At 65.1% G+C, this 57,671-nt stretch carries 48 protein-coding genes (1 of these 48 running past the window's edge); 24 read left to right on the top strand and 24 right to left on the bottom strand.

Going from position 1 to position 57,671, the window contains the following annotated elements:
* The 7 genes from radA to V7P99_RS06600 form a co-directional block, all read right to left on the bottom strand.
* Window positions 1-902, bottom strand: partial view of a DNA repair protein RadA gene (radA, locus tag V7P99_RS06630; protein ID WP_333794009.1) — the 5' portion only. The gene continues 478 nt to the left of window position 1, outside the view; only the first 902 of its 1,380 coding nucleotides appear in the window; the start codon lies at window positions 900-902; its stop codon lies beyond the left edge, outside the window.
* A 1-nt stretch (window position 903) separates the two neighbouring features.
* Complete coding sequence (gene alr / locus V7P99_RS06625) at window positions 904-2,034, bottom strand: alanine racemase (protein WP_333794008.1); 1,131 nt, start codon at window positions 2,032-2,034, stop codon at window positions 904-906.
* Between the two features lie 133 nt (window positions 2,035-2,167).
* A complete protein-coding gene (locus tag V7P99_RS06620; protein WP_333794007.1) occupies window positions 2,168-3,682 on the bottom strand; it encodes a replicative DNA helicase in 1,515 nt (504 codons plus the stop codon).
* A gap of 288 nt (window positions 3,683-3,970) precedes the next feature.
* Entirely contained in the window at window positions 3,971-5,230 is a 1,260-nt protein-coding gene (locus tag V7P99_RS06615; protein ID WP_333794006.1) for a cyclopropane-fatty-acyl-phospholipid synthase family protein, read from the bottom strand.
* 184 nt (window positions 5,231-5,414) lie between these two features.
* Window positions 5,415-6,002, bottom strand: a complete 588-nt coding sequence (locus tag V7P99_RS06610; RefSeq protein WP_333794005.1) for a histidine phosphatase family protein — start codon at window positions 6,000-6,002, stop codon at window positions 5,415-5,417.
* Between the two features lie 45 nt (window positions 6,003-6,047).
* Window positions 6,048-6,896, bottom strand: coding sequence for an enoyl-ACP reductase FabI (fabI, locus tag V7P99_RS06605; protein WP_333794004.1), 849 nt, complete (start codon window positions 6,894-6,896; stop codon window positions 6,048-6,050).
* A gap of 320 nt (window positions 6,897-7,216) precedes the next feature.
* On the bottom strand, window positions 7,217-7,666 hold the full coding sequence (locus V7P99_RS06600; RefSeq protein WP_333794003.1) for a hypothetical protein: 450 nt from the start codon (window positions 7,664-7,666) through the stop codon (window positions 7,217-7,219).
* A gap of 368 nt (window positions 7,667-8,034) precedes the next feature.
* Between V7P99_RS06600 and pdxH the strand changes: the two genes are divergently transcribed.
* On the top strand, window positions 8,035-8,682 hold the full coding sequence (gene pdxH, locus V7P99_RS06595) for a pyridoxamine 5'-phosphate oxidase (protein WP_333794002.1): 648 nt from the start codon (window positions 8,035-8,037) through the stop codon (window positions 8,680-8,682).
* A gap of 124 nt (window positions 8,683-8,806) precedes the next feature.
* On the opposite strand, the gene V7P99_RS06590 is transcribed toward pdxH, so the two are convergent.
* Window positions 8,807-9,658 (bottom strand): hypothetical protein, encoded by an 852-nt coding sequence (locus tag V7P99_RS06590; protein WP_333794001.1) that lies wholly within the window; start codon window positions 9,656-9,658, stop codon window positions 8,807-8,809.
* Between the two features lie 324 nt (window positions 9,659-9,982).
* Here V7P99_RS06590 and glmU point away from each other — a divergent pair, with 324 nt between their 5' ends.
* From glmU to V7P99_RS06570, 4 genes are all read left to right on the top strand, one after another.
* Window positions 9,983-11,341 (top strand): bifunctional UDP-N-acetylglucosamine diphosphorylase/glucosamine-1-phosphate N-acetyltransferase GlmU, encoded by a 1,359-nt coding sequence (gene glmU, locus V7P99_RS06585; protein ID WP_333794000.1) that lies wholly within the window; start codon window positions 9,983-9,985, stop codon window positions 11,339-11,341.
* A gap of 127 nt (window positions 11,342-11,468) precedes the next feature.
* Entirely contained in the window at window positions 11,469-13,289 is a 1,821-nt protein-coding gene (gene glmS, locus V7P99_RS06580; protein WP_333793999.1) for a glutamine--fructose-6-phosphate transaminase (isomerizing), read from the top strand.
* Between the two features lie 250 nt (window positions 13,290-13,539).
* Window positions 13,540-14,988, top strand: coding sequence for an SPOR domain-containing protein (locus V7P99_RS06575; protein WP_333793998.1), 1,449 nt, complete (start codon window positions 13,540-13,542; stop codon window positions 14,986-14,988).
* Between the two features lie 103 nt (window positions 14,989-15,091).
* Window positions 15,092-15,904, top strand: a complete 813-nt coding sequence (locus V7P99_RS06570; RefSeq protein ID WP_333793997.1) for a DUF502 domain-containing protein — start codon at window positions 15,092-15,094, stop codon at window positions 15,902-15,904.
* A gap of 22 nt (window positions 15,905-15,926) precedes the next feature.
* Here V7P99_RS06570 and recG read toward each other — a convergent pair whose 3' ends face one another.
* On the bottom strand, window positions 15,927-18,038 hold the full coding sequence (gene recG, locus V7P99_RS06565; protein ID WP_333793996.1) for an ATP-dependent DNA helicase RecG: 2,112 nt from the start codon (window positions 18,036-18,038) through the stop codon (window positions 15,927-15,929).
* Between the two features lie 264 nt (window positions 18,039-18,302).
* Between recG and V7P99_RS06560 the strand changes: the two genes are divergently transcribed.
* Both V7P99_RS06560 and mfd read left to right on the top strand, forming a co-directional pair.
* Complete coding sequence (locus V7P99_RS06560; RefSeq protein WP_333793995.1) at window positions 18,303-18,569, top strand: FAD assembly factor SdhE; 267 nt, start codon at window positions 18,303-18,305, stop codon at window positions 18,567-18,569.
* Between the two features lie 84 nt (window positions 18,570-18,653).
* Complete coding sequence (gene mfd / locus V7P99_RS06555) at window positions 18,654-22,142, top strand: transcription-repair coupling factor (RefSeq protein ID WP_333793994.1); 3,489 nt, start codon at window positions 18,654-18,656, stop codon at window positions 22,140-22,142.
* Between the two features lie 63 nt (window positions 22,143-22,205).
* Here the strand turns inward: mfd and V7P99_RS06550 are convergent, their stop codons facing one another.
* Both V7P99_RS06550 and V7P99_RS06545 read right to left on the bottom strand, forming a co-directional pair.
* Window positions 22,206-22,406, bottom strand: coding sequence for a DUF6494 family protein (locus tag V7P99_RS06550; RefSeq protein WP_333793993.1), 201 nt, complete (start codon window positions 22,404-22,406; stop codon window positions 22,206-22,208).
* Between the two features lie 210 nt (window positions 22,407-22,616).
* Window positions 22,617-22,904, bottom strand: a complete 288-nt coding sequence (locus V7P99_RS06545; protein WP_333793992.1) for a flagellar basal body rod C-terminal domain-containing protein — start codon at window positions 22,902-22,904, stop codon at window positions 22,617-22,619.
* Between the two features lie 167 nt (window positions 22,905-23,071).
* On the opposite strand from V7P99_RS06545, the gene recA reads away from it, so the two are divergent.
* Window positions 23,072-24,220 (top strand): recombinase RecA, encoded by a 1,149-nt coding sequence (gene recA / locus V7P99_RS06540; RefSeq protein ID WP_333793991.1) that lies wholly within the window; start codon window positions 23,072-23,074, stop codon window positions 24,218-24,220.
* 607 nt (window positions 24,221-24,827) lie between these two features.
* The gene (gene alaS, locus V7P99_RS06535; protein WP_333793990.1) at window positions 24,828-27,542 is read left to right on the top strand and encodes an alanine--tRNA ligase; all 2,715 of its coding nucleotides are present in this window, start codon (window positions 24,828-24,830) and stop codon (window positions 27,540-27,542) included.
* Window positions 27,543-27,651: 109 nt separating this feature from the next.
* Here alaS and V7P99_RS06530 read toward each other — a convergent pair whose 3' ends face one another.
* On the bottom strand, window positions 27,652-28,233 hold the full coding sequence (locus V7P99_RS06530; RefSeq protein ID WP_333793989.1) for an RBBP9/YdeN family alpha/beta hydrolase: 582 nt from the start codon (window positions 28,231-28,233) through the stop codon (window positions 27,652-27,654).
* Window positions 28,234-28,556: 323 nt separating this feature from the next.
* Window positions 28,557-29,864 (bottom strand): adenylosuccinate lyase, encoded by a 1,308-nt coding sequence (purB, locus tag V7P99_RS06525; RefSeq protein WP_333793988.1) that lies wholly within the window; start codon window positions 29,862-29,864, stop codon window positions 28,557-28,559.
* A 569-nt stretch (window positions 29,865-30,433) separates the two neighbouring features.
* On the opposite strand from purB, the gene V7P99_RS06520 reads away from it, so the two are divergent.
* The gene (locus V7P99_RS06520; protein ID WP_333793987.1) at window positions 30,434-30,631 is read left to right on the top strand and encodes a hypothetical protein; all 198 of its coding nucleotides are present in this window, start codon (window positions 30,434-30,436) and stop codon (window positions 30,629-30,631) included.
* Between the two features lie 224 nt (window positions 30,632-30,855).
* Here V7P99_RS06520 and V7P99_RS06515 read toward each other — a convergent pair whose 3' ends face one another.
* The 9 genes from V7P99_RS06515 to V7P99_RS06475 all read right to left on the bottom strand — a co-directional run bounded on the left by V7P99_RS06515 (window position 30,856) and on the right by V7P99_RS06475 (window position 38,106).
* Window positions 30,856-31,980: a branched-chain amino acid ABC transporter substrate-binding protein gene (locus V7P99_RS06515; RefSeq protein ID WP_333793986.1), complete on the bottom strand. Its 1,125-nt coding sequence runs from the start codon at window positions 31,978-31,980 to the stop codon at window positions 30,856-30,858.
* 97 nt (window positions 31,981-32,077) lie between these two features.
* Window positions 32,078-32,449 carry a DUF6867 family protein gene (locus V7P99_RS06510; protein ID WP_333793985.1) on the bottom strand — a complete coding sequence of 124 codons (372 nt, stop codon included), beginning with the start codon at window positions 32,447-32,449 and terminating at the stop codon, window positions 32,078-32,080.
* Window positions 32,450-32,611: 162 nt separating this feature from the next.
* A complete protein-coding gene (locus V7P99_RS06505) occupies window positions 32,612-33,334 on the bottom strand; it encodes an ABC transporter ATP-binding protein (protein ID WP_333793984.1) in 723 nt (240 codons plus the stop codon).
* Window positions 33,331-34,242, bottom strand: coding sequence for an ABC transporter ATP-binding protein (locus V7P99_RS06500; RefSeq protein WP_333793983.1), 912 nt, complete (start codon window positions 34,240-34,242; stop codon window positions 33,331-33,333). The genes V7P99_RS06505 and V7P99_RS06500 overlap by 4 nt, the downstream gene beginning before the upstream one ends.
* An 8-nt stretch (window positions 34,243-34,250) precedes the next feature.
* Window positions 34,251-35,591, bottom strand: a complete 1,341-nt coding sequence (gene livM, locus V7P99_RS06495) for a high-affinity branched-chain amino acid ABC transporter permease LivM (protein ID WP_333793982.1) — start codon at window positions 35,589-35,591, stop codon at window positions 34,251-34,253.
* Window positions 35,592-35,594: 3 nt separating this feature from the next.
* Complete coding sequence (locus V7P99_RS06490) at window positions 35,595-36,509, bottom strand: ABC transporter permease subunit (protein ID WP_333793981.1); 915 nt, start codon at window positions 36,507-36,509, stop codon at window positions 35,595-35,597.
* 426 nt (window positions 36,510-36,935) lie between these two features.
* On the bottom strand, window positions 36,936-37,178 hold the full coding sequence (locus tag V7P99_RS06485; RefSeq protein WP_333793980.1) for a CDGSH iron-sulfur domain-containing protein: 243 nt from the start codon (window positions 37,176-37,178) through the stop codon (window positions 36,936-36,938).
* Between the two features lie 89 nt (window positions 37,179-37,267).
* Window positions 37,268-37,594 (bottom strand): thiosulfate oxidation carrier complex protein SoxZ, encoded by a 327-nt coding sequence (gene soxZ / locus V7P99_RS06480; protein ID WP_333793979.1) that lies wholly within the window; start codon window positions 37,592-37,594, stop codon window positions 37,268-37,270.
* Between the two features lie 5 nt (window positions 37,595-37,599).
* Window positions 37,600-38,106 (bottom strand): thiosulfate oxidation carrier protein SoxY, encoded by a 507-nt coding sequence (locus tag V7P99_RS06475; protein WP_333793978.1) that lies wholly within the window; start codon window positions 38,104-38,106, stop codon window positions 37,600-37,602.
* A 115-nt stretch (window positions 38,107-38,221) separates the two neighbouring features.
* Between V7P99_RS06475 and V7P99_RS06470 the strand changes: the two genes are divergently transcribed.
* From V7P99_RS06470 to V7P99_RS06450, 5 genes are all read left to right on the top strand, one after another.
* The gene (locus tag V7P99_RS06470; protein WP_333793977.1) at window positions 38,222-38,665 is read left to right on the top strand and encodes a hypothetical protein; all 444 of its coding nucleotides are present in this window, start codon (window positions 38,222-38,224) and stop codon (window positions 38,663-38,665) included.
* Between the two features lie 35 nt (window positions 38,666-38,700).
* Complete coding sequence (locus tag V7P99_RS06465) at window positions 38,701-40,032, top strand: NAD(P)/FAD-dependent oxidoreductase (RefSeq protein ID WP_333793976.1); 1,332 nt, start codon at window positions 38,701-38,703, stop codon at window positions 40,030-40,032.
* 268 nt (window positions 40,033-40,300) lie between these two features.
* On the top strand, window positions 40,301-42,820 hold the full coding sequence (locus tag V7P99_RS06460; RefSeq protein ID WP_333793975.1) for an acyl-CoA dehydrogenase: 2,520 nt from the start codon (window positions 40,301-40,303) through the stop codon (window positions 42,818-42,820).
* 15 nt (window positions 42,821-42,835) lie between these two features.
* Entirely contained in the window at window positions 42,836-44,854 is a 2,019-nt protein-coding gene (locus V7P99_RS06455) for a 3-hydroxyacyl-CoA dehydrogenase NAD-binding domain-containing protein (RefSeq protein ID WP_333793974.1), read from the top strand.
* A 44-nt stretch (window positions 44,855-44,898) separates the two neighbouring features.
* Complete coding sequence (locus tag V7P99_RS06450) at window positions 44,899-46,203, top strand: acetyl-CoA C-acetyltransferase (RefSeq protein WP_333793973.1); 1,305 nt, start codon at window positions 44,899-44,901, stop codon at window positions 46,201-46,203.
* A gap of 34 nt (window positions 46,204-46,237) precedes the next feature.
* Here V7P99_RS06450 and V7P99_RS06445 read toward each other — a convergent pair whose 3' ends face one another.
* Together V7P99_RS06445 and V7P99_RS06440 are read right to left on the bottom strand one after the other, a co-directional pair.
* Window positions 46,238-46,897 (bottom strand): GNAT family N-acetyltransferase, encoded by a 660-nt coding sequence (locus tag V7P99_RS06445; protein WP_333793972.1) that lies wholly within the window; start codon window positions 46,895-46,897, stop codon window positions 46,238-46,240.
* A 10-nt stretch (window positions 46,898-46,907) separates the two neighbouring features.
* Entirely contained in the window at window positions 46,908-48,626 is a 1,719-nt protein-coding gene (locus V7P99_RS06440) for a long-chain-fatty-acid--CoA ligase (RefSeq protein WP_333793971.1), read from the bottom strand.
* A gap of 441 nt (window positions 48,627-49,067) precedes the next feature.
* On the opposite strand from V7P99_RS06440, the gene V7P99_RS06435 reads away from it, so the two are divergent.
* The 9 genes from V7P99_RS06435 to V7P99_RS06395 form a co-directional block, all read left to right on the top strand.
* Window positions 49,068-49,334, top strand: coding sequence for an acyl carrier protein (locus tag V7P99_RS06435; protein ID WP_295558270.1), 267 nt, complete (start codon window positions 49,068-49,070; stop codon window positions 49,332-49,334).
* A gap of 151 nt (window positions 49,335-49,485) precedes the next feature.
* Window positions 49,486-50,730: a beta-ketoacyl-[acyl-carrier-protein] synthase family protein gene (locus V7P99_RS06430; protein WP_333793970.1), complete on the top strand. Its 1,245-nt coding sequence runs from the start codon at window positions 49,486-49,488 to the stop codon at window positions 50,728-50,730.
* A gap of 239 nt (window positions 50,731-50,969) precedes the next feature.
* Window positions 50,970-51,473: a YqhA family protein gene (locus V7P99_RS06425; RefSeq protein WP_333793969.1), complete on the top strand. Its 504-nt coding sequence runs from the start codon at window positions 50,970-50,972 to the stop codon at window positions 51,471-51,473.
* A 159-nt stretch (window positions 51,474-51,632) separates the two neighbouring features.
* On the top strand, window positions 51,633-51,971 hold the full coding sequence (locus V7P99_RS06420; protein WP_333793968.1) for a hypothetical protein: 339 nt from the start codon (window positions 51,633-51,635) through the stop codon (window positions 51,969-51,971).
* 165 nt (window positions 51,972-52,136) lie between these two features.
* Complete coding sequence (locus V7P99_RS06415) at window positions 52,137-52,706, top strand: HdeD family acid-resistance protein (protein ID WP_333793967.1); 570 nt, start codon at window positions 52,137-52,139, stop codon at window positions 52,704-52,706.
* A gap of 55 nt (window positions 52,707-52,761) precedes the next feature.
* Window positions 52,762-53,802 carry a patatin-like phospholipase family protein gene (locus V7P99_RS06410; protein ID WP_333793966.1) on the top strand — a complete coding sequence of 347 codons (1,041 nt, stop codon included), beginning with the start codon at window positions 52,762-52,764 and terminating at the stop codon, window positions 53,800-53,802.
* A gap of 27 nt (window positions 53,803-53,829) precedes the next feature.
* Window positions 53,830-55,284 carry a GntP family permease gene (locus V7P99_RS06405; RefSeq protein ID WP_333793965.1) on the top strand — a complete coding sequence of 485 codons (1,455 nt, stop codon included), beginning with the start codon at window positions 53,830-53,832 and terminating at the stop codon, window positions 55,282-55,284.
* 97 nt (window positions 55,285-55,381) lie between these two features.
* Window positions 55,382-56,485 (top strand): efflux RND transporter periplasmic adaptor subunit, encoded by a 1,104-nt coding sequence (locus V7P99_RS06400; RefSeq protein WP_333793964.1) that lies wholly within the window; start codon window positions 55,382-55,384, stop codon window positions 56,483-56,485.
* Window positions 56,485-57,671: efflux RND transporter permease subunit (locus V7P99_RS06395; protein WP_333793963.1), on the top strand; the 1,187-nt coding region annotated here is incomplete at its 3' end. The genes V7P99_RS06400 and V7P99_RS06395, both read left to right, overlap by 1 nt.

The following is a 57,671-nucleotide window of genomic DNA, read 5'->3' as shown; positions in this document are numbered from 1 at the left end:
CCGGCGAATACCGCCGCGCCCGGCGCGCTCATGTCGCGCTCGCCGAGGAACAATTCGGAGGGATTGGCAACCTCGCGCAGCCCCGAGCCGATCATTTCGAACACGCCGATCTCGTCGGTGGCGCCGAAGCGGTTCTTGGTTGCGCGCAGGATGCGGTAGGCGTGGCCGCGATCGCCCTCGAAGGAGAGCACGGTATCGACCACGTGCTCGACGGCCTTGGGTCCCGCGATCTGCCCGTCCTTGGTGACGTGTCCGACGAGGAGAAGCGCGGAGCCCGCCTGCTTGGCGTAGCGGACGAGAGACTGCGTGGCGGCCCGCACCTGGCTGACCGAGCCAGGCGCGGCTTCGAGCGCATCCGACCAGAGCGTCTGGATGGAATCGACCACGACGAGGTTCGCCTTGGGGCCCGCTGCGAGGGTCGCCAGGATGTTGGCGAGGCTGGTTTCCGATGCGAGCGCCACGGGGGCATCGCCGAGGCCGAGGCGGGAGGCGCGCAGGCGCACCTGCGCCGTCGCCTCCTCGCCGGAAAAATAGACGGCGCGCCGGCCGCCGCGGGCGAGCGCGGCCGCGAGTTGCAGGAGCAGTGTCGATTTGCCGATGCCGGGCTCGCCGGCGATGAGCAGCACCGATCCCGGCACGATGCCGCCGCCGGTCACCCGGTCGAGCTCCGGCATTCCCGTCGGGAAACGGGGTGCTTCCTCAGGCGCGCCGGAGAGGCTTTCCAGCTCGAGCACCCGGCCCTTGCTGGCACCGGAAAGGCCCGAGCCGGGCGGGGCCGGTGGTGCGGCCGCTTCCTCGGCGATAGTGTTCCAGTCGCCGCAGGAAACGCACTTTCCCGACCAGCGGGCCGAGACGGCGCCGCAACTCTGGCAGACGAATTGAGATTTGGCGGCCTTGGCCATGTCAGCCTGAGCCTCCGCCGATGTAGCGCCGTGCAAAGCGCCGGCCGAGGCGGGTTAGCACCTCGTAGCCGATGGTGCCGGCCGCCCGGCCCATGGCCTCGATGGTGAGCCCGGGGCCGATGAGGGTCGCGAGATCGCCGCGGGCCACCTCGCCCGCGATATCCGTCACGTCGACGGTGATGAGATCCATGGAGACGCGGCCGACCACCGGCGCGCGCGCCCCCCCAACCATCACCATGGCTCCCGGCTGGCCCGTGGCGGCGCCGAGGGCACGCGCGAAGCCGTCTGCGTAACCGGCCGCGATCACGGCGAGCCGCGTGGGGCGTCTTGCGGTCCATACCGCCGAATAGCCGACGCAGTCTCCGGGTGCGAGCGTGCGCACCTGGAGAACACGGGCCTGCACCGTGACGACGGGCGTCACCGGGGTAGGGCCGCCGCGAAACGCCTGGCCGCCATAAAGAGCATATCCCGGCCGCACGAGGTCATAATGATAGGCCCGGCCGAGCATCAAACCGTCGGACGCGGCAAGGCTCGCTGGCATTGGCGGCAGGAGCGCGCGGCGCTCGTCGAAGGCCTGTCTCTGCATCTCATTGCGCGCATCTGTGGGATCGTCCGCGGAGACGAGATGGCTTATCACGAGCTGGATATCGAGGGCCGAGAGGCGCGCCGGATCGGCGCCGAGCGCCTCGATCTCGGAGACGGCGAGCCCCAACCGGTTGAGGCCGGTCTCGATCTGAAGCGCCGCAGGAAGGCGCCGCCCGATGCGGGCGGCTGCGGCCGCCCATTCGTCGATCTCGGGACGACTCGAAAGAACGGGCGTTATATCCGCCGTGATGAAGAGATCCGCCGCTCCGGGCAGGAGCCCGTCGAGGGCGAATATGCGTGCCTCTGGAGCGAGGCGGCGGGCGGCGCGGCCTTCCTCCGGCGTGGCGACGAAGAAGGTGCGGCAACCGGCGTGCCACAGCGCGGGAACGATCTCGGCGGCCCCAAGACCATAGGCGTCGGCCTTGACCACGGCTCCGCATTCGGAGGGCGCCACGCGGCCGGCGAGCGCGCGCCAGTTGGCGGCGAGCGTATCGAGATCGATGGTGATGACGCCGCTTGCGCCGGGTGAGAGCTCAGGCCGGCTCATGGTGCGCTCCGCCCCGTTCCTCTCCTTTCGCGGAGAAGCGGAACGGGGGTTTGCGAATGCTGGCAGGCGGGCTTTCCAGCGCCCGTGGCCGCTCTCCACAAGGAAGAGACGGATTGTGCGTTGATGGATGCAGTCACTCGAAGCGCTCGGGAAGCGAGTAGTCGCGGGCGAGATTGCCGAAGCGCGTGTACTGGCTCTCGAAGGCCAGCTGCACGGCGCCCACGGGACCGTGACGCTGTTTGCCGATGATCACCTCGGCCTTGCCGCTGACGGCCATCATCTGCGTCTGCCAATCGTTGAACTCCGGCGTGCCCTCGCGCGGCTTCTGCCGCTCGACGTAGTATTCCTCGCGGAACACGAACATGACAACGTCGGCGTCCTGCTCGATGGAGCCGGATTCGCGCAGGTCCGAGAGCTGGGGGCGCTTGTCGTCACGCTGCTCGACCTGACGGGAGAGCTGGGAGAGGGCGATGATCGGCACCGCCAGCTCCTTGGCCAGCGCCTTGAGACCCGTCGTGATCTCGGTGATCTCCTGCACGCGGTTGTCGCCGCGCTTGGAGGAGCCGGAAAGGAGCTGCAGATAATCCACGATCAACAGGTCCAGGCCCTTCTGCCGCTTAAGCTTTCTCGCGCGGGCTGCAAGCTGGGCGATGGAGATGCCGCCGGTTTGGTCGATGTAGAGCGGGGCCCGGCTCATCTCCTGCGATACGGTGACGAGCTTCCGGAACTCGTCCTCGGTGATCATGCCGCGGCGGATCTTCTCGGAGGCGACCTCGGCCTGCTCGGAAAGAATACGGGTGGCGAGCTGCTCGGCGCTCATCTCGAGCGAGAAGAAGCCGACGCGCCCGCCGTCGATGGTCTTGTCGGTGCCGTCCGGCTGCTTCTCCGAGCGGTAGGCCTTGGCGACGTTGTAGGCGATGTTGGTGACGAGCGCCGTCTTTCCCATCGAGGGGCGCCCGGCGAGGATGATCAGGTCGGAAGACTGCAGGCCGCCCATTTTATTGTCGAGGTCGGAGAGGCCCGTCGCAAGGCCCGAGAGATGCCCATCGCGCTCGTAGGCTGCGTTTGCCATGTCGATGGCATGCGTTAGCGCCGTGCCGAAGCTCATGAAGCCCTGGCCGTACTTGCCGCGCTCGGCGAGATCATAGAGGCGCGTCTCCGCCTCCTGAATTTGGCTTTCGGGAGGGAAGTCGATCGGCGCGTCGTAGGCCGAGTTGACCATGTCCTCGCCAAGGACGATGAGCTGACGGCGCACGGCGAGATCGTAGATCGTGCGGCCGTAGTCCTCGGCGTTGATGATCGTCGTGGCGTTGGCGGCGAGGCGGCCGAGATATTGCGGCACTGTGAGGTGCGGATCGATCGGCTCGGCCGTCTCGAAGAACGTCTTGAGCGTGATCGGCGTCGCCTGCTTGCCGGCCTGGATCATCTTGCCGGCGGTCTCGTAGATCTGGCCGTGCAGGGGATCGAAGAAATGGATCGGCTCGAGGAACGCTGAGACGCGGTCCATCGCCTCGTTGTTGATCAGAATGGCGCCGAGGAGGGCCTGCTCGGCCTCGATGTTGTGCGGGGCTTCACGGAAGTCGGTCGGCTCGGCGGCGGCGGCAGCTTCGCGTAGTGTTTCGGTCTGGAGGCGTGCGGTGTTGGTCATGGCGGCAGCCTAGCCGGGCGGCCCGAGTCGGAGCGAGGTCGAAGCAAAGCTTCCCCCGTTTCCCACATGGGTAAAAGTTGCCGCTTGCGTGCAGCGAATCACGCGTGCGACCATACAACTCAAATGCATTGGGGCCGCTCGTCCGAACAAGCACCGGCGAGCGGCTCCAAAGGTTTGCTTCCCGCATATGGTTGAGGCTGGGCCATGCTGCCCCTGTGGCGGGCGTCGTCCCACGCGTGGCGAAGATCGAGGCCCGGCCGGCGTTCATAGCGGCGTGGGCGCCGGCCTTCATCGTCCGGCGGCGATGCCTTGCGGGCGATCGCCCTCGGGCTTGCTGAGCGGCAGTCCGCTCTCGCGCTCCGCTAGATAATCGCGCGTGATCGGCAGCGTATCGATGCGCCGCGCGAGCTGGACTTGGAAGACGACAAAGTTCTGGAAACGGAATGCAGCTTCCGAACCGGCGAGATAGAACTCCCACATGCGGCAGAATTCCTCGCCCGCGATGGCGATGGCCGCCGGCCGGTTGGCGAGGAAGCGGCGGCGCCAGGCGAGCAGCGTCTCGGCGTAATGCAGCCGCAGCACCTCGACGTCGGTGACGATCAGCCCCGAGGCCTCGACCGCTTTCATGATCTCGGACAGAGCCGGGATGTAGCCGCCGGGGAAGATGTAGCGGGCGATGAAGGGGTTGGTGCCGGCAGGCCGGTCGGTGCGCCCGATGGTGTGGATCAGCGCCGTGCCGCCAGGAGACAGGAGGCGCGCCACGGTTTTGAAGAACGTGCCGTAATGCGGCAGCCCGACGTGCTCGAACATGCCGACCGAGACGATGTGGTCGAACGGTCCTTCGACGGATCGATAGTCGCAGATCTGGAAACGCGGCGCCCGCCCCTGCTGAATGGCCTGGGCGCGCCCGATGGCGATCTTGATCTGCTCATCCGAGAGCGTGACCCCGGTGACGTCCGCATCTGCGGCCTGCGCGAGATAGAGGGCGAGGCCGCCCCATCCGCAGCCGATGTCAAGCACGCGCTGGCCGGGCGCGAGCGTGAGCTTGGCTGCGATGTGGCGCTTCTTGGCAGCTTGCGCTTCGGCAAGGCTCATGGTCGGATCTGCGAAATACGCGCATGAGTACTGCCGGTCGGGATCGAGGAAGAGATCGTAGATTCGCGGATCGATGTCGTAATGGTGGCGCACGTTGCGCCGCGAGCGGGACGCTGGATTGAATTGTGAGAGCGGGCGCAGCCAGCTTCTCAGCTTAGCGAACCATTGCGCGTAGGCGGGGAGAGGCCGGGCCGCCATGTTCTGCATCATGAGGGCGATGAAATCGTAGACGTTGCCCTGCGTAATGCGCAGCCGTCCGTTCATGTAGCCTTCGCCAGCGGCCATCTCAGGGTCGAGTACGAGATGCCATTCGAGCCGCCGGTCGGCGATCTCGGCGCAAATGGAGGGCGATGTCCCGTCTCCGAAGCGGTGGCGGGCACCTTTGGGGTCGACGATCGTCAGGTCACCGGTGCGAATGACGTTCGAAAGCAGTAGCGAGAGTGGCTTGAGCATTGGCCAAGTCCCTTGCGTGGCGCCAGGCGCCAATTTCCTGTTCCCCTACAAAGCTAATAAGACGACTTGCCGCGGATTTCGACCCCCCGCGCCAGGCAAAGCAGCATGTTCAGGCGCGTACCGCGTGTATCGTCGCCGAGGACACAAACGCACCGAGCACGGTTTGCGTTGCCGCTCCGGAGGCTCAAAGCCAGGAGATGCTGCCCGGACGGAGAATCAGTACGCGGTCTTGCGGACTTTCGAGGCCGGGTACGAGCTCGGGTGCGAGGCCGAGCATATGAGCGCGCAGGCAGCGCGAGACGCCGCCATGGGAGACCACCACGCAGTCATCCGTCACCCCCTCCGCCCATCCTTGCACGCGGAGCAAGAGATCGGCGTAGCTTTCTCCCTTATCGGGCCGGAAGCGAAAAGGATCCCGCGAACGGGCTGCGAAGATTTCGGGAGCGGAGCCGATGATGTCGTCCTGCAGGGTGCCTTCCCAGACACCGTAGCTGAGCTCCATGAGACGCGGATCGAGTGTGTAGTCGGCGGGCGGCAGTCCCAGCTCGGTGCGCACGATCTCCATTGTTTGACAAGCGCGGCCGAGGGGACTTGCCACGAAAGCGGCCCGGGCGAGGGCCGGAAGAAATCGGCGCAGCGCGATGCCGTTGCGCCGCGCCTGACCACGGCCCGTCTCATTGAGGGGAACGTCCCGCTGGCCCTGGTAGCGGCGGTCGCGGTTCCAGTCGGTTTCGCCGTGGCGGATGAAGTAGATCGTCGGGCGGTCGGGCATCGCTTGTCTGCTCTTGACGGTGCGCGGGCCTTACGCCTCGCAACGTCAGCCGTCGTTCTTGACGACGGAAATGTCGGGTGCGTCCTCGTTCTTCATACCCTGGACGTGATAGCCGGCGTCGACATGATGAACCTCCCCGGTCACGCCCTTGGAGAGATCCGACAAGAGATAAATGCCGGCGCCGCCCACGTCCTCGATGGTGACGTTGCGCCGCAACGGAGAGTTGTACTCGTTCCAGCGTAGGATGTAGCGGAAATCCGAGATGCCGGATGCGGCCAGGGTCTTGATCGGGCCGGCCGAAATGGCGTTGACGCGGATCGCGGTCTTGCCGAGGTCGGAGGCGAGATAGCGCACGGAGGCTTCGAGCGCGGCTTTGGCGACACCCATCACGTTGTAATGGGGCATCACCTTCTCGGCGCCGTAATAGGTCAGGGTAACGATGGAGCCGCCGTCAGTCATCAGCTTCTCCGCACGCTGAGCGAGCGCCGTCAGCGAATAGCAGGAGACCAGCATCGTCTGGGTGAAATTCGCCTCGCTCGTATCCACGTAGCGCCCGTCAAGCTCGTTCTTGTCCGAGAAGGCGATGGCATGCACGAGGAAGTCCAGCCGACCCCAGGCTTTCGAAAGCTCGGCGAAGAGGGCGTCCATGGAGGGCGCATCGGCCACGTCGCACGGCAGCACCAGTTTCGAGCCGAGCTCCTTGGCCAGCGGCTCGACGCGCTTCTTCAAGGCGTCGCCCTGGTAGGTCAGCGCGACTTCCGCGCCCTGCGCCACTGCGGCCTTGGCGATGCCCCAGGCGATGGAGCGATTGTTCGCGACGCCCATGATGAGGCCGCGCTTGCCAGCCATGAGCGTGCCGGCAAGTTGTCCTGCTCCGGTCGCCGTGTCGGTCATTTGCCAACAATCCCCTAGTTTGGAATTTTGCGCGCATCCTACACAAAAGGACAGGTGGGTCCAGATGGCCGCTTGCCTGCCTTTCGCTGACTATGCGCCTAAGTGCTTTCGGAAAAATGGAACCGGCCATGACAATGCCATGCGCTCCCCACGGCCGCGAAGACGCGCGGCTTAAAACGTAAAACCGTTCCAGGATTTCACGTCAAGCCGAACGACGCCAGGCCGCCAAGGCGGCCGGAAAAGCCAGAGAGTTCCTGTTATGTACACGAAAATCGTGCTTTGCAAGCCACGGCCTGAGAATAGGGTGCATGCGTCGCTACTCAACCTTCCAGCACCCAGCGTCGGTCGGCTGCGCGGCAGGCTACGCCTTCCGCGGTCCTTGTCTTGAACCCGGTCGTCAGGAGCACGACGACGTGGCGGCAAAGATGCCCCTTGGCGTTGCGGAACGAGCTTGTGGGCCGGACGATCCCCGAAAGGCGTCCGTTGGTGCGTTTCCAGACGAATGGCGTCCCATCATCCATGCGGCTCAGTCCCACCTGAATGCTTTCGAGCGCGGCGATCTCATCGGCTTCATCGAGCAGCGGCATGCCGAACTCGGCGAACTTGGGCCGGGTGGCCTTGCGCTCCGCATCAGGACAGGTGCAGCGCCCGGATGAGGCAAGACTCTCTCCCGCCATCGCAGTGTTGCCGGCCGGGAACACTGGGGCGGCCAGCACGACCGCGGTCGCGGCGACGAAGACGAGGGTCTCCAAAGCAGGGACGTGACGCATGACGGGACAACTCCGTGGTACAAAAAACGCGCAGCCGGTCCTCTGCGGGCGGGATGGCGTGTTCCGTCATTGTCGCCGAGCGTGGTTAAAAGGGCCTAAAGCGGCGTCCCGATTTCCAGCCTTTTTGGTGAGACGCCATGGCGGGCGGGATGTGCCGCAGTCCGCCCGGACCCAGCAGCGTGGTACACCTACACCTCGCCTAGAGCATTTTCCGTTCGCTTGCGCTCACTGCAAATTCTCTAGTTGTTTGTTTGAGCGAGCATCTTCACCCATTCGGGCGATTCCGCCCAAACGGGATCTGCTCTAGCATGCGACCGGCGATTAACGCGTGCCGGGAGAGCAGGGACGGATAAGCGAGGGCTAGAGACGTGAGCGAACTGGAGCAAGAGGCCCCCACCGGGCAACAGGATTTTGCGGCGACGGACGATCCCTTCGCGGTGTTCGAGGCGTGGCTCGCCGAGGCCGAAGTCTCGGAGCCGAACGATCCGACGGCGATGGCGCTCGCGACCGTCGATGCGGACGGACTGCCGAACGTGCGCATGGTCCTTCTCAAAGGCGTCGACGGCCCGGAGCACGGTGCGCGCGGCTTCGTATTCTATACGAACCTGGAAAGCGCCAAGGGGCGGGAGCTTGCAGCCTCGCTCAAGGCGGCGCTGCTGTTCCACTGGAAGTCGCGCGGCCGGCAGGTCCGCGTGCGCGGGCTGGTGTCGCGCGTTTCCGCTGAGGAAGCGGATCATTATTTCGCGACGCGCCCGCGCCTCTCGCGTATCGGTGCGTGGGCGTCGGATCAGTCGCGTCCGCTGGAGAGCCGGTTGGCTTTCGAGAAGAAGATTGCGCAATACACGGCCAAGTTCGCCATCGGCGATATCCCGCGGCCAGAGCATTGGTCGGGCTTCCGCGTGACCCCGCTCGAGTTCGAGCTTTGGGACAACCGACCCTTCCGCCTGCACGAGCGTGTGGTGTTCCGGCGCGCCGACATCACGCAGCCGTGGAACAAGACGCGCCTCTATCCATAGAATTATGGAGCGCTTTCCCCGGCGAAAGCGCTCCACACCGTTGGAAACGGGCGTACCTTTCGAGGCGAGCACCCATTTTCCTCCCGCCTCGGCAAGAGGGTGTCTCGAACGGTCCGGCCGCCTTTTACAGGGCGTCGCCCGTAAAACGGGTCACGGAGCATGGCGTCGCCCTGAGCGACAGCTCCTGGCAGAGCCTGCGCGCCTCATCCACGGACGCGACCGGGCCGACGATCAGGTCGTAGCTTTGCTCGGGCCCGGAGGGGTCGGTCGCGTAGCGCGGCTGGAAGGCCCGGAGTGTGTCGCCATGGCGCTCGTTGAGCAGCGTCCAGCTGAGCCGCAGGCTGTCGACCGAAGGCCCCGTCGCAATCTGCACGCCGACTGAGCCCCCGGGGGCTGTAGCGGGCGGCGTGGCGGCGGGCGTGACGACGGGCGGGCCGAACGTGATGGCGCCGGCGGCCGGCTGCGCGACGCTGCCGGTCTCGATCTCGCGCTTCGGCGACGCCTTCTTTGCGGCGACCTTTGCAGCGGCCTCCTTTTTGGCAGCCGCTTCCTTGGCGGCCTTCTGCGCGGCGGCTTCCTTGGCCTTGGCGCCAGCGTCGTTGGATGCCACTTTCTGCGGCTCGGCTTCAAGTGCTGCGAGACGGCTTGCGATGTCGTGCGTCACGTCCGATTGATTGGAGACCTGCGAGCGGATCTCGATCAGCTCGTTGCGGAACAGATCGATGGTGCTACGCAGCGTGCGCACCTCGGCCACGGCCTCCTCGATCGCTGTCCGCTGCTGCTCCTGGCTTTCCGCCGTCTCCGCCTCCGCGCCAAGTAGCCCGGCGACGAGGGCCGGCTGCGTCGTGAGCAAGACGAGGTAGAGAAGCGAGACGAGCGCGGCGCCGGCCCAGATGAGCGAGTACATCGTGAACTTGTTCGCCCGTTTGCTCCGCGGGTGCGGCGAGCTAGGCTGGGGGAGGCTTTTCTCGGTCATGGTTTGTCTTCCGGAACCCTACTGATGTGGGGGCATCGCGCAGTGCCGTGGCCGGTCCTTGGCTTGTGGCCGAGTCGTGCTGTCGGAACTCTCAGCCGAGGCGGATTCGGCCGGCACAGGTGATGCGATCCCGATCCTGCTACGGTGGTGTCTGAGTCGATCTCCGAGGGCAACTTGGCGGGCCGATGCAACTGTGGACGGTTTGGGGAAATCCACTTGGGCCACCAGGGCCGGCAGGCCGTCACGACGCCATTTGCACGCCGCAGTGCGGGGCGATAGCGTGCGCCTTTAAATTTCGATCTCGCCAGTCCTAAGGGTCACCCCATGAGTCGCGATCTGCTGACTGTCGTCCTTGCTGCCGGCAAGGGCACCCGCATGCGCTCGACGCAGCCGAAGGTCTTGCACCGTATCGCCGGGCGCTCGATGCTCGGGCATGTGCTGGCGCTCGCCACGGCGGCCCCTGGCGGCGGCAAGCTCGCCGTCGTGGTCGGTCCGGACATGGACGGGGTGCGGAAAGAGGCGCTGGCGGCGCCCGGAGCCGCCGTCTACGTGCAGGAGAATCAGGCCGGGACCGCGGATGCTGTGCTGGCCGCGCGTGAAGCGATCGGGGCGCATGAGGGCGATCTCCTGGTGCTGTTCGCGGACACGCCGCTGATCACGCCCGAAACGGTCGGGAAGCTGCTGGTCGAGCTCGAGCGGGGTGCCCAGGTTGCGGTGCTCGGTTTCGAGGCGCGTGATCCCGGCAGCTATGGGCGCCTCATCACAGCGCCGGATGGGACGCTTGCGGCTATCCGCGAAGCCAAGGACGCAAGTTCGTCCGAGCGCGAGATTCGGCTCTGCAACTCGGGCGTGATGGCGTTCCGCCTCGATGCGCCGCTCGACGTGCTCGGAAAGATCGGCAACGCCAACGCCAAGGGCGAGTTCTACCTCACGGACGCGATCGAGATCGTGCGCGCGCAAGGCGGCAAGGCGGCGGTCGTCCGGTGCGACGAGGAGGAGGTCTTAGGCGTCAACGCGCGCCAGGAGCTGGCCGCTGCGGAAGCGATTTGGCAGCGGCGGGCCCGCGAGCGCGCGATGGCTGAGGGGGTGACGCTGATTGCGCCGGAGACGGTATGGTTCGCCTTCGATACCGTGCTCGGCCGCGACGTCATAATCGAGCCCAACGTGTTCTTCGGGCCGGGCGTCACGGTGGGGGAGGGTGCTGAGATCAAGGCCAACTGCCATCTCGAAGGGGCGCGCGTGGGCGCGGGCGCGCGCGTCGGACCGTTTGCGCGGCTTCGCCCCGGAGCCGTGCTCGGCCGCGACGTGCATGTCGGAAACTTCGTCGAGGTGAAGAACGTCTCGATGGCCGACGGGGCGAAGGCCAACCACCTTTCCTATCTCGGCGACGGATCGGTCGGCGCCAAGGCCAACATCGGCGCCGGGACGATCTTCTGCAACTACGATGGCTTCTTCAAGCACGCGACCGAGATCGGGGAGGGGGCGTTCGTCGGCTCAAACTCGGCGCTGGTGGCGCCGATCAAGATCGGCGCCGGGGCCTATGTGGGTTCGGGGAGCGTCATCACCAAGGATGTGGCGGCGGACGCATTGGCCCTCGAGCGCAGCAGCCAGGAGGAGCGGCCGGGATGGGCGCTGAAGTTCCGCACCATGATGGCGAGGCGCAAGGCCGCCCTTGGCAGGTGATGCTCCTTAAACGGCGTTAATATTTGACATATTGTGTGATTTGAAACGCCGCGCGCCGTTGCGTAGGGCACTATCGACATGTTGCCGCTGAAAAGCGGTGATTCCCAACAAGCGAGGCTCTCAGAAGATGTGCGGGATCGTGGGCATTCTCGGCAGCAAGCCTGTCGCGATGGAACTTCTCGATGCGCTGCGCCGGCTCGAGTACCGCGGCTACGACAGCGCCGGGGTGGCGACGGTCGAGGACGGGCATCTGGCTCGGCGGCGCGCCGAAGGGAAGCTGCGCAATCTCGAAACGCGGCTCGCCACGGAACCGCTGTCAGGCCGCACGGGTATTGGACACACGCGCTGGGCCACCCACGGCCGGCCGACCGAGCGCAATGCGCACCCGCACATGAACGCGAAGGTGTCGGTGGTGCACAATGGCATTATCGAGAACTTCCGTGAGCTCCGGGCCGAGCTCACGGCAAAGGGCCATGTCTTCGAAACCGATACCGATACGGAAGCCATCGTCCATCTCCTGAGCGACGAGCTTGCGCAGGGTCGTGGGCCGGTCGAGGCTGTCGGTGTGGCGCTCGGTAAGCTCAGGGGCGCGTTTGCGCTCGGCATCATCTTCGCCGGCGATGACGACCTGATGATCGCGGCACGGCAGGGGAGCCCGCTCGCCATCGGTCACGGGGACGGCGAGATGTACCTCGGCAGCGATGCCATAGCGCTGGCGCCGTTCACAGACGCTCTCACCTACCTGGAGGAGGGCGACTGGGCCGTGATGCGCCGCTCCGGCGTCGAGATCTTCGATCGGGCAGGCGAGCGTGTCTCGCGCCCGCTCGTGAAATCTCTTGCGAGCTCACTCCTCGTCGACAAGGGCAATCATCGCCATTTCATGGCGAAGGAGATCCACGAGCAGCCGGACGTCATCAGCCATACGCTCTCGAACTATCTGGACATGGCGAATGCGCGCGTCGATTTTCCGGATCTCGGCATCGACCTCGCGAAAGTCTCCCGCATCACGATTTCGGCGTGCGGCACTGCCTTCTATGCCGGGCTCGTCGCGAAATACTGGATCGAGCAGTATGCGCGGCTGCCGGTCGAAATCGATTTCGCCTCGGAGATGCGCTACCGCGAACCGCCTCTGCCGGAGGAAGGGCTCGCCGTGTTCGTCTCGCAATCGGGCGAGACGGCAGATACGCTTGCAACGCTGCGCTATGCGAAGGCCGAAGGGCAGCGGATCGCCTCCGTCGTCAACGTGCGCACCTCGACGATCGCGCGCGAATCGGACGCCGTGCTGCCCACGCTTGCAGGGCCCGAGATCGGTGTCGCCTCGACCAAGGCGTTCACATGCCAGCTCGCGGCGCTAGCCTGCCTCGCCATCGCGCTCGGCAAGGCGCGCGGTACGATTTCCGAGAAGCTCGAGCAGGAGCTCGTGACGGCGCTGGTCGAGGTGCCGCGCCTCATCTCGTCGATGCTGCAGGACGAATCCCGCTTCGTGGAGCTGGCGCAGATGCTTTCGAAAGCGCGCGACGTGCTCTATCTTGGCCGTGGGTCGAGCTATCCGCTCGCGCTCGAGGGGGCGCTCAAGCTCAAGGAGATCTCCTATATCCATGCCGAGGGCTATGCCGCCGGGGAGCTCAAGCACGGGCCCATCGCGCTGATCGACGAGAACGTTCCCGTCATCTGCGTGGCGCCGGAGGACGAGCTTTTCGAGAAGACGGTCTCGAACGTCCAGGAGGTCGCGGCGCGGGGTGGGCAGATCGTGCTGATCTCGGACGTGGGTCCAGACAAGGTCGGATGCCCGCTCGCCGCCCACGTGCCCGTGCCCGCGGCGCATCCGTTCACCAATCCGCTGGTCTATGCCGTGCCCGTCCAGCTTCTCGCCTACCATACGGCCGTGCAGATGGGCACCGACGTGGACCAGCCTCGGAACCTCGCCAAGTCGGTCACGGTCGAATGAGGGGATAAAGGGCCGAATGAGGGGATAAGCCGCCGCACAGGGATGCCGCGGATTTGCCTCTTCCGTGTGATTGACCTAAACCCACGCGGGGTGCAGCGTTGATTTCGCAAGGCGGCAGGGAATATTGCGCATGGTGAATGCGACGACGCATCGATGCCTTGGCCGACGCCGAGGCAGGGGGGCGCCGGCTCGGGGATGGCATTCTCAGGGGTGGCATCGGGGATCGTGGTTTGCCGCCGCGGCGTTGGTGATGTGCCTTTCGAGCCTGCCGGTCGGTACGGATGCCCTGGCGCAGTCCAAGAAGGCGGCGCAGGGGGAGAACAGTTCGTCCAGTCAAGCCTCGGCGCAGCGCGCCTACGCAGCGGGCACCAAGTCTTTTGAAGCCGGCGACATGGCCGCCGCCGAGCAGCAGCTTTCGGTGGCGCTTGCCGGTGGCGGACTGCCCAATGCCCAGATGGCCCGCGCGCTCTATCTGCGGGGCGCTGCTTATCGCCGTCTCGGCCGGCCGGCGCAGGCCATCTCAGACCTGACGACGGCCGTGTGGCTTAAGGGAGGCCTGTCGGATGCTGACAAGGCCAAGGCCACCGAGGAGCGCCAGCTCGCCTATCGCGAGGCCGGGCTCGGAGATACACCGCCGCCCGTCGGTGCCGCACCACTCGACCAGACGCCGAAGGCGGCCGCTACGCCGCCGGCCAGCGGCGCACAAGTCGTTCAGGTGACGGAGCAATCGTTCTGGAGCAACTTCTCGCTCCCGTCCCTCTCAGGTTCGAACGCGCAGCAGCCGGCGCCAAGCACGGCGGGCGCGACACCGGCGCAGACGTCTGCGCAGTCCTCGTCGTTCTGGAGCTTTTTCGGAGGTGGATCAGCGGACGCGGAGCAGGCGGCAGCATCTCCATCCACTCCGGCCGCTGCGGGGCCGGTAGCTGCTGGCCTTGGGCCCGATCCGGGCGTATCCGCTGCCGCGCAGGGCCAGGGCTCCGGTACGGAGACTGCAGCCACTCCGGCGCCGGCTTGGGAAACGCACACGGCAGGATCAGGGTCCGCCAGCGCTGCGTCGGCGGTGCCACAGGCTATGGCCGTTTCAAGTTATGCTCCGCAGCCGCCGCCGGACACCGGCATCAATCCGATGGGCTTTGCAGCGGATGAGCCCGGCACGCCGTCGCCGGCCGGCACGGCAAACCCACTGGCTGGCACCGGCACGGCGGTGAGCAATTTCTTCGGCAACATCTTCGGCTCCGGCTCGACGGCGGCGGACGCCTCGCCTGCCGTGACCACCGGATCCACTCAGCCCGGCGGGTGGTCGCCCGATACCACGGCGGTCCCGTCACAAACCTCGTCGATGGTCCAGCGCGGGCCGGATTCGCTCCCGCAGGCCCAGTCCGATGCGCTGCCGTGGGCGTCTGCCGCCACGCCTGCCGCTCCCGCCAAGGTTGCCGCGGCGGCGGGAGGCGGAAAGTACAAGCTCCAGGTGGCTGCCGTGCGATCGCGCGAGGAGGCGGAGCAACTCGTGCGCACACTCAACGCCTACCAGCCGGTGCGCAACGGCGTCGTCTCCGCTGACATCGACGAAGCGGTGATCGGCAGCATGGGCACGTTCTACCGTGTGCGGCTCGGCCCCTACGCCAACGCGAAAGAGCCGGAGCAGCTCTGCACGACACTGAAGCCGCAGGGCTTCGATTGCCTCGTGGTGACGCAGTAGCAGGCCGGGAGCGAGGGCCGCGGAAGCGCTTCGCGCTGCAACCTGAGGCGGCCAGTCTCCAGGAGTTGACGCTCGCGAGAGGCGGCTTCACGATGGCGGCGCGATGACCGATGATCCTCCCGGCAAGATGCCGCCCGGCAATGGTGACAACGACGGCCTTTCCGCCGGGCTTCAGCGGCTGGCCAGCGACGGCGGCGCGCCGCTGCGCATTGGCGCGCGGCTGCGCAACTATTTTCTGACCGGGCTGATCATCGTCGGTCCCGTGACGCTCACGATCTACATCATCTGGTGGGTGATCAACTTCACCGATGCCTGGCTGAAGCCGTTCGTACCCACGGCCTATCTGCCGGACACCTATCTGCCGTTCGCGGTGCCGGGAATCGGGCTTCTCTTCGGCATCGCCTTCCTGACGCTCACTGGAGCGCTCGCGGCCAATCTGCTCGGGCGCTCGCTGATCTCGTTCGGCGAGATGGCGCTCGACCGCATGCCGGTGGTGCGCAACGTCTATCGCGCGCTCAAGCAATTTTTCGAATCGCTCGTGGCGGCGACGCACAGCGGGGCTCAGCCGAGCTTTCAAAAGGTCGGCCTGATCGAGTTTCCATCCAAGGGGCTGTGGTCGCTCGTGCTGGTTACCGGGGAGGCGCGCGGCGAGATCTCGATCACGCAGCCGGGCGGCGAGGAGGATCTGGTCACGGTGTTCATGCCGACGGGCTTCGTGCCGCCCACGGGCTTCATCTGCTTCGTGCCGCGCCGCGACGTGACCTTTCTCAAGATGAGCGTCGAGGACGCGGCGAAGATCATCATGTCGGCCGGCATGGTGGTGCCCGACTACGAGGAGCGCCTCAAGCAGCTTGCCGAGCGGGCGGCCCGGGCCGAGGCCAAGCGGCCAGCCCCCGCCGCAGGGACGACGCCCTGATCTCCAGCGGAGGTAATCGCCGTCACGCGGCGCGGAACAGGCGGATCGCCTCGTCGCACTCGAAAAGATAGAGCAGGCGGCGCAAGGCGTCCCCGCGCTCCGTCTTGAGGCCCGGGTCGGAGGCCAGGATCAGGCGCGCGTCGTCATGGGCGACGGACAGAAGCTCCGTAAAACCCGCGCCGCCGGCGATGCGGAACTCGGCCTCTCCGCTCTGGCGGGCGCCGAGCACCTCGCCGCCGCCGCGCAGCTCTAGATCCTTCTCGGCGATCAGGAAGCCGTCCTCGGTCTCTTCCATCATGGCGAGGCGCTCGCTCGCGGTCTTGGTCAGCGGCTCCTGGTAGAGCAGCATGCAGTAGCTTTCGCGGCTGCCGCGGCCGACGCGTCCCCGCAGTTGGTGAAGCTGGGCGAGGCCGAAACGCTCGGCATGCTCGATGACCATGATGTTGGCGTTGGGCACGTTGACGCCGACCTCGATCACGGTGGTCGCGACGAGCACCTTCAGGTTGCCGTCGGCGAAGGAGGCCATGGTCGCATCCTTGGCGGTTGCGTTCATGCCGCCGTGCAAGAGGCCGACGCCGCCGCCGAGCACTTGGGACAGATGCGCGTGGCGTTCCTCAGCCGCGGCGAGATCCGAGACGTCGGAGCTCTCGATCAGGGGGCACACCCAATAGACCTGCGCGCCCTCGGCGAGTTGGACCTTGATGCGGGCGATCAGCTTCTCGATCAGGTCGACCGAGATCTGTCTGGTGACGATCGGCTTGCGGCCGGCGGGCTTCTCCGTGAGGCGCGAGACCTCGAGATCGCCATAGTGGGTCATGAGCAGCGTGCGCGGGATCGGCGTTGCGGTCATCACCAGCATGTTGGCGCCGCCATTGCCCTTGCTCTGGAGCGCGAGGCGCTGATGCACGCCGAAGCGATGCTGCTCGTCGATGACAGCGAAAGAGAGGTCGCGAAACACGACGTCGTCCTGGAACAGCGCGTGGGTGCCGATCAGGATGTCGATCTCGCCCGAGGCGAGGCGCTTCAGGATTTCGCCGCGGGCGCGGCCTTTCTCACGGCCGGTGAGCAGGGCGATGGTGAGGCCCGCCGCTTCGGCCAGCGGCGCGATCGTGTCGGCGTGCTGGCGGGCGAGCACCTCCGTCGGCGCCATAAGGGCGGCCTGGGTGCCCGCTTCGACGGCGGCTGTCATGGCGAGCAGCGCCACCACGGTCTTGCCCGAGCCGACGTCGCCCTGCAGCAGCCGCAGCATGCGGCGAGGCGCGCCCATGTCGGCCTCGATTTCCTCCAATGCGGTGCGCTGGGAATTGGTGAGGTCGAAGGGAAGCGCTGCGATGATGCGCTTGCGCAGGCAGCCGTCGCCGGTGACGGGGCGGCCGCGCTGGGCCTTGAAGCCTTCGCGGACGATGGCGAGAGCGAGCTGGTTGGCCAGGAGCTCATCGTAGGCGAGGCGCTGGAGCGGTGCGCTGCCGGGCGAGACGTCGGCGGCGTCATCGGGGCGGTGAATCCGGCGGAGCGCCTCGTCGAACGGCGGCCAGCCGCGCTCCTTGAGCCATGCGGGATCCTGCCATTCGGGGAGCACCGGGACGCGCTCGAGACCCTGGCGCTCGATCTTCAGCAGGACCTTACCGGAAAGTCCGGCGGTGAGCGGATAGACGGGCTCGAGCAGGGGAAGATCGTCGCGCGCGTCTGGCCCGACGATATAGTCCGGGTGCGCCATCTGGAGCGTTTCGCCATAGCGCTCGATGCGCCCCGAAACGTAGCGTTCTTCGCCAACCGGAAGCTGGCGCTCGACGAACGAGCGCTCGGCGCGGAAGAAGATGAGATCGAGGGGGCCGGTCTCGTCCGCGGTGGCGACCTTATAGGGGGCCTTAGTGTTGCCGCGCGGGGGCGCCCGATGCTTTAAAATGCGCACCTTGAGGGTCGCGATGGTGCCCGGGACGGCGGCCGCCACCGTCGGCTCGGCCCGCCGGTCGATGACGCCTGCCGGCACATGCCACAGGAGATCGATCACGCGCGGCTGCGTGACGCCGACCGGAAGGCGCAGCGCCTTCTTGAGCAGCGTCATGACATGGGGGCCGACGCCTTTCAGCGCGTCCGCCGCCGCGAATAGGGGGGTGAGCTCACTGGGCCGCATGTCGTCCGGCGGTGCTGATCGGAAACGGCATCGAAAACCGGCCTGCGGCGTCACGGATCGGCGTGAGCCGCCCGCGTGGGCTGACAGGCTTCGGAGAGGGCGTTATATGACACTTCGCGGCGGGCAAGGCAAAGCGCGGCGGGATAGCTTCGCTTTTGCCTGACAGCTTCGGCGCCTCGTGGTTTCTCCGGCGCACCCTCTCGGCGGAAAGCCGTTTCATACCCTTTCCGGAAGGATTCCGGCCAACCGAGCCACTTTCTGCGCATGAACGAGGATATCGAAGTGCGGCGCCGGCGCGCGCAGTGGCGTGCAGGGCACCGTGGAACGAAAGAGCTCGATCTTCTCATCGGGGGCTTTGCCGAGGCGCGGCTTCCAGACATGGCAGTGGCCGATCTCGACCGGTTCGAGCAGTTTCTTGCGCTCACCGATCCCGAGATCCAGGGTTGGCTTCTCGGGCCGGAACCGGGTAGCGCCGCAGGCGAGTTTGCGGACGTAGTGACGAAGATCCGGACGTTTCATGGTCTTGACTGAGGGTCTGTGGCAAGAGCGTGCGCTCGTCGCCTGCCGAGATGTGGCGCAGCCGATGCCGCAAGAGATATGGAAGTTTTACAGACGATGACCGATGTCATGAGCGAACGGGCCGACCTGATCTTTACCGGCGTGCCGGAAGGGCTCGATGCCCTCGTTCTGGCGCGCCTCGTCGAGGAGGCGGCGGACGGCGCCAAGTCGGGGCTCATCGTGCATGTGGCGCGCGATGACCGGCGTCTATCGGAACTCGAGGGCCAACTCCGCTTCTTCGCGCCTAAGGTGCGCGTGGTGCCGTTTCCGGCCTGGGATACGGTGCCTTACGACCGTGTCGGCCCTAACGCCGAGATCGTCGCGCGCCGCATCACCTCGCTCGCGCGGCTCGCGGTGACGAGCCGCAGCGAGCCGATGATCGTGCTGACGACGGTCAACGCCATTCTGCAGCGCGTGCCGCCTCGGGCCTTCATCCGCAGCGCCATGAAGAGCATCGCGCCGGGGCAGCGGGTGGACATGAACCGGCTCGTCGCGCGGCTTCTGCTCGCAGGCTATACGCGCACGGGGACCGTGATGGAGCCGGGCGAGATGGCGGTGCGCGGCGGCATCCTCGACCTCTTTCCCCCCGGACGGCAGAACCCGGTTCGGCTCGATTTCTTCGGCGATACGCTCGAGAGCATCAAGGCATTCGATGCCGAGACGCAGCGCACCGCGAAGGCCCTGCGCAAGCTCGTGCTGATGCCGGTCTCCGAGGTCGCCTTCGGGGAGGAGGCGACGGCGCACTTCCGCGCGCGCTACGTGGAACTCTTCGGTGGAGCGACGGGAGACGATCCGCTCTATGAAGCGGTGAGCGCGGGGCGGCGCTACAGCGGGCAGGAGCACTGGCTGCCGCTGTTCCACGACGGTCTCGAGACGCTGCTCGATTACACGGGCGACGTCCCGCTCAGCTTCGATCATCTCGTCGACGATGCGGTGAAGAACCGCTTCGAGCAGATTTCCGAGCACTACCTCGCGCGCACGGAGGGGCTCGAATCCGAGCGCTTCGGCGCGCCGCCCTACAAGCCGGTACCGCCCGACACGATGTTCCTCAATGCCGCCAGCTGGAGCAAGGCGCTCAGCGCGCACAAGGTCGTGCGGCTTTCGCCATTCGAGATGTCGGAAGGCGAGGGCGTGCGGCCCTGGCGCGGACGCCTCGGCCGCTCGTTCGCGCCGGAGCGGCAGAACCCGGACGTCAACGTGTTCGAGGCCGTCTCCAACCACATCAAGCAGGTGCTCGGGTCGCACCGCCGGGTGATCGTCGCCGCGTGGACGCCGGGCGCGCGTGAGCGGCTCGGTTCGCTGCTCTCGGAGCATGGCCTCAAGGCGCAGGCGAAGGTCGAGGGCTATGCAGAGGCGCTGGCGCTGGATCCCGGTATCGCGGGCTTCGCCGTGCTCGGCCTCGAGCAGGGTTTCGAGACGCCGGAACTCGTCGTCATCGCGGAGCAGGACATCCTCGGCGACCGTCTCGTGCGCCCGCGCCGCAAGGCGAAGCGCGCCGCCGACGTTCTGACCGAGGCAACGAGCCTGTCGGTCGGCGATCTCGTCGTGCATGCCGACCACGGCATCGGACGCTTTGCGGGCCTGAAGACGATTTCGGCGCTCGGTGCGCCGCACGACTGCCTGGAGCTGAAATACGCGGGCGGCGATACGCTCTATCTGCCGGTCGAGAACATCGAGCTTCTGTCGCGCTTCGGGTCCGACGATGGAACGACGCAACTCGACAAGCTCGGCGGCGTGGCGTGGCAGTCGCGCAAGGCACGGCTCAAGAAGCGCCTGCGCGAGATGGCGGGCGAATTGATCAAGATCGCGGCGCTGCGCCAGCTTCGCGAGGCGCCGGTGCTGGGGCCGCCTACGGGCTATGACGAGTTCGTGGCGCGCTTTCCCTACGAGGAGACGGAGGATCAGGCGGCGAGCATCGAGGCGGTGCTGGAGGATCTCCAGTCCGGCCGGCCGATGGATCGGCTGGTATGCGGCGACGTTGGCTTCGGCAAGACGGAGGTGGCGCTGCGGGCCGCTTACGTTGCAGCCATGAACGGCGTACAGGTCGCCATTGTGGTGCCGACGACTCTGCTCGCGCGGCAGCACTCGCGCACCGTCAACGAGCGCTTCCAGGGGCTGCCGCTCAAGACGGCGCAGGCGTCGCGGCTTGTGGCGGCCAAGGACCTCACGGCGGTCAAGGATGGCATCAAGGACGGCACCATCGACGTCGTCATCGGCACGCACGCGCTGCTCGGAAAGCAGATCCAGTTCCAGCGTCTCGGTCTGCTCATCATCGACGAGGAGCAGCATTTCGGCGTCACCCACAAGGAGCGCCTGAAGCAGCTGCGCGAGGACGTTCACGTGCTGACGCTCTCGGCGACGCCGATCCCGCGCACGCTGCAACTCGCCTTGACGGGTGTGCGTGAGCTGTCGCTGATCACGACGCCGCCTGTCGATCGGCTCGCGGTGCGCACTTACATTTCCGAGTTCGATCCCGTGATCCTGATCGACGCTTTGAAGCGCGAGCGGGATCGTGGTGGGCAGACGTATTACGTGGCGCCGCGCATTTCCGACCTCGACGACGTGGCGGCGTTCCTGGCGGAAGCGGTGCCGCATCTCAAGGTCGCGCGGGCGCACGGACAGCTCGCGCCCTCCGAGCTCGAGGACATCATGACGGCGTTCTACGAGGGGCACTACGACGTGCTGCTCTCGACGGCAATCGTCGAGTCCGGCCTCGACGTGCCGAACGCCAACACGCTGATCGTGCATCGCGCCGATATGTTCGGCCTGGCGCAGCTCTATCAGCTTCGCGGGCGTGTCGGCCGCTCGAAGCGGCGCGCCTATGCCTACTTCACCACGCCGCCCGGCCAGGCGCTGACTGAAGGTGCGGAGAAGCGGCTCAAGGTGCTGCAGTCGCTCGATACGCTCGGCGCCGGGTTCTCTCTCGCCTCGCACGACCTCGATATCCGCGGCGCCGGCAACCTTCTCGGCGAGGAGCAGTCCGGACACATCCGCGAGGTGGGCTTCGAACTCTACCAGTCGATGCTCGAGGAGGCCGTCGCGGCGATGAAGGGCGGCGATCTCATGGAGGCCGACGACCAGTGGAGCCCCGAGATCTCCATCGGCCTGTCGGTCCTCATTCCGGAGAGCTATGTCGCCGACCTGCAGCTCAGGCTGGGGCTCTATCGACGCCTCTCGGCGCTCGAGACGCGGGCCGAGATCGATGCCTTCGCAGCCGAGTTGCTGGATCGCTTCGGCGAGTTGCCGGCCGAGGTCGGGCATCTGCTCGACGTGATGGAGATCAAAGGGCTCTGCCGCGCCGCCGGGATTGCCAAGGTGGACGCGGGACCGAAGGGAGCGGTTGTTACCTTCCACCGCAACGCGTTCGCCAATACGCAGGGGCTGGCGCAGTTCCTTCAGGCGTCACGTGGGCTCGCCAAGCTGCAGCCCGATCACAAGCTCGTTTTCCGCGGCGTTTGGGACCGCTCGGACGTGCGCTTCAAAGGGGTGCGCAAGCTCGTGTCGACGCTGGCCGAGATCGCCGCGAAGGACGCCAAGGTGGCGTAGCCCGCTATTCGGAACGTAAGGGAGCGTTGCTGGAGCGGGTGCGCTCGCTCCGCTGGCGTGCTCTCAGGCGTCGCTGAGATCGATCTGCCCCGATACCTCATGATGGAGGTCGGTACCCTCTGCGGTCAGGACCATCCGGACTTTAAGCTCGCCCGTGCCGGCAAGATTTTTCTCGCGCACGAAGCGCTCGATCTCCTGCTGGGAGGAGATGCCGACTTCCTTCAGGAAGCGGCGGAGCGAAAGATTGAAGTTTTCGTTGTCCATGATGTGTCTCCATTCCAGTCCCAACCCGCGAGTGTGCGCAGCTGCCGGAGAGCGGCTCTAAGCATTGTTTTTTCGTGCTTCTTACCGAGCACTTGGGCCCGGGTGGTTTCGTCCGACCTAGCTTGCATGGCTCCGCCATGACCTTTTCGGGAAGCACTTTTCTCGCGTGCTTCCCGTCGGAAAATCGGTCGCCACTTTTCCGGAAGCACTTTAGCGCTGTTCGCGATCGACCATCTCGAGAAGGCTGCCGAGCATATCGTCCGCCGTTTCGATGACGGCGGCATTCATGCGGTAGGCCAGCTCGACTTCCTTCAGCGATACCATGGCTTCGACGGGTCCCTCCACCGGCAGTGCGCCGATGCGCACGGGGGCCGGCCGCTCGGGTGCGTCAGACCGCTTGGTCGCGCCCGTCGAGAGCGCCACGGCAGAGGCGATCGCGTCGAGCTTGCGAGTCTGAACCTCGAGTGCGTTCGAGGCGATGGAGATTACGTGCAGCATGGCGAAAGAGCTTGGCACCGCTGACAGCATCTGGTGCCTTCACGATGACCCGGAGCGGCTAAGAGCTGGTTAAGGAGTCGCTGGACGGAAGAGAACAAAACGAGTACAACTTATCCACGCGCTGAGTCGCCGATCCGCTGCTAACGTGTCATAAGGGACCATACGACATGCCGGAGCTGTACGTCGTCGAAGGGGACAGGATGGACAAGAAACAGGCGCTGGAAGCCGCGCTGGCGCAGATCGACAAGAACTTTGGCAAGGGCTCGATCATGCGGCTCGGGGCCGCCGATCGCTCGATCGACATCGAGGCGATCTCGACCGGCTCGCTGGGCCTCGACATCGCGCTCGGCATCGGCGGCCTGCCCAAGGGCCGGGTGATCGAGATCTATGGGCCGGAATCCTCGGGCAAGACGACGCTTACGCTGCAGGTCATCGCGGAAGCGCAGAAGAAGGGCGGCATCTGCGCCTTCGTCGACGCAGAGCATGCGCTCGATCCCGCTTATGCGAGGAAGCTTGGCGTCAAGGTCGAGGATCTGCTCATCTCGCAGCCTGATACGGGTGAGCAGGCGCTCGAAATCGCGGATACCCTGGTGCGCTCTGGTGCGGTCGATGTGCTCGTGGTGGACAGCGTCGCGGCTCTGACGCCGAAGGCCGAGCTCGAAGGCGAGATGGGGGATTCGCTGCCGGGGCTGCAGGCCCGCCTCATGAGCCAGGCGCTGCGGAAGCTCACGGCCTCGATCAACAAGTCGGGCACGATGGTGATCTTCATCAACCAGATCCGCATGAAGATCGGCGTCATGTTCGGCAACCCCGAGACCACGACCGGAGGCAATGCGCTGAAGTTCTATTCGTCGGTGCGCCTCGATATTCGGCGCATTGGCCAGATCAAGGAGCGCGAGGAGACAGTCGGCAACCAGACCCGCGTCAAGGTGGTGAAGAACAAGGTCGCGCCGCCGTTCAAGCAGGTCGAGTTCGACATCATGTACGGCGAGGGGATCTCGAAGGTCGGTGAGTTGGTCGATCTTGGCGTCAAGGCGGGCATCGTCGACAAGTCCGGCGCCTGGTTCTCCTACGACGGACAGCGCATCGGTCAGGGGCGCGAGAACGCCAAATCCTTCCTGAAGGAAAACCCGAAGATCGCGGATGCGATCGAGAACGCCGTTCGGGCCAGTGCCGGCCTGATCGTCGATAAGATGCTGGCGGAGCCCGATGCGGATGGAGGCGCCGACGGGGAAGAGCCGGACGAGGATGGCGTGCTGCCGGACGTGCCCGAGGCCGCCAAAAAGAGTTCCGGTGCCGGCGGGGGAAAGCGCTGAGCACCGGATGAGGCGGCCCCGGCTGAGGCCGCTCAGCAGCGGGCGGGGCGTGCAGGCGTTGGCGTGGCCGGAGGCCTGTTGCGCGTGCATTGGCCTCGCTCGTTGACAGCGTCCTCCTGAAAAGCGCGACTGGAAGGAGGCCGGGCTGTTGCTCGATCCGGCCACGCGATGCGGGGGCCAGGGCAGCGGACTGGGCTCGGCTGCATGTGGCGGTTCCAAGGGGTGCTTGTGCTCGTTGGAACCGGACGACGCGGCCTCAACGTGCGTCAAGGTCGGGTTTGGGAGACTGTATGGTGCATCTCGATGCGAGATGTCTTGCCGAAGCGAGCCTTAAAGAGCGCACGAGCGTGCCGGGTTCTCGAACGGTTAGCAGCTAGGCTGCTGCATTTGTGGACAAGGCCCCAGAGCGCCCGCTAAAAGCGACGCAAGGTGAGAAAAGCTCGCGTGAGCCCACGTTACGCTGATCCCGGCGGCCGCGAAGGCGGTCATTGACGCACGAAGCTCAGCATCCACGTCTCGGAGAGACGCGGAATGCGGCGTCGGCTGGTGCGAGGGGACGCGTGGCGGGCGATCGGGGCGTGCGGATCAACACGGCTGTGGAATTGAGATGACTGGCGTCAACGAGATCAGACGGGCGTTCCTCGACTACTTCAAGGCGGAGGGGCATGAGGTGGTGCCATCCTCGCCGCTCGTGCCGCGCAACGACCCGTCGCTGATGTTCACCAACGCCGGCATGGTGCAGTTCAAGAACGTCTTCACCGGACAGGAGACGCGGCCCTATGCGCGCGCGGTCTCTTCTCAAAAGTGCGTGCGCGCGGGCGGCAAGCACAACGATCTCGACAACGTGGGCTATACGGCGCGCCACCACACGTTCTTCGAGATGCTCGGTAACTTCTCGTTCGGCGACTACTTCAAGGAGCGCGCGATCGAGCTTGCCTGGAATCTGGTCACCAAGGAATTCGGTCTCGACGCGAAGCGGCTCACCGTCACCGTTTTCCACGAGGACGACGAGGCGCACACGCTCTGGAGGAAGATCGCAGGGCTGCCGGATGAGCGGCTGATCCGCATCGCGACGAAGGATAATTTCTGGCAGATGGGTGACACGGGGCCATGCGGTCCGTGCACCGAGATCTTCTACGATCACGGGGCTAAGATCCCGGGAGGTCCGCCGGGCTCGGCGGATGAGGACGGCGATCGCTTCATTGAGATCTGGAACCTCGTCTTCATGCAGTACGAGCAGCTCCCCTCGGGCGAGCGCATCGATCTGCCGAAGGCGTCCGTCGATACCGGCATGGGCCTCGAGCGCATCGCGGCCGTGCTGCAGGGCGTGCACGATAACTATGATATCGATCTCTTCCGCAACCTGATCGCCACCATTCGCGACGAGAGCCGCAAGCTTGGCGCCAGCGACAATCCGGACGGGATCGACGTGACGCCGGCGCGCAGGGTCATCGCCGATCATCTGCGAGCCTCGAGCTTCCTCATCGCCGACGGCGTGCTGCCCTCGAGCGAAGGGCGCGGCTATGTCCTGCGGCGTATCATGCGCCGTGCCATGCGCTACGCGCATCAGCTCGGCTGCACCGATCCCCTCATGTATCGCCTCGTCCCGTCGCTCGTGCGGGAGATGGGGGCGGCTTATCCCGAGCTCGGCCGCGCGGAGGCGCTGATCGAGGAGACGCTCAAGCTCGAGGAGACGCGCTTCAAGAAGACGCTCGGCAACGGGCTGAAGCTGCTTGGAGAGGCGGCTGCGGGCCTGACGCCGGGGGCGACTTTCCCGGGTGACGTCGCATTCAAGCTCTACGACACCTACGGCTTCCCGCTCGACCTCACCGAGGACGCGCTGCGTGCCCGCAATATCGCGGTCGATACCAAGGCGTTCGACGCCGCCATGGCCAAGCAGAAGGACGAAGCCCGCCGCGCCTGGAAGGGTTCGGGCGAGGCCGCGACGGAAGAGATCTGGTTCGAGATCAAGGAAGAGGTCGGGGCGACCGAATTCCTTGGCTACGATACCGAGGACGCCGAAGGTGAGATCCGCGCGCTGGTTCTGGACGGCAAGCCAGTACAGGATCTCAAGACGGGCGATGTGGGCGCGCTGGTGCTCAACCAGACGCCGTTCTATGGCGAGAGCGGCGGCCAGGTTGGCGATACGGGGCTGATCAAGGGCGCAGAGGGCGCTCTCTTTCGCGTCACGGATACGCAGAAAAAGATCGGCGATCTGTTCGTGCACATCGGCCGGGTCGAGGCGGGGCGCTTCAATGTGGGCGACGCCGTCGAGCTCGAGGTCGATCATGGGCGGCGGACGGCGACGCGCGCCAATCATTCCGCGACCCACCTTCTGCACGAGGCGCTGCGGCAGGTGCTCGGGCCCCACGTGGCGCAGAAGGGCTCTCTCGTTTCGCCAGACCGGCTGCGCTTCGACTTCGTGCACACGAAACCGATGAGCGCCGATGAGGTTGCTGCCGTCGAGCGGCTCGCCAACGAGTTCGTGCTCGAGAACGGGCCCGTCGAGACACGCCTGATGGCGCTCGAGGATGCCAAGGCATCGGGCGCCATGGCACTCTTCGGCGAAAAGTACGGCGACGAGGTGCGCGTCGTCTCCATGGGCGGCCTCGGCGAAGGCGGACTTGCGCCAGGCGCCAACAAGGCGTGGTCCGTGGAGCTCTGCGGCGGCACCCACGTGCGCCGCACCGGCGATATTGGCCTCGTGAAGATTATAGCGGAAAGTGCGAGCTCTGCCGGCGTGCGCCGCATCGAGGCGCTGACAGGCGACGGCGCGCGGGCGTATCTCGCCGATGCGGACCAGCGGCTCAAAGAGGCGGCTGCTGTCTTGAAGACGCGTCCTGAGGAGCTTGTCGAGCGCCTTCACGTTCTTGTCGAGGAAAGAAAACAGCTCGAGCGCCAGCTCGCCGACGCCAAGCGTCAGATTGCGCTTGGTGGTATTTTTATCGGAAACGGCGCCCCGGCTGCCGCCGCCGATGCCGTGCGCACAATTGGCGATGTCCGGCTGCTCGCGCGCTCGGTGCAGGGGCTCAATCCGAAGGATCTGCGCGGTCTTGTCGATGACGGCAAGAAGCAGGTCGGCTCCGGCGTGGTGGCCATCGTCGGCGTAACCGAGGACGGCAAGGCGGGCATCGCAGTCGGCGTGACCGACGACCTCGTCAAGACGTGGAGCGCTGTCGATCTCGTGCGTGCGGGCGCTGAGGCGCTTGGTGGCAAGGGCGGCGGCGGCCGGCCCGACATGGCGCAGGCCGGCGGACCGGACGGCTCAAAGGCCTCCGACGCGCTCGCTGCCATCGAAGCACGGCTCGGAGCGGGCGCGTAAGGCCCGCTCGGAAGCTTAGCCAGCGTCCCAGATGATGCTGGGTCCCGCGCCCGGGCGACGACGTGGTGCGGGGCAGGGCCGGGTGTGCTGCACCCGGGCTTGATCGGTCTTACTGGGTGAGGGTCTGCAGGAACGAGCCGAAGCGCAGGACGCCCTCGGGCCAGGGGCCATGGCCCGACTCGCCATCGATGTGCCCGACTTCGCCAGCGTCCACCAATGTCGCGCCCCAGGCCTCTGCGAACGTTTTGGCTCGCTCGATCCGGCAGTAGGGATCGGTCGTGGACGCAACCAGGACAGACGGAAAGGGAAGGGGATCGAGCGGCAGCGGGGCGAACCCGTTGGCCTCGCCGTCAAGCGTCAGGCCGGACGTTTCAGGCCAGTCCTGCACGTGGTCCACATCGGCAGGCGCCACCAGGAATGCGCCCGACAGGAAGCCCTTGGGAATGCGTTTGGCCATGTGCGCGACTGCTGCAACCCCGAGACTGTGAGCAACGAGAACCACGGGACGCGTGCTCTGCACCGCCGCTTCGATGATGCGTCCGACCCAGGCTTCGCGCTCGGGCGCGAGCCCGCTCTCCTGCTCGACGAGCCGCGCCGTCTTCAAGGTGCGCTCCCATCGCGATTGCCAATGGTCGCGCGTGGTATCCGACCAACCGGGGACGATCAGGATGTCGACGTCTGAGGTTCGCATGGGGCCTCGTCAAGATAGCGGGTCGGAGCGTGTTTCGCGTGACGTGCACACCAAACGCGACGCCAGCGTGGCAACAAGGGAAAGCCCAAGGACCGTCCGTCCCGCTCCGTATAGACGCCACCAGTCTTCGGAGGGCGCGGGACCTTAGAGCGCGTTCACCCTTATCGGGATCAGATTGCGCGACGTGACCGCGCTCTAAGTTTTTATTTGAGAGACTGATTCACGTTCTCGGTGAATGCGTGTCCGCATCCACCTCAAACGATCAGGCTCTAGCGTCCTGCGATCATAGACTACGCCGGGAGCCAGCCAAAGCGCGGGCTTCGTCACTCCTCTCCGAACACCCGCCGGAAAATCATCCCGGCGTGCTTCAGGTGGTAGCCATCGTCGAACATGGTCTCTAGCGTGGCGGCCGGCACTTTCGCCGTTACGTCCGCATCCGACTTGAGCTCGGCGAGGAAGTCGGCGCCGCTCTCCCAGGTCTTCATGGCGTTGCGCTGCACGAGGGCATAGGCCTCCTCACGCGACGCTCCGGCCTGCGTGAGCGCGAGCAGCACACGCTGGGAATTGTGCAGGCCGCCCAGGCGATCCAGATTGCGCTTCATGGCCTCCGGATAGACGACCAGCTTTTCGATGACGCCGGCGAGGCGAGCAAGCGCGAAGTCGAGCGTCACCGTCGCATCTGGGCCGATCATGCGCTCGACCGACGAATGCGAGATGTCGCGCTCATGCCAGAGAGCCACGTTTTCCATCGCTGGGAGCGCGTAGGCGCGCACCATGCGGGCAAGGCCGGTGAGGTTTTCAGAAAGCACGGGATTGCGCTTATGGGGCATCGCGGACGAGCCCTTCTGCCCGGCCGAGAAATATTCCTCAGCTTCCAGCACCTCGGTGCGCTGTAGATGCCGGATTTCGACGGCCAGGCGCTCGATCGACGACGCGACCACGGCGAGCGTGGCGAAGTACATCGCGTGCCGGTCGCGCGGGATCACCTGCGTCGAGACGGGTTCCGGCGACAGGCCGAGCTTCTCGGCAACGTAGGCCTCGACGGAGGGATCGATGTTGGCAAAGGTGCCGATCGCCCCTGAAATGGCGCAAGTCGCCACCTCGGACCGCGCGGCGATGAGGCGCTCGCGGGCGCGCGCGAATTCTGCATAGGCATAGGCGAGCTTGATGCCGAACGTCGTCGGCTCCGCATGGATGCCGTGGCTACGGCCGATGGTGATCGTGTGCTTGTGCTCGTAGGCGCGCGCCTTGAGGGCGGCGAGCAGCCGGTCCACGTCAGCGATGAGAAGGTCGGACGCGCGCACGAGCTGCACGTTGAAGCAGGTGTCGAGCACGTCGGACGAGGTCATGCCCTGGTGCACGAAGCGCGCGTCCGGCCCCACATGCTCGGCGAGATGGGTGAGGAAGGCGATGACATCGTGCTTCGTCACCGCTTCGATCTCGTCGATGCGCGCGGTGTCGAATTCGGCCTTTGAGCCCTTTTCCCAGATGGTGCGCGCGGCTTCCTTCGGGATGATGCCGATCTCGGCCATGGCCGTCGCGGCGTGGGCCTCTATCTCGAACCAGATGCGGAAGCGCGTCTCGGGCGTCCAGATGGACGCCATCTCAGGGCGTGAATAGCGGGGGATCATCAGTTGTCTCGTGTTGAGCGTAAAAGAGGGCACTAGCAGACCCGGCTTCCGGCTTCAATCTTGCCCGCCGGATTACATGGCGAGCGCATGCGCGGCGGCCCGGAATACCTGTGCGTCACTATGTCTTGCATGCGTCGGGTACGGAATAATCCTGCCTTCAACCGGTGGGGGGTTGCCTCGGCTTCCGCAAGCTCTTCCGAAATCACATTTCATTTCAGCAGCAAGCCCCTAAAAAAAGAAGGATGCCAGAAAGTTACAATTCGTTGAGCTGAAAAAGGCACATGTTCAATCGTAACATCTTGTGACCGTCCGAGCCTAGCTTGAGCCATATTTCAATGGATGCTCAGGGAGGCATGGCGCCAGTTAAAAGAAGCCCGTTCCTTAACTGTGGCCAATTTGTCAGAGGTGAGCTGCGAGAGATCAGCACTATATTCAACTTACGCAAGGGTCGGATGAGAGCGTTGAATGCTCATACAGGTTGCAAAGAGCGCTCACTGACGATCGTTTTGCACCGCAGGGTTGTTTGGGCCGAGGCCTGACAAGAAAGTTGCGAAAGTAAGGGATAGACTATGACTGAGCAGATGCACGCCGAGATTGCCGAGCTCAATCATCGGCTGGACCAGATTGACGATCTACGACGATCGTTCGCTATCGTTCAGGAGCGAATCCGGGTGTACCGGGTCCACGGTAAGAAAGTTCCCGAGGCGCTGTCGCTGATCGAGCGCCGCCTCGCCCAAGAATGCAGGATCGAATCCCAAGGGCGCTGACGGCTTCTGGTCACGCGCGAAAGCGCATCCGCTTTTGTTTGAGCGGGGCCGCGAACACGTAGGTGACGTGAAGCCGTATATCGGAAAAGAAGCGAGCGGAACGAGAACGCGCTCTAAGTTTTTATGCGAGAGGCTGATTCACGTTCTCGGTGAATGCGTGTCCGCATCCACCTCAAACGATCAGGCTCTAGCGCACCCTTATTTGGCGCGATGAGGCACCCCCGTCAGTTCTGGACGTAGGTGATCGTGCCATCGGGCTGCTTCTTCCAGGTGTACATGACGTAATCAATGCGCGTCACGTCGCCTTTGGCATCGAAAGCGAGATCGCCAATCACGGTCTTGTACGTCTTGCCCTTGTGCAACTCCTCCGCGACTTTCACTGGATCCACCGAACCGATGGCCTTCGCGGCCTCCGCAATCACCTGCACCGCGGCATAGGCGTAAAGCGTGTAGGCCTCAGGCTTGAAGTTGCGGGCTGCGAACTTGGACAACACCGCCTGCGCCTCGGGGCGCTTCTGCGGGTCAGGGCCGAACGTCATGAGCGTGCCCTCGGTGCCGGGGCCGCCAAGTGCTGCGAACTCGTCGGTGGCGATGCCGTCGCCACCCATCATCACCGCGTTGACGCCCGCAGCGCGCATCTGGCGCAGGATGCTGCCGCCTTCGGTGTGAACGCCACCCCAGTAGACCAGATCGGCATCTACATCCTTGATCTTCGAAACGAGGGCACTGAAATCGCGCTCGCCGGCGTTGATGCCCTCATAAAGCACTTCCGTCACGCCGAGGGCGTTCATGGTCTTCTTCGCCTCATCGGCAAGGCCCTTGCCGTACGTGGTCTTGTCGTGGGCGATGGCGACCCGCTTGTCCTTGAAGTGTTCGGCGATGTACTCGCCTGCAACCCGGCCCTGCTGGTCGTCCCGGCCGCAGATGCGGAATACGTTGGTGAGCCCGCGCTCGGTGATCTTGGGATTGGTCGAGCCGGGGGTCACCATCAGGATGCCGTTCTCGGCGTAGACGTCGGAGGCCGGCTCGGTGACGCCGGAGTTGAAATGTCCGACCGCGAAGCGCACGCCTTCGCTGACGAAGGTGTTGGCAACGGAGCGTCCCTGGCGGGGATCGCCCGCATCATCGCCGACGAGAAGCTCGATCTGCTGCCCGTTGAGGCCGCCCGCGGCATTGATGTCCTCGACCGCCTGCTCGGCCCCGTTCTTGAGCTGGGCGCCGAATACGGCGTCCTTGCCGGTGAGAGGCCCAGCCACGCCGATCTTGAGCTTGTCCTCACCACCACAGGAAGCGAGCGCGAGCGAGAGGATGGCGGCGGTCAAAACCCCGGCGAGCGTCTTGAGAGACATGCGTGTCTTCCTTCTGAGGCGGGTGAGCCCGGTGAATCGCATCGCTGACACGGCGTTGTTGCGCGAAACGGCGGCCGTGTCATGCCCGTATGCGCCCTTATGGGCCGTTGCGCCACGTGAGCGGCCCCGAGCGCTTGAACATCCAGGGGTACTGTTCCGTCAGCTGGCGGGCGCGGCGCATACGATGGGCGAGGAGCGCGATCACGATTAGCACCGACACATCCACGAGGTAGCTCGGCAGCGACAGCAGGGTTCCGCCGAATAGTGCGTAGTGGAGGAAGCGGACCGCGGCGGCGAGCAGCGCCGTATAGGCCGCGACCAGCCAGATGGGGCCCCAGTTCTGGGCCACGGCTTCACCCGTCCGCCACGCGGCGCCGCCGCCGATCAGGAGCGTGAGCAGCACGAATTGCCAGGCCGTGTTGGCTCCTGTGTTCGCGTAGCCGAGCACCGTCAAAAGCTGCTCAAGCATCGTGGTCTCCTGGGCTCGTGCCGGCGTCGTCGTATCTGCGGAAGCTGGCGTGGATCCCGGCCTTCGCCGGGATGACGTTTGGGTGCGGGCAAGTTGGTTGCCTCTTTTCCGACGACTCCCTGCTAATCGCGCGTGTTGCGTAAGGAGTGCCGGATGCACGCATCAGTGCCTCCCGCCTTCGAGGTAAGCTTGGCGGATCTCGGGCCGTGCGAGAAGCTCGCGTGCCGGCCCGCTCATCGTGATCACGCCGTTCACCATCACGTAGGCCCGGTCGGCAAGCTTCAAAGCGTGGAAGGCATTCTGCTCGACGAGGAAGATCGTCATGCCTTGCCGGTTGAGCTCTGCGAGGGTGGCGAAGATCTGCTTCACGATGAGAGGCGCGAGGCCAAGTGAGGGCTCATCCAGCATCAAGAGCTTCGGCCGGCTCATTAAGGCGCGCGCGATAGCGAGCATCTGCTGCTCGCCGCCCGAGAGCGTGCCGCCACGCTGGGCGAGCCGTTCCTTGAGGCGGGGGAAAAGCTGCGTGACGCGCTCGAGATCCTCATCGAAGTGCCGGCTGCCATCGACGGCGGCGCCCATCTGCAGGTTCTCGAGCACGGTCATGTGCTGGAAGATGCGCCGCCCCTCCGGCGACTGGGCGATGCGGAGCCGCGAGATGGCATGCGTCGCGAGCCGGGTGATGGGCTGGCCTTCGAACAGGATCTCGCCCTCCCGCGCACGCGGGTCGGCGAACACCGTCATCATCAGGGTCGACTTGCCGGCGCCATTGGCCCCGATCAAGGTCACGATCTCGCCGCGCCGCACCTCGAGAGACACGCCCTTGAGTGCCTGGATGTTGCCATAGAAGGCTGAGACGCCTTCGATTGCGAGCAGGGGCGCGCTCATGGTGTGCCTTTCCCTGCCGTGGCGTCCGCGACTTCCTCGTCATCGACGCCGAGATAGGCAGCGATGACCTTCGGATCGTTCTTGACGCTCTCGGCCGTGCCGTCGGCGATCTTGACGCCGTATTCGATGACGACGACGTGGTCCGAGATGTCCATGACCACGGACATGTCGTGCTCGATGAGCAGGATCGAGACGCCGGTTTGCGTGCGGATGCCACGCAGCAGGCGCGTCAGCTCCGCGCTCTCTCGATTGTTGAGGCCGGCCGCCGGCTCATCGAGGCAGAGCAACACCGGGTTCGTGCACATGGCGCGCGCGATCTCGAGACGCCGCTGGGCACCGTAAGGGAGATCGCCGGCCGGATCGTCGGCGCGATCGACGAGGCCGACGACCTCGAGCCAGGCGCGTGCCAGCTCGAAGGCCTTGCGCTCGGCAGCGCGGTATTTCGCAAGACCGAGAAGGCCGGCGATGCTCATGCCGGACGCGGCCATCAGCGTCTTATGCTGGGCGACGATCAGGTTCTCGAGAACGGTCATGCCTGGAAAAAGGCGGATGTTCTGGAAGGTTCGTGCGACGCGGGCTTCGGATGCGATGGCATGGTCCGCCATGCGCTCGAGCAGGAACAGCTCGGGCGAGGCCCCCTGCGTGCGGCGCTTGCTGGAGCGCGCGAGCGCATCGACCGCCTCGGGGGTGGCGGCGCCGCCATGGGCCAGCGCCAAGCGTCCGCTGCTCGGCCGATAGAAACCGGTGATGCAGTTGAAGACCGTGGTCTTGCCGGCGCCGTTCGGCCCGATGAGCGCCGTGATGTCACCGCGGCCGACAGTGAACGAGAGATCGTTGATCGCCACCAGGCCCCCGAAACGCATCGAGAGATGGTCTATGACAAGCAGAGGATCCTCGAGCCAGCGCATGGACGGCCTCACTCCGCCGGAGCAGCGGCCGGCGCGCCGCGCGTTGCGGGCGGCTTCAAGCGCACCGTCGGTTCGCGCGTGGCGATGAGCCCTTTCGGCCGCCAGGCCATCAGCATGACCATCGCAAGCCCGAACAGCATCATGCGGTACTGGGCGGGGTCGAAGTCGGGGCCGAACACGGCCTTCAGCACGCCGAGCTCGCGAAGGAGCTCGGTGCCGCCAATCATGGCGGTGGCCGCGATGGCGACGCCGACCATGCTGCCGAGGCCGCCGAGGACGACAATGGCGACGATCATGGCACTCTCCAGAAACTCGAACGACTTCGGGCTGATGAAGCCGTAATGCGACGAGAAGAACGCGCCGGCGAGCCCGCCGAAGAAGGCGCCTGCGGCAAACGCCGTGACCTTCGTCGTCACCGTGTTGATGCCGAGCGAGCGGCAGGCGATCTCGTCCTCCCGCATGGCCTCCCAGGCGCGGCCGACGGGCAGCGTCCGCAGCCGCAGCGTCACCCAATAGGCGGCGAGCGCCAGCGCCAGCACCAGATAGTACATGAACGCGAGCCGGTAGATCGGCGATGGGGGGAGGCCCAGCAGCGATGGCAGCGAGCCCGCTTCGGAGCCAAGGGAGAGACCGAAGAGCGTCGGCTTCGGGATGCTCGAGATGCCGGCGTAGCCGCCCGTCACCGGCACCCAGTTGACGAGCACCAGGCGGACGATTTCCGCGCAGGCCAGCGTCACGATGGCAATGTAGTCACCCTTGAGCCGCAGCACGGGCAGGCTGATCATGACGCCCCAGAAAGCGGCCAGGATGCCGGCCAGCGGCAGGACGATCCAGAACGACAGCCCGAATGTGGTCGTGAGCAGCGCCGAGGAATAGGCGCCGACGGCATAGAAGGCCACGAAGCCGAGATCGAGCAGACCGGCAAGCCCGAGGATGATGTTAAGGCCGAGCCCGAGCAGCACGTAGATCAGGATCTGGATGCCGTAGGTATCGACGAGCTTCAGAACGCCCGGCCCGCCGGCCTCGGCGACGGCGAACGCGACGAGCGGATAGGCGAGGAGGAGCGCCAGGCCGATGCGCGGCAGATGGCGCATGATCGGATGCGGTGGCGCTGTTCGCGTCTTCTGGGGAATGGTGCGCGCGGGGCCTGCCGGCCTGATAAGGGTGAGCAGGAACGTGGCCACGAAGGCGATGGCCGCGAGCGTCAGCACCACGCCCCAACGCGGGGTCAGCACGAGCTGGTTGGAGAGGTTCGCCTCCGTGCGTAGGGCGACGATGGGGAACGCCAGGCCGAGCGTGACGAGAGCGGCGAGAAGCGCACGCTTCAGTGCATCAGCCGTCGCGCCCATCGGTCAGACCTTCTCGACGTCGGGCCGTCCCAGCAGCCCCGACGGCAGGAAGACCAGCACGATGGCGAGGATCGAGAACGCCGCCACGTCCTTGTAGTCGATGGAGAAGTAGGCGGACCAAAGGGTCTCGATGAGGCCGATCAGCAAGCCGCCGAGCACGGCGCCGGGAAGCGAGCCGATGCCGCCGAGCACGGCGGCCGTAAAGGCCTTGATGCCCGGCACGAAGCCGTCGGAGAAGCTGATCACGCCATAATAGCCCATCCAGAGAAGGCCTGCGACGGACGCGAGCGCGGCGCCGAGGATGAAGGTGAGGGCGACGGTGCGGTCCACGTCGACGCCGAGAAGCGCCGCCATCTTGCGATCTTGCTCGCAGGCTCGCTGCGCGCGCCCGAGAGACGTGCGCCGCACGACGTACCATAGCACCGCGAGGAGGGCGACGGTGACCACCATGATCAGGAGCTGCTTCTCCGCCAGGGTGACGGAGCCGTTGCCGACGGGGATGACGAGCACGCCCGTGAGAATGGGCTCGAGCGTCTTGTTGCGGGGACCCTGTACGAGCTGGACGAAATTCGAGAGGAAGATCGACATGCCGATGGCCGAGATCAGCGGGGCGAGCCGGAAGGAGCCTCTGAGCGGCCGGTAAGCGAAGCGCTCGATGACCCAGCCCCAGAGACTGGTGAGCGCCATGCCGAGCACCAGCACGATCAGGAGTGCAAGGGCGAGCGAGCCTATCCCCAAGAGCTGGGTCAGCAGGATGAACAGGATCAGCGCGATGAAGGCGGCCAGCATGAACACGTCGCCATGGGCGAAGTTGACCATGCCGATGATGCCATAGACCATGGTGTAGCCGATGGCGATGAGGCCGTAGATGGAGCCGAGCGTGAGCCCGTTGATGAGCTGCTGGACAAAATAATCCATAAGCCGGCGGTCCCCCTCCCCGGAGTCGACGGTGACCCTAGAGCCGTTCCGGTTTAAGTGGAAACGGGGAACGGCTCTAAGTTTTTGTTTCTTCGTGCTTCTTTCCGGAAAACCGGTTCCCACTTTTCCGGAAGCACTCTAGAGCATTTTCCGTTCGCTTGCGCTGGTTACAAATCTAGACGTTTGTTTGAGCGCGCGTCCTTACCTATTCGGATGAGTCCGCCCGAATAGGCTCGGCTCTAGCTGTTTAGAGCGGGGGGTGCGCATATGGGAACTAATTTTTCGCATTTGCGCCGGCTTTATGGCTCCAGCGCCCGCGCACCTGTGGATTTATGCGAAAAGTGCGCAAGTTTTTGGCGTCGCCGGCGGCAAGTGGAATGCAAGAAGGTGACTTGCGATTCGCTCTAACTTCGTCGGCCTGCCGGCTCAGATCATGTTGTGGGTGCCGTCACACCAGGGCTCATCGTCCGTTGCTTTGCAGCCGCAAAGATTAAACGTGGCCGTCGATGGAGCGACGAACTCCAAGGGCTCGATGCCCGTGCCTTCGTGGGATCCGTCGCAGAAAGGCTGCGCCTGCGAGCGGCCGCAGCGGCAATACCAGTAGGTCTCGCCCTCAACCAGGTCAACCTGGTAAGGGCCTGTCTGTGCAACGATAGGTTCTTCTGCCATGGGTCCCCTCCCGTTTGGAACCGAAGCCTCCGCGTAGCGGCTTCAGGGCCAGCGGGCAAGTCCTTCGCTTCGGCCTCGGTCGAAAGGCCTCAAACGACGCTCACGGGATAGCGTACGACCGTCTCGTCCCCCTCGTCATCGAGCCAGGTGATCTTAAGCTCGCCGGGGCCCGGGACCTTGAGCGTGAAGGCGAGATAGGGATTGGCCGAGATACCCGATCCGAGCTCGGCCTTGAACACGAGCGCGCCGTCATAGTGGGCGGTGACGGTGTGGATAATATTGCGCGGGATCGGCCGTCCCTCGGAATCCTTGCGGTTTCCCGTCTCCATGACGTGGGTGACGAGCGCCTTAACCTCGATGATCTCACCGGTGCGGATTTCGTCGGGCAGCCTGATGCGGGGCTTGGAAGCGGCCATGTCCGTCACTCCGTCCCGCAGCCACCGATGCCGACCTCGACTTCGGCGCGGGCCGCGATCAGCGTGTTGCGGGAGGTGAGCGCCACCGCCACCACCTCCTGCGTCCTCGCGAGCCGCATGCGCCCGGCGACGACGGCTGTCCCGGAGAGCGGCGTGAAATGGAAGATCGCCACAACGGCCTGCGGGTTCTGCGTCGAGAGAAGGTGCACCTCGGCGATGTGGTCCTCCTCGGTCATCGGGCTATCGACTGAGATCTTGTAAGGCACGATGTTGCCGTTCTCGGCGTCCTCGGGCATTTCGAGTGTCATCGGACCTTCGACCGGCGTGCCACTGCGGACGATGCGCGCAAACGCCTCCTGGAACTGGGGCGTGGGCGGACGGCGAGCAGGCTCAGCTGCGGCCTGCGCTCCAGCAGAGGCAGACGGTGTCATGCCCGGGTAGGCCGAGCGGGGGCCGAGGGCAGCGCCCGCCGTGACGGCTGCCACACCGGCGAAGAGCGTGCGACGGGTCACGTCGCAAGCGCCTCGGCTGACGGGAGAGGCCCCGTCCGATCTCGGCGGCGCCGTAGCCGGCATCTCGGGCGGCATCTTGCGGTGTCGCTTCTCCAACATAAGCGAGACTGCTAGCATGGGACAGAAAGGGGGCGCAAACATGCTGCCCGGCACCGGCATCCAACGCCTTCGAAAAATCTTCGGCACCGCGCTTCTTGCGGCGGTTGGGCTGCTTCCCGCAGCGGCCGCGCCCGAGGCGGTTGGCCATGAGGCCCGGGCCGCGCCGCCGGTGCGCCTGATCATGGTCGAAGAGCCGGGTTGCCGCTTCTGCCGCAAATGGGATGCCGAGATCGGCATCGGCTACCCAAAGAGTGCCGAAGGCCGTTTCGCACCCCTTCTACGCGTGCGCCGCGGGGCGTCCGAGATCGGGGAGTTGGCTCCTATCGTTTATACGCCGACGTTCCTCGTGCTGCGCGCCGGCCGGGAGGTGGGGCGCATCACGGGCTATCCTGGTGCAGACTATTTCTACGGTGAGCTGCAGCCCATCCTGGTTGCGGCGGGGTTTCCGGCGCGGCCGTGACGCAGCGCGTTCGAACAGAGGAGACGCATGGCGCCATGATCGAGATCGATCGCAGGCAGCTTGCGCGCGGCTTTGCAGCGGCCCTATCCCTTGGAGCACTGGTGCGCCCCCGTGCCGCGCGCGCGGCGGCTGGCGGACGCGTCGTCGTCGTCGGCGGCGGTCCCGGCGGGGCTACGCTTGCCGTAACCTTGAAGCGGGCCGCGCCGCAGCTTTCCGTGACGTTGATCGAACCGCAGCGCCAGTACATCTCCTGCTTCTATTCGAACCATGTCATCGGGGGATCCTTCTCGCTCGGCCGCATCACCAACGGTTATGACGGGCTCGTGGCGCTCGGCATCGACGTGGTGCATGACCGTGCTGCCGCCATCGACCTCGAGCGGCGAGAGGTACGGCTCGCCGAAGGTGCGCGGCTTCCTTATGACCGGCTGGCCGTGGCGCCCGGCATTGGCTTCAAGTTCGACGCCATCGCGGGCTACACAGAGGCGGCGCGCGAGATCATGCCTCACGCCTGGTCCGGCGGTGAGCAGGTCCGGATCCTGCGTGCTCGTCTCGAGGCGATGGAGGATGGCGGCCTCGTCGTTGTCGCCGCGCCGCGCAACCCCTATCGCTGCCCTCCGGGGCCCTACGAGCGAGCCTGCCTCATCGCCAATTACCTCAAGCGGGAAAAGCCGCGCAGCAAGGTGGTGATCCTCGACGCCAAGATGGCGTTCTCGAAGCAGGAACTCTTCGAGGAGGCGTTTGCGCGCTACTATAAAGGCATCATCGAGCTGCGTCTGACCGATGATCTTGACGACATGGGCGTGGCCCGCGTCGATGCCAAGACGGGCGAGGTCGAGACGCGCTCCGGCGAGGTCTTCCGGGCTCAGCTCGCAAACATCATTCCGGACCAGACGGCTGGCGCCATCGCGCGCGAGGCGGGTCTTGCCGAGGGCGACTGGTGCCCGATCAAGCCCGAGAGCTTCCAGTCGGCCGTCGCGGACGACGTCTATGTGCTGGGTGATGCGGCCATCGCCACCGACATGCCGAAATCGGCGTTTTCCGCAGCCAGCCAGGCGCGCGGCGTGGCGGCGAATATCCTCGCGGATCTCACGGGCGCGGAACGGCCACCGGCCGCCTATCGCAATACCTGCTGGTCGAAGCTCGCCCCCGACGACAGCGTGAAGATCGGGGCAGACTACGCGCCGGGCAAGCTCAAGGGCAAGCCGGCGCTGGTGCCGATCGATCCGTTCATCTCGAAGACAGGTGAAAGCGCCGCGACGCGTAGGGAGAATTACGAGGACAGCCTTGCCTGGTACCAGACGCTGACGGACGAAATGTTCGCCAAGCCCGCCTCTACAACTGGAATGCATCCCGGGAAACGAGGGTGAGACGCGGCTCGGCATCAGTTTATGGCCGGGTGCCCTTTAATGGGTACGGACGCGGTCCGGTTGCCGCAAGTGCCACCGCTGCTATATGGATGAGGGGAGAGTACAACCCCGATCAGGCTGCCGGTTTGTCCGCACCGCGGAGAGAAAGACTTTAATATTCTCCCTTACCTTGCCGCTTGCGTGGGCCCTGGCCGTTTCGGAAATGTTAGGGGCGCACCCGGCGAAGAAGCCTGAGCCCAAAGACTGATCCGGGAGCGGAAAAAGATCGATGGCGTTGAGTCTGCTTCTGATCGTTCTCGTCGCCGTTTCCATGGCGCTCGCCATGGCGCGTGCCAAGCCTTGGCAGTGGGCCGTGAGCCTTGGCGCGGTGACACTTGCCTGGCAGTGCGGCCTCTTTCATGGCGGGCCGCATCTCCCCCACGCAGGCTTTCTTGGCGGTCTCGTTTGGCTGGTGCTGGCCGCGTTGGGGTCGCTCTCCATCGACGGCGTGCGCCGGCGTGCGCTTATCCAGCCGGTGTTCAAGAAAATGCGGGCCGTGCTGCCGCGCATCTCGGACACCGAGCAGCAGGCGCTCGATGCCGGCACCGTCGGCTTCGATGCCGAGATCTTTTCCGGCACGCCCGACTGGGGGAAGCTGCGCGAGCTCCCAACCGCCACGTTGACGGATGAAGAGCGCGCTTTCCTCGACGGGCCGACGGAAGAGCTCTGCCGCATGATTGACCACTGGCGGATCCGCCATGTCGAGCGGCGCATGCCCAAAGAGGTGTGGGACTTCGTCAAGGCGAAGGGCTTTCTTGGGATGCTCATCTCCAAGGAGCATGGCGGCCTGGGCTTTTCGGCCGCGGCGCAGTCGCTGATCCTCGGCAAGATCGCCTCGCGCTCGCCGGACGTGGTCACCATCGTCATGGTGCCGAATTCGCTCGGTCCCGGAGAGCTGATCGAGAGGTATGGAACGGAAGCGCAGAAGGCGCATTTCCTGCCACGGCTCGCGCAAGGGCTCGACGTGCCCTGCTTTGCGCTCACTGGCCCTAATTCGGGCTCCGACGCGGCGGCGATGCGCGATGTCGGCTACGTCACCAAAGGCGAGCACGAAGGGCGCGAAACGACCGGCATTCGGCTCTCCTGGGATAAGCGCTACATCACGCTCGGTCCCGACGCCTCGCTGCTCGGGCTCGCTTTCCGCCTCTTCGATCCTGATAAAATCCTCGGTGAGGTCGAGGACATCGGGATCACCGTCGCGCTCATCCCGACGGATCACCCCGGCGTCAAAATCGGACGGCGCCATCTTCCCTCCGGCGCCGCATTTCCTAACGGGCCGACATCGGGCCGCGACGTGTTCATTCCCATCGACTGGGTGATTGGCGGCCAGGAGAGGATCGGCCAGGGCTGGCGCATGCTGATGGAATGTCTGGCGGCCGGACGCGCTATCTCGCTGCCGTCTTCGGCCACCGCCGGCGCCAAGGCGATGCTGCGCTTCACATCTGCCTATGCACGCATCCGCCGCCAGTTCGGCCTCCCCATCGGACGCATGGAAGGCGTAGAGGAGCCGCTCGCCCGGCTCGTCGAGAATGCCTACGTCAACGAAGCGGCGCGCGCGGTGACGGCCGCCATGGTCTCGCGCGGCGAGCGGCCGTCCGTCCTCTCGGCGTTGATGAAGTATCAAACGACCGAGCGGCTGCGGCGGAGCGTGAACGACGCTTTCGACATTCACGGCGGGCGCGCCATCTGCGATGGGCCGTCGAACTATCTCCAGGCCGCCTATCAGCTCGTGCCGGTCGGGATCACGGTCGAGGGCGCCAACATCCTCACGCGCACGTTGATCACGTTCGCGCAAGGCGCGCTGCGGGCGCACCCCTATCTCTACAAGGAGGTGCAGGCCGTTCGCGATCCCGACAGCGCCGCGGGGCTCGCGGCCTTCGATAAAGCGTTCTGCGGGCATGCGGCATTCTCAGCATCGAACATCGCTGGCGCGTTCTTCCATAACCTCACGCTCGGACGCTTTGCCGGGGCACCGACGGACACACAGGGGCTTGCTCCTATCTATCGGCAGCTTTCGCGTGCCGCCCGCAATTTCGCGCTGGTCTCCGATCTCACGGTGGCGCTGCTCGGTGGCGGCCTCAAGGTGAAGCAGAAGCTCACCGGGCGGCTCGCGGACGCGCTTTCCGAGATCTTCCTCACGGCGTGCGTGCTGAAGCGTTTTGAGGACGACGGCAGCCCCGAGGCCGATCGTCCGATCGTCGCCTTTGCTGCTGCCAACGGCCTCTATCGCTTCGAGGAGGCGCTGCGCGGCACGATCGAGAACTTCCCCAATGCGGTGCTGCGCCCGGTGCTGCGCGTGCTCGTGTTTCCGTATGGCCGCCATTATTATCCGGCACCCGATGCGCTCGCTTCACGCGTCGTCCGCCCGGTGCTTGTGCCGGGAGAGGTTCGCGATCGCCTGACGCGCGACATGTTCATATCCGATGATCCCGATGACCCGACGGGGTTGCTCGAGGTCGCCTTCCGGAAGGTCGCGGCGGTGGAAGAGGCGGAGAAGAAGCTCGAGCGCGCGATCCGGACCGGCATCGTGCGCCGCTATCATGGGCGGGACTGGATTGCGGAAGCGGCAGACGCGGGCTCCATCACAGAGAGCGAAGCGGCGCTGCTGCGCGAGGCTGAGGTCTTGACCCAGCGTGCCATCGCCGTGGATCATTTTGCGCCTGACGAGTTGATGCCGCATTATGGAAGGGCGTCGGCGCCGAGCACGGCACGCGGCCTTCGGGACCATGCAGGCGCGACCCCATCGTGATGAGAGAGGCGAGGCATGGCTGACAACAGCGGAGAGCGCGTAGGGCCCGAGGCCGGCGCTTCTCAGTTCCGCGACTGGCAATTCTCCGTCGATCTGGAAGGGATCGGCTGGGCGGTCTTCGATCGCGAGGGCGCGAGCGTCAACGCGCTCGGGACGCGGCCGCTCGAGGAACTCGCCGAGATCGTCGCGCGGGCCGAGGAGGGCGCGCGGGAGCGCACGATGAAGGGCCTCGTCCTTCTCTCCGGCAAGGAGAAGGGTTTCATCGTCGGCGCCGACATCAACGAGTTCGACGGCATCAAGACCGAAGCGGAGGTGGTCGAGCGGCTGCGCCTCGTCCTGGCGCTGTTCGACCGCATCGAGCGGCTTCCGATTCCGGTGGTCGTGGGGATACACGGTCTCTGCCTTGGCGGCGGCCTCGAGCTGGCGCTGGCCTGCCATTACCGTATTGCCACGCGGGACGAGGAAACTCGGGTCGGGTTTCCAGAGGTCAAGCTTGGCATCTTCCCGGGCTGGAACGGCACGGCGCGCGCCATCCGCCAGGCAGGCCCCGTGGCCGCCATGCAGGCCATGCTGACGGGGCGCATGATCGGCGCGTCGCGCGCCCGTGCCATCGGTCTCATCGACGAACTCGTTGCGAGCCGCGGCTCGCTGCGGTGGGCGGCGCGCAAGGCCGTGCTCCGCAAGCGCAAGGCGAAGCGGGCCGCTCTTGCGAAACGGCTTCTCGCGCTCTGGCCGGCGCGGGCGCTGCTCGCCCGCAAGATGCGCGACGAGACTGGGAAGAAGGTGCGGGAGGATCACTACCCCGCGCCGTTCCGTCTGATCGATCTCTTCGAGCGCCACGGCGGCGATCTCGAGACGATGAAGTCCGCCGAGACGCATGCGTTTGCGCCGCTCCTGGTGTCGGAGCAATCGCGCAACCTGCGTCGCGTGTTCAAGCTCTCGGAGCTGCTCAAGAACCAGGCGCCGAAGGATCTCGACTGGAAGCCCCTGCGCGTGCACGTCATCGGCGCCGGGACGATGGGCGCGGATATCGCCGGCTGGTGCGTCGCCTCTGGGATGGAGGTGACGCTGCAGGATCTCTCGCCGGATGCCATCGAGACGGGCATCAAGGCGCAGGGCAAGCTCTTCTCCAGAAAGTTCAAGACCAGGGCGCAGAAGGCGGCGGCCAAGGCGCGGCTCATCGCCGATCCCGAGGGCGTCGGTGCCGCGCACGCCGATGTCATCATCGAGGCCATCGTCGAACGCCTCGACGTCAAGCAGAACCTGTTCGTGGAGCTTGAGGGCAAGATCAAGCCCGGCGCCGTGCTTGCAACCAACACGTCCTCGCTCGAGGTCGAGGCCATCGCCGCGCCGCTCAAGGATCCGGGCCGCCTGATCGGCATCCACTTCTTCAACCCCGTGGCGCTGATGCCGCTCGTGGAGGTGATCCGCGGAGCGCAAAGCCGCGAGGAGGAGGTGAGAAAGGGCGCCCGCTTCATCACCGCCATCGGCAAGTTCCCGCTCATCGCCAAGAGCGTTCCGGGCTTCCTCGTCAACCGCATCCTCGCGCCCTACATGATGGCGGCCATGGCGCGGCTCGAGAAGGGTGAGGAGAAGGAGAAGATCGACGAGGCGGCGCGCGTATTCGGCATGCCCATGGGCCCCATCGAGCTTGCGGATACGGTGGGCCTCGACGTGTGCGCGCACGTGGGGCGCATTCTCGGCCTGTCGCCTGACGGCTCGCTGCTGCAGCGGCTGGTCGAGCAGGGCAAGCTCGGCAAGAAGACGGGAGAGGGCTTCTACACCTGGAAGAACGGACGGCCGGACAAGGGCGAGAAGGCTTATGACGCCGCCGACCTCGAGCGCTTCGGCCGCGAGCTCGTCGATCCGATCATCGCTGAGGCCGAGCGGGCCCTGGTCGACGGTGTGGTGGCGAATGCCGACCTCGTCGACGCCGGCGTCATCTTCGGCACGGGCTTTGCGCCGTTCCGCGGCGGACCGCTCCACTTCAAGGCCAGCGAAGCGCGCGAGGCAGCCGTGCTCGCGGCGGAGTAGTTGAACACGCTCTTCGCCGGATGCGGGGGCAGAAGGAGGCACGTATGGCTGGGACATTGCGGCGGGTCGGCATTGTGGGCGGCGTACGCACGCCCTTCTGCCGTTCGAACACGCTCTACGCTGACCTTTCGAACCTCGACCTGATGACGGCCGCGCTCAATGGTCTGGTGCAGCGATACGATCTCAAGGGCGTGCACATCGACGAGGTGGTTGGCGGCGCGGTGGTCACGCACTCCAAGGACTGGAATCTCGCGCGCGAGGCGGTGCTCGGAACGAAGCTCGCACCCTCGACGCCGGGCGTCACTATGCAGCAGGCCTGCGGCACGAGCCTCCAGGCCGCAGCGATGATCGGCGCCAAGATCGCCACAGGCGAGATCGAGTGCGGTATCGCGGCGGGCTCCGACACCACGTCCGACGCGCCGATTGTCTTCTCGCGGAAATTCTCGCGGCGTCTCGTCCAGCTTCCGCAGCAGAAGTCGGCAATGGACAAGGTGCGCGTGTTCAAGGATTTCAGCCCGCGCGAGCTCGCCCCGCAGCCGCCCGACGTGACGGAGCCGCGTACCGGGCTCACCATGGGCCAGCATTGCGAGCTGATGGCGCGCGAATGGAAGATCCCGCGCCAGGAGCAGGACCGTTTCGCCTTCGAGAGCCACCGGAAGGGCGCCGAGGCCTATCGCTCGGGTTATATGGACGACCTCGTCGTGCCGACGGCCGGCGTGTTCCGGGACAACAACCTGCGCACGGACATTAGCCTCGACAAGCTCGCGACCTTGAAGCCGGCGTTCGACAAGTCCGACACTGGCACGCTGACGGCTGCCAATTCGACGCCGATGACGGATGGCGCGGCCTGCGTGCTGCTCGCCAGCGAGGAGTGGGCAGCGAAGCGCGGCCTCGCGATCCAGTCCTATCTTTCTTACACGCAGACCTCCGCCAACAACTTCGTCGCCGGCGAGGGGCTGCTCATGGCGCCGACGATCGCCGTCTCGAAGATCCTCGACCGCGCGCACCTCGCGCTCCAGGATTTCGACTTCTACGAGATCCACGAAGCGTTCGCGGCGCAGGTGCTGGCGACGCTGAAGGCCTGGGAGGACCCGGCCTACTGCAAATCCCACCTCGGCAGGGACGAGCCGCTGGGCGAGATCGATCGTGCGAAGCTCAACATCAAGGGGTCGTCGCTGGCCTTCGGCCATCCGTTTGCGGCCACCGGCGCGCGCGTGCTCGCCAACCTGTCGAAGCTGCTCGCCGAGCATGGCGGGCGCGGCCTGATCTCGATCTGCACGGCGGGCGGTATGGGCGTTGCGGCCATCCTCGAGAGCGCCGCCCGAGCCGAAGCGCGCGCGGCTGCGTAGCGCGTCGTGCAGTGCTGGAACGCATGGGGCAAGCTCAGAACGAGAGCTTGCTTCGCTGCTGGCCGGAAGCGTCGAAGTTCCGAGGCTCCAGCCACGCCTCATAGCCGGCTTTGAGGCGCGGCCAGTCGCGGTCGATGATGGCGAACCACGCCGTGTCGCGGTTGTGGCCCTTGACCACCATGTGCTGGCGAAACTCTCCCTCGAAGGTGAAGCCGAACCGGTGCGCCGCCCGCCTCGAGGGCTCGTTGCACGTATCGCATTTCCATTCGAAACGGCGGTAGCCGAGCCGATCGAAGACATACGTGGCGAAAAGATAGAAGGCCTCGGTGGCGACGCGGCTGCGGGCAATGGCCGGCCCCCACAGGATGCTGCCGATCTCGACCACCCCGTGTGCGGGCTCGATACGCATGAGCGCCTGGCGGCCGTCCGCGCGACCGGTTGCGCGATCGATGACGGCGAAGAAGAGGGGATCAGGGGAGGAGGATGCCTTGGCGAGCCAAGACGTAAAGCTTGCCAAGTCGTGCGGTGGCTGGTCGGTGAGATAGCGAAAACGGGCATCCGCTCCGGGCGCCTGGGCCGACGCTAGGAGATCCTGCCCATGGCGCACGCTGTCGAGCGGCTCGAGCCGCGCGTAACGCCCTTCGAGTGTGATCCGCTCCGGACGAGGAGCACCGGTCCAGTGTGAAAGATCCAAGGCCTGACCTTTATCCGCGCCCTTGCTGCATCTCCTCGGCTTTGAGCTCCTTCTTCGAGAGCTTGCCGATGAGGGTCTTGGGAAGCTTGTCGCGGAAGACGATCTCGGCCGGCAGCTCGAGCTTCGAGAGCTTGCCGTGGAGATGGGCCATGAGATCGGCCGTGCTCGCGGTTTGGCCGGACTTGAGCTTCACGAAGGCCTTGGGCGCCTCGCCCCGATACTTGTCGGGAATGCCGATCACAACGGCTTCCTCGACAGCGGCATGCTCGTAGAGCGCATCCTCGATCCGCCGCGGATAGACGTTGTAGCCGGAGCAGATGATGAGATCCTTGATGCGGTCGACGATGTAGAAGAAGCCATCCTCGTCCATCACGCCGACATCGCCGGTGCGCAGGAAGCTGCCCGCGAACTGTTCCGCCGTCTCGGCCGGGCGGTTCCAGTAGCCGAGCATCACTTGTGGGCCGGAGACACAGATCTCCCCCCGCTCGCCTTGCGCTACCTCGCGCGCGGGGTCGGTGAGATCGCGGAGCGATACGACGGTTCCCGGAAGCGGCAGCCCGATCGAGCCGCGCTTCGCCGCTCCCGTCAGCGGATTGCAGGTGACGACCGGCGCGGCTTCGGAGAGGCCGTAGCCTTCGACCAGCGGACAGCCTGTGGCGGCATGGAACCTGTCGCGGATCTCGACGGGAAGCGCCGCGCCGCCAGATACGCAGAACTTCAGGCTCGTGAGGTCGTAGGAAGCGACCTTCGGATGGTTGAGGATGGCGTTGAACAGGGTCGGCACGCCCGGCATGATCGTCGGCCGGTATTTGGCGATGAGATCGAGCGCCTCCTGAAGCACGAAGCGTGGCATCAGGATCATTTCAGCCGCGGTCCTGACACCGAGGTTCATCACGACGGTCATCGCAAACACATGGAAGAACGGGAGCGCGGCGAGCACCCTCTCATGGCCGGCGGCGAGATCCGGTGCCCAGGCCGCGATCTGCTGCACGTTAGTGTGAACGTTGGCGTGCGTCAGCATGGCCCCTTTGGGGGTGCCCGTGGTGCCGCCCGTGTACTGCAGCACGGCGATGTCGGTCTCGGGATCAATCGCGACGGGCTCGAAGGTATTCGGCCCACCCAGCACCTCGCTCTCGAAGCGCAGGCGGTCGCGCACGGGAGAAGCATGGGGGCGGGCGAGGTCCTTGCTCTTGAACAGCTTGTACAGCACGGCCTTGGCCGCCGGCAGCAGGGCGGGAAACGAGCAGACGACGGCGCCCTTCAGAACCTTTTCCGCCACGAGACGCTCGACCTTGTCGAACAGAACCTTGAGATCGAGCGTGATCATCAGCTCGGTCTCGCTGTCCTTCACCTGGAAGGTCAGCTCCTCGAGGGAATAGAGGGGATTGTAGTTGACGACGATGCCGCCCGCCTTGAGCACCGCAAAGTAATAGACGACGAATGTCGGGGTGTTCGGAAGGAAAAGGCCCACCTTCGTGCCCTTGATCACCCCGAGTTGCTGCAGGCCCGCCGCGGCGCGATCGACGAGAGCTCCGATCTCGCCGTAGGTCAGGGTGCGCCCCAGAAAGGCCGTGCAAGGCCGCTCCGCGTGGCGGGCTGCGGCCTGATCCATGAGATGGAAGAGCGGCTCGGGCACAAGGGCCATTCGCCAGTCCACGCCGTCGGGATAGCTGCCGATCCAGGGATGGACCGCATGGCCCGCCTCCGGAGCCAGACCGCCGCTCGTCATTCTCGGACCTCCGCTTGAGCCGGTCCCGGCAGCCGCAGGCCCGGTGAGCAGAGGCGGGCCCCCGCGTCCCAGTGCCGCGCGGCTGTCTGGGCTGTGGCTATTCTCCCGGTAAGCATATCCCTTCAGACGCGGGTGCCGTGTGTGTTATCGTAGGGCCATTCAACACTTTTTCGGATCGTCCGCCTAGCCTCTGCCCTAGTGATGGCGGAGTAAAAAACTATGTTCTTAGGGTCGCCCTCAGCTTGAGAGGGGCTGAGAGACCGCTTGTCGGAGGGTAGCAAGGCTTCGTAAAAGCCCATCGGCTAGACTTCAGGGCGGTTTAAGGATATGTGACGCCCGAACTTGTGAACGTTGCGGTCCTGCACTACTTAAGTGCCCGATTACTTAAGTCGACCAATGCGGGGTCCCTGCGGGTTACCTGGGCAGGGTTTGGAGATCGAGATGGACGAAGTCGCAACCAAAATCATCGATATTCTCAAGAAGCATATGAAGGAGCCGAGGGACGACATCTCGCTCTCGACCGCCTTGACTGATCTTAAGATCGAGTCGCTGGACCTCGCGATGATTGTGTTCGACATCGAGGATACCTTCGGCATCGAGATCCCCTACAACGCGAACGAGGATGTCGGCGACTTCAAAACTGTCGGATCCGTCGTCGACAAGGTCAAGGGCCTGATGGCCGCCGGGCCGGCTGCCGCGAAGGCATAAATCCCTAATTGTGCGCGCTTGCTTGGCGCTCTTGAGACGTGGCTCCTTCCCTGTGACCTCCATGATCCAGATGGGGGCCGCCACGCTATGAATATTCGGCTGGGCGATCATTCGAGATCCTTGGCCCAGTTGTAAGGACAGACCGGCGCAAATGAAAAACGGCAGCGGCACACGTCGAGTGGTCGTCACAGGGCTCGGCGTGGTCACGCCGATCGGCCTCAATGTGGGCGACTTCTGGGAAAGCCTGAAGCAGGGCAAATCCGGCGTCTCGGAGCTCGGCGGCTTTCCCCTCGACGATCTCAAGATTCTGATCGCGGCTCAGATCAAGGATTTTGATCCGAAGGTTCAGCTCAAGAACTACAAGCGCGATAAGATCATCATGCACGCGGACCGCTATTCGTGGTTCGCCGCTGCGGCCGCCGAGCAGGCCGTCGCGCAGTCGGGCCTCGAGTTTCCGCTCGAGAACCCCTATCGGTCCGCCTGCATCATCGGATCGGGGGCTGGCGGTCTCACGACCTTCGAGAATGCCTATCGCGACCTTTTCATCCATAACAAGCGCGCGACGAATCCGCTGACGCTGCTCCGCATCATCGGCTCGTCCGCATCGGCGCATGTCGGTATCGAGTATGGCGTCAAGGGACCGACCTTCGCCACCTGCTCGGCCTGCTCGACGGCGTCGCACGCCATCGGCATCGCGCGCGACTACATCCAGAACGATCTCGCCGACGTGGCCATCGCCGGGGCGTCCGAGAGCGTCATCAACTACGGCACGATGAAGGCCTGGCAGGCGCTCCATGTGCTCTCGCCGCAGGGCTGCTATCCCTTCTCAAAGCGGCGCAACGGCACCGTGCTCGGCGAGGGTGCCGGCATTCTGGTGCTCGAAGAGCTCGAGCACGCCAAGCGGCGCGGAGCCACCATCCTGGCCGAGCTCGTCGGCTATGGCATGGCGTCCGACAGCCAGGACATGGTGAAGCCGACCGTCGAGGGCCCGGCCTATGCCATGCAGATGGCGCTCGACGACGCGGGCATCGAAGCCTCCGCCATCGACTATCTCAACGCCCACGGGACGGCGACCAAGGACAACGACATCAACGAGACCAAGGCCATCAAGGAGGTGTTCAAGAACGCCGCCTCCAAGCTCGCCATCTCGTCCACCAAGTCGATGACGGGCCATCCCCTCGGCGCTGGCGGCGGCATCGAGGCCGTCGCCTGCATCAAGGCCATGCAGGAGAGCTGGGCGCCGCCGACGATCGGTCTCGACGAACCCGATCCCGAATGCGATCTCGACTATCTGCCCAACGTGGGCCGCAGCATGAAGATCGGCTATGCGATGTCGAACTCGTTCGCTTTCGGCGGCCTCAACGCCGTCATCGTCTTCGGACCGCCTCCCGCCTAACGCGAGCCTCCCACGAAGCCAGAGATCAGCGACCGGAACGGCCCCAGGCTGCTCCGGTCGTTTGTTATGTACGTGGAGATGAGGGAGCGTGTCGTTCGCCCAGCTTTTTGCCGTCCTAGGCAATGCATCCCGCGTGGATTTACTCTCCTCGCGAGTTCCCATTCATGGCCCTTAGCCGAGCCCGTGCCGTCAATGTAATGTAGCGCCGGGGGTGTGCGGCCAACCGACGAGGCCAAGCCATGCTGCGCCGAACGCTAGCCTCCGCCAAATACGTCATTGTCGTTGTCGTTCTCAGCATCTACGCAGGCTCGGTGGCTCTCATTCTCTACGAGGCGGCCGTCGTCGCATCGGTGATCGTGGCAACGGTCATGGACGGGTCCGTCTCACCCGAGGGCGGGCGGCTTCTCGCCGTCGGATTGCTGGCTGCCGTCGACGTGTTCTTGATCGCCATCGTGGGCTACATCATCGGGGCGGGCCTGTTCGTCCTGTTCGTCGACGCTTCCCTTCCGCTGCCCAGCTGGCTCGTCATCCGTAATCTCGAGGATCTGAAGACCAATCTGGTCAGCGTCATCGTGGCGGTTCTCGCCGTCCTCTTCGCGAAGGAGGCCGTCGCGCGCACCGGCGAACTCGATCTTCTCGGATTGGGAATAGCGGTCGCTCTGATGATCGGGGCTTTGACCTTTTTTCTCGTCATCACCGCATGGATGCATCGCGTGCCGGCCAAAAAGAACGACGTCGAATAAAGTGCTCGACGCGATCGCTTCTGCGAGGGAGCGCTGGCCGCGGTTAACTACATTTCCTCGAGCCTGCGACATTTCATTCCGGGCAAAAAGAAATGCGCATATAGTCCGCCCACGGGGGACGCCTAGTGATGAGAAACCTATCGCTAAGGAGTCCGGTTCATGAAATTTTTTATGACGTCCGCCATTGCGATGGCAGCAATCGGAGCCATGACGGTTTCCGCGATTGCCGACGATAGGCCCGCGCCCAAGGGGCCAGCCAAGACCATGGGCGATCAGGGGAAGCTTCCTGCTAGCGAGACGATGCGCAACGCCGTGCCCGATATGACAGGGCCGAGCACCGGCAGTTCCGCAACCGGCGAAAACACCGGGCCCAGCGGCTCGGCCTCACCGAAAGGCCCGGCTCATAGAATGGGCGATGAGGCCGGCAAGCTCCCGGCAACAGGCACCGTGAGCGGTGCCGTTCCCGAAATGCGAGGGGCGGCTCCCGAAGGGAAGTAGCACACGTAGCGGACGCCTTCATTCGCTGCCGTTCGGCTGAAGTCTGACAACAAGAGACGAGGTCCCTAAGAAATATTCTCGGGGGCTAGAAGATGACCGTCGAGCGATCCTCCCGATCGCACGCGCATGATCGTTGTGTATCGTTGTGTTGTGAGAGGTCTGCAAATGGTCGACAAATCCGTTATCCATTCGAGCCCGCACCTGACAACGACGAGCTGGTGGGGAGCCCTCCTGCTCGGTCTGGTTTTCATCGCGGCAGGTCTTTTCATCCTGGGCGATGTCGCGCTGGCCACGGTGATCAGCGCCGTCATCATCGGTTTCGCTTTGCTCGTCGCGGGCGTCTCGGAAGTCATTCATGCTTTTTCAGCGCCGCATTGGCGCGGCTTCGCATTGAGGCTGCTGATTGGCGTGCTCTACGGACTATGCGGCGTGGCCCTTATTGCTGATCCGTTGGCCGCGTCGCTCGTGCTCACGCTCGTATTTGCGCTGGCACTCATCGTTTCCGGCGTGATGCGCATCTTTCAGTCCTTCCAATACTGGCGGTGGGCGGGATCGCTGCTCCTCCTTTCGGGCCTTGTCGGTACTCTTGCCGGATTTGTGATCCTTGCGAAGTGGCCGGTCAGCGGGCTGTGGGTGTTGGGCACGCTGGTCGGCATCGATCTGCTCCTGCACGGCGTGTGGTGGATTGCGCTCGGGCTTCAGCTCCGGAGGGAGCCCCGCACGGCCGAGCCTTAGGATTGAGGTCCGGCCCAGCATGGGAAGCGGGTGAGATAGCGATCCGGAGGCACTGATGCCCAACGTGCGCTCGAAAGGCCGGAGAGCTCCGCTTCTCATCGATCTCGCGCTCCAAGGTGGCGGGGCACACGGTGCCTTCACCTGGGGTGTGCTGGACAGGCTGCTCGAGGATGACGCGCTCAAAATAGACGCAATCTCGGGCACCTCCGCGGGAGCGATGAACGCGACGGTGCTTGTCGACGGATTTATGGAGGGCGGCCCCGACGGCGCGCGCGCGGCGCTCGAAAGGTTCTGGCGCCGGGTATCGGAGGCGGCGCGCTTCAGCCCTTTTCAGCGCGGCCCTCTCGACATCCTTCTCGGCCGCTGGACCCTCGACAGCTCGCCGGCCTTCGTCGCGATGGATCTCGCGGCGCGGCTGATCTCTCCCTACGATTTGAATCCAGGCGGCTTCAACCCGCTCAGCGACGTTCTCGCGGAATGTATCGACTTTGATCGCATCACCAAGGCAACGATCAAGCTCTTCGTGAACACGACAAATGTCCGGACGGGCCGCGGCCGTATCTTCAGAAACGCCGAGATCGAGCCGGATGTGCTTCTCGCCTCCGCGTGCCTGCCGCAGCTTTTCCAGGCGATCGAGATCGACGGTGAAGCGTATTGGGATGGCGGCTATTCGGGCAACCCGAGCATCATGCCGCTGGTGCTCGAAAGCGATGCGCGCGACACGATCCTGGTGCCGATCAACCCCGTTGAACGCCCAGGAACGCCACGCTCGGCCCGCGAGATCCTCGACAGGATCAATGAGGTTGCCTTCAACGCGGTGACCCTCAAAGAGCTCAAGATGATCGCGCTGCTGCGCCAGGTTGCGGATCCAGGGAAAAGCGAGGGGGCGCTGTGGGCAGAGATGCGCGTGCATACCGTGCGCAATCCGACGATGCTCAAGCTCGGCTATTCGTCGAAGCTCAATGCGGAGTGGCCGTTCCTGCGAATGCTTCGAGACGAGGGTCGGAAATCGGCGGACGAGTTCTTGCGGATGCACCGGAGGGATCTCGGGCGGACGTCGTCCGTAAACCTCGAGACGCTTCTTGAGCAGGTCTAGTGTGATGATCGAATCGGGACACTAGCGATGGGGCTGGTCGGCATTATCGTTGCGCTCGCGTTGCTGATCTGGCTTGCCTACCGGGGCTGGAGCATCCTGCTGCTGGCGCCGGCCGCTGCACTCCTTGCCTCCGCGTTTGCACGCGAGCCGCTGCTTGCTCATTGGACGCAGACGTTCATGGGCAATGCCTCGAAATTCCTGGCGCAGTTTTTTCCGTTGTTCCTGCTTGGAGCGCTGTTCGGCAAGCTCATGGACGACAGCGGGTCCGTGAAAGCCATTGCGCAGACCATGACGGAGACGCTCGGCCCGAACCGGGCGATTCTCGCGGTCATCCTCGCTGGTGCTGCGGTGACCTATGGCGGCGTCAGTCTGTTCGTCGCCTTCTTCGTGCTGGCTCCGATGGCTCTCGAGCTGTTTCGGGCGGCAGACATTCCGCGGCGGCTGATACCGGCCGCCATTGCGCTCGGCACCTCGACCTTCACTATGTCCGCGCTGCCGGGAACGCCTGCCATTCAGAACGCTATTCCCATGCCGTTCTTCGGCACGACGCCCTTTGCGGCGCCGGGCCTGGGTATCGTCGCCTCGGCGATCATGCTCGGCTTCGGACTGTGGTGGCTCGGGAGAGAGGAGAGGAAAGCCCGGCATTTTGGAGAAGGGTTCGGCGTCCTCGACGGCGAGGACCTGAGTGCGGTTGCGGACGATCAGTTCATTCGTGAGCGCGCAACCCTCGCACGGGAGTTTGATCCCGCGGAAATGCATCACGGTCAGCAAGCCGAGACGTTGCCGCCGATTTGGATTGCTGCACTTCCTCTCATCGTCGTCGTTCTGGTGAACCTCGTCATGGCCTTGATCGTTCTTCCTGCGCTCGATTTCGATTTCCTGGAAGAAGAGCAGTGGGGCGGCACGTCCATCCGGGCGGTCGGAGGCGTGTGGTCGGTGGCTGTGGCGCTCGCCACGGCAACGCTCGTGCTCGTCATTCTAAACCGCGGCCGGCTGTTGAATTTACGCGCGAGTATGGATGCCGGCGCCAATGCGTCCGTGCTGCCGGCTCTCAGTGTTGCGAGCCTGGTCGGGTTCGGTGCCGTCGTGGCAGCGCTTCCGGCGTTCGCTGTCGTGCGTGATTGGGTTCTCTCGATCGGCGGCGGCGTGCTGGTCTCCCTCACGGTCGCGACCAACGTTCTTGCCGCGCTCACCGGATCGGCGTCCGGGGGGCTTACGATCGCGCTCGATGCCCTTGGCGAGACTTACATGGGCCTCGCCGCTGCGCAGGGTATTCATCCAGACTTGCTCCACCGCGTCGCTGTGATCGGGGCCGGCACGCTCGACAGCCTGCCCCACAACGGCGCGGTCGTATCGCTGCTTGCCGTATGCGGTTCCACGCATCGCGAGAGCTACCGCGACATCGTGGTGGTCTGCATCTTCGGAGCGATGATTGCGCTGGTTGCGGTCATCATCCTTGGCACTCTGTTCGGATCATTCTGAGGTCATCGAGGTATTTCTGAGCGCGGTCACAAGGCTCAGCGAGGATCGCGCTCCCGAAGCATAGTTTGAAAGGCTCATTCATCGAGGAGCACTTGCGATGAGCTGGCCGACCACGGGAGCTTGCGAAGCTCGGAGCGACAGACTGCTTGTCTTGATACTGGCGGCAACGCTCGTGGCCTGCAGCGACAACGCGGATGTCGAACCTGTCCAGGCGCGCCCTGTCCGAACCACGACCGTCGAAAAGAGCCCTGCTGTAACGCCGCTCGTACTCACAGGACGCATCGAAGCGGCCGACGAGGCTGCACTGGGCTTCCGTATCGCCGGGCGCATGATCGAGCGTACGGTCGGCACCGGGGATCATGTGGAGCCCGGCCAGGTTCTGGCGCGGCTCGAGCCTCAGAACGAAATGAACGCCCTGCGTTCCGCGCAGGCGAATGTGGCCTCCGCCCGCGCCGCGGTGACGCAAAGCCGCAATCGCTTCGAACGGCAGCAGACGCTGCTCGGCCAGGGCTGGACCACGCGCGCGCAATTCGACGAGGCGGAGAAGGCCCGCGCCACGGCCGAGGCGCAGCTCTCCTCTGCGGAAGCCCAGCTCAAGGCTGCGGAGGATCAAGTCAGCTTCACTGAGCTTGCGGCCGACGCACCCGGCGTTGTGACCGCGACGGGAGCGGAGCCGCACGAGGTCGTGCAAGCGGGGCAAATGATCGTTCGACTCGCGCGCCAGTCCGGCCGGGATGGCGTCTTCGACGTTCCCGCGCAGGTTCTGAGATCCACCCCTGCCGATGCCAAGGTCGAGGTTCGGCTTGCCGACGATCCGAGCGTGAAGGCCATTGGACGGATCAGGACCGTCGCTCCCCAAGCCGATCCCACAACACGAACGTTCGAGGTGAAGGTCGGTTTGACCGATCCGCCGGAGGCGATGCGGCTCGGCGCGGCGGTGAACGGCCGTGTCGAACTCGACACGCTGGCGGCGATGGAAATACCGGCGAGCGCGCTCACCAAGGCGAACCGCCAGCCGGCCGTCTGGATCGTGAATCCCACTGATTTGAGCGTATCGCTGCGCAATGTCGTTGTGGCGCGCTTTGATCCGGCAAGCGTCCTGATCTCCGAAGGTCTCGATGCCGGTGATGTCATCGTGACGGCGGGCGTGCAAGCGCTCCATCCCGGACAGAAGATAAGACTTCTCGGAGCGGAGCCCTGATGCGCTTCAACCTTTCTCAATGGGCGCTCCGCAATCGCTCCCTCGTCATCTATTTCATGATCATTGCGGTGATTGCCGGCCTCGTCTCCTACAAGCGGCTCGGGCGTGCCGAGGATCCGACCTTCGTCATCAAGACGATGGTGGTGCAGGCGGCGTGGCCGGGCGCGACGATCGAGGATACGCTCAATCAGGTGACGGAGCGGCTCGAGCGGACGCTGCAGGAGACGGAGAAGCTCGACTTTCTCCGGAGCTACACCAAAGCCGGCGTTGCCACGATCTTCGTCAATCTGCGAGGCGACACGACGGCGCGCGAGGTGCGCGACATATGGGATGAAGTTCGCCGTAACGTTGGCGACATGCGTCACACGCTTCCCATGGGCATCGTCGGCCCCGCATTCAACGACACCTTCGGCGATACGTACGGCATCATCTACGGCTTTACCGCGGACGGGTTCGGTCACCGCGAGCTGCGCGATTATGTGGAGGACGTACGCTCCACGCTGCTGCAGGTGCCGGATGTGTCGGAGATCGAGATCCTGGGTGCGCAGGACGAGAAGATCTTTGTCGAGTTCTCGATGCAGGAGCTGGCCGCGCTCGGCGTCGACAGATCGGCGCTGATCGGCGCGCTTCAATCTCAGAACATCGTACGGCCCGTCGGCACCATAGAGACCGGAGACGAAACACTCTCGCTTCGCGTGTCCGGTGCGTTCGCCTCCGAGCAAGACGTTCTCGACGTCAATTTCGCGGTCGGGAACCGCACGCTGCGGCTCAGCGACATCGCTCACGTGAGGCGCGGTTTTTCCGATCCGCCTCAGCCGCTGTTTCGCGTCAACGGCAAGCCCGCGATCGGGCTCGCCATCGCCATGCGCGACGGCGGCGACATCCTCGCTCTTGGCCGCAATATCAAGCAGGCGATGGACAAGCTGAAGGCCGACCTGCCCATCGGCATCGAGCCGCGGCTCGTCGCGGATCAGGCGGTGACCGTCGAAAGCGCCATCTCGGAGTTCATGACCTCGCTCTGGCAGGCTGTGGCGATCATTCTGGCCGTGAGCTTCATCAGCCTCGGCGTGCGCGCCGGTCTCATCATTGCGCTTTCCATTCCCTTGACGCTGACCATCGTGTTCGCGGTCATGGACCTGACCGGCATCGACATGCAGCGCATCTCGCTCGGCGCGCTCATCATCGC

It is taken from the genome of Hyphomicrobium sp. (assembly GCF_036780825.1).
Classification (GTDB): Bacteria; Pseudomonadota; Alphaproteobacteria; order Rhizobiales; family Hyphomicrobiaceae; genus Hyphomicrobium_C.
The sequence above is the reverse complement of the archived record's forward strand: the minus strand, read 5'-3'. Positions and strand labels throughout refer to the sequence as shown.

Bases quoted from the DNA above. Each gene is read 5' to 3' on its own strand.
- V7P99_RS06465 (WP_333793976.1), top strand. From the start codon at position 38,701: ATGATCGAGATCGATCGCAGGCAGCTTGCGCGCGGCTTTGCAGCGGCC.
- V7P99_RS06455 (WP_333793974.1), top strand. From the start codon at position 42,836: ATGGCTGACAACAGCGGAGAGCGCGTAGGGCCCGAGGCCGGCGCTTCT.
- mfd (WP_333793994.1), top strand. From the start codon at position 18,654: ATGACCGATGTCATGAGCGAACGGGCCGACCTGATCTTTACCGGCGTG.
- V7P99_RS06600 (WP_333794003.1), bottom strand. From the start codon at position 7,666: ATGCGTCACGTCCCTGCTTTGGAGACCCTCGTCTTCGTCGCCGCGACC.
- V7P99_RS06420 (WP_333793968.1), top strand. From the start codon at position 51,633: ATGAAATTTTTTATGACGTCCGCCATTGCGATGGCAGCAATCGGAGCC.
- alr (WP_333794008.1), bottom strand. From the start codon at position 2,034: ATGAGCCGGCCTGAGCTCTCACCCGGCGCAAGCGGCGTCATCACCATC.
- V7P99_RS06460 (WP_333793975.1), top strand. From the start codon at position 40,301: ATGGCGTTGAGTCTGCTTCTGATCGTTCTCGTCGCCGTTTCCATGGCG.
- V7P99_RS06410 (WP_333793966.1), top strand. From the start codon at position 52,762: ATGCCCAACGTGCGCTCGAAAGGCCGGAGAGCTCCGCTTCTCATCGAT.
- V7P99_RS06620 (WP_333794007.1), bottom strand. From the start codon at position 3,682: ATGACCAACACCGCACGCCTCCAGACCGAAACACTACGCGAAGCTGCC.
- V7P99_RS06425 (WP_333793969.1), top strand. From the start codon at position 50,970: ATGCTGCGCCGAACGCTAGCCTCCGCCAAATACGTCATTGTCGTTGTC.
- V7P99_RS06435 (WP_295558270.1), top strand. From the start codon at position 49,068: ATGGACGAAGTCGCAACCAAAATCATCGATATTCTCAAGAAGCATATG.
- V7P99_RS06430 (WP_333793970.1), top strand. From the start codon at position 49,486: ATGAAAAACGGCAGCGGCACACGTCGAGTGGTCGTCACAGGGCTCGGC.
- V7P99_RS06485 (WP_333793980.1), bottom strand. From the start codon at position 37,178: ATGGCAGAAGAACCTATCGTTGCACAGACAGGCCCTTACCAGGTTGAC.
- soxZ (WP_333793979.1), bottom strand. From the start codon at position 37,594: ATGGCCGCTTCCAAGCCCCGCATCAGGCTGCCCGACGAAATCCGCACC.
- V7P99_RS06550 (WP_333793993.1), bottom strand. From the start codon at position 22,406: ATGGACAACGAAAACTTCAATCTTTCGCTCCGCCGCTTCCTGAAGGAA.
- V7P99_RS06520 (WP_333793987.1), top strand. From the start codon at position 30,434: ATGACTGAGCAGATGCACGCCGAGATTGCCGAGCTCAATCATCGGCTG.
- V7P99_RS06470 (WP_333793977.1), top strand. From the start codon at position 38,222: ATGGGACAGAAAGGGGGCGCAAACATGCTGCCCGGCACCGGCATCCAA.
- V7P99_RS06440 (WP_333793971.1), bottom strand. From the start codon at position 48,626: ATGACGAGCGGCGGTCTGGCTCCGGAGGCGGGCCATGCGGTCCATCCC.
- V7P99_RS06570 (WP_333793997.1), top strand. From the start codon at position 15,092: ATGACCGATGATCCTCCCGGCAAGATGCCGCCCGGCAATGGTGACAAC.
- V7P99_RS06560 (WP_333793995.1), top strand. From the start codon at position 18,303: ATGAACGAGGATATCGAAGTGCGGCGCCGGCGCGCGCAGTGGCGTGCA.
- purB (WP_333793988.1), bottom strand. From the start codon at position 29,864: ATGATCCCCCGCTATTCACGCCCTGAGATGGCGTCCATCTGGACGCCC.
- V7P99_RS06575 (WP_333793998.1), top strand. From the start codon at position 13,540: ATGTGCCTTTCGAGCCTGCCGGTCGGTACGGATGCCCTGGCGCAGTCC.
- V7P99_RS06545 (WP_333793992.1), bottom strand. From the start codon at position 22,904: ATGCTGCACGTAATCTCCATCGCCTCGAACGCACTCGAGGTTCAGACT.
- glmS (WP_333793999.1), top strand. From the start codon at position 11,469: ATGTGCGGGATCGTGGGCATTCTCGGCAGCAAGCCTGTCGCGATGGAA.
- glmU (WP_333794000.1), top strand. From the start codon at position 9,983: ATGAGTCGCGATCTGCTGACTGTCGTCCTTGCTGCCGGCAAGGGCACC.
- V7P99_RS06500 (WP_333793983.1), bottom strand. From the start codon at position 34,242: ATGCGCTGGCTCGAGGATCCTCTGCTTGTCATAGACCATCTCTCGATG.
- V7P99_RS06615 (WP_333794006.1), bottom strand. From the start codon at position 5,230: ATGCTCAAGCCACTCTCGCTACTGCTTTCGAACGTCATTCGCACCGGT.
- recA (WP_333793991.1), top strand. From the start codon at position 23,072: ATGCCGGAGCTGTACGTCGTCGAAGGGGACAGGATGGACAAGAAACAG.
- V7P99_RS06450 (WP_333793973.1), top strand. From the start codon at position 44,899: ATGGCTGGGACATTGCGGCGGGTCGGCATTGTGGGCGGCGTACGCACG.
- livM (WP_333793982.1), bottom strand. From the start codon at position 35,591: ATGGGCGCGACGGCTGATGCACTGAAGCGTGCGCTTCTCGCCGCTCTC.
- V7P99_RS06510 (WP_333793985.1), bottom strand. From the start codon at position 32,449: ATGCTTGAGCAGCTTTTGACGGTGCTCGGCTACGCGAACACAGGAGCC.
- V7P99_RS06405 (WP_333793965.1), top strand. From the start codon at position 53,830: ATGGGGCTGGTCGGCATTATCGTTGCGCTCGCGTTGCTGATCTGGCTT.
- recG (WP_333793996.1), bottom strand. From the start codon at position 18,038: ATGCGGCCCAGTGAGCTCACCCCCCTATTCGCGGCGGCGGACGCGCTG.
- V7P99_RS06505 (WP_333793984.1), bottom strand. From the start codon at position 33,334: ATGAGCGCGCCCCTGCTCGCAATCGAAGGCGTCTCAGCCTTCTATGGC.
- V7P99_RS06490 (WP_333793981.1), bottom strand. From the start codon at position 36,509: ATGGATTATTTTGTCCAGCAGCTCATCAACGGGCTCACGCTCGGCTCC.
- alaS (WP_333793990.1), top strand. From the start codon at position 24,828: ATGACTGGCGTCAACGAGATCAGACGGGCGTTCCTCGACTACTTCAAG.
- V7P99_RS06515 (WP_333793986.1), bottom strand. From the start codon at position 31,980: ATGTCTCTCAAGACGCTCGCCGGGGTTTTGACCGCCGCCATCCTCTCG.
- V7P99_RS06610 (WP_333794005.1), bottom strand. From the start codon at position 6,002: ATGCCCGACCGCCCGACGATCTACTTCATCCGCCACGGCGAAACCGAC.
- V7P99_RS06415 (WP_333793967.1), top strand. From the start codon at position 52,137: ATGGTCGACAAATCCGTTATCCATTCGAGCCCGCACCTGACAACGACG.
- fabI (WP_333794004.1), bottom strand. From the start codon at position 6,896: ATGACCGACACGGCGACCGGAGCAGGACAACTTGCCGGCACGCTCATG.
- V7P99_RS06530 (WP_333793989.1), bottom strand. From the start codon at position 28,233: ATGCGAACCTCAGACGTCGACATCCTGATCGTCCCCGGTTGGTCGGAT.
- V7P99_RS06590 (WP_333794001.1), bottom strand. From the start codon at position 9,658: ATGACCGAGAAAAGCCTCCCCCAGCCTAGCTCGCCGCACCCGCGGAGC.
- V7P99_RS06400 (WP_333793964.1), top strand. From the start codon at position 55,382: ATGAGCTGGCCGACCACGGGAGCTTGCGAAGCTCGGAGCGACAGACTG.